Below are 57671 nucleotides of genomic sequence, written 5' to 3'. Positions count from 1 at the left end.
AGAGCAGCAAGAAAACATACACGAAACAATCGGTTGAACATCTGAACAGTTCGCCTCTCTTTTTTATTAAATTTTTAAGCGCTTACATTTCATGAAGGAACACCCGCCCTTTAGGAAGGCCGGATGTTTTCATATTCAAACGGATAGGTGATTCCCCACTGTTGTCTTACATTGTCCATGATGCTCATGACATCCAGGGAGAGACTGATGGTTTGGCTGCCTGTTTGATGCAGGACTGCATTTTGCATATCCTCTACTTCATAGTTCAACCCTTTTGCAGTTTCTCCTTCTTCAATCACCTCTGTTTTTCCATTGGCGTACGTAATGAGTGCTTTGTCCGGCCTTGTAAAATCGTCGACTGTGATAAAGCCGTTTTCTCCAGCGACTACGCCTCTTTTTGGCATTTTTGCGCGCATGGTCAGCGATATGACGGCTATTTCGCTGTCGGTGTTTTTTAAGATGATGCCTGACTGCTCGTCTACACCTGTATCAGTCGGCTTGGCCGTGCTGAGGATCTCATTCGGCTGGCTCGTGAGAAAATATCTTGCGAACGAGAGCGCATAGGCTCCTGTGTCTAAGAGTGCGCCGCCAGCCAGTTCCTGATTAAAGAACCGGTTTGTGACGTCGTATGGCTTGCACGTTCCAAAGGAGACTTGAACCATTTTAAGGGGCCCGATGCGACCCGCCTTTACGATCTCCCGGAGTTTTTTATACAGCGGCATATGGTAGATGGTCATCGCTTCAGATACAATAAGCTGTTTTTCTTTAGCCAAACCGATGATCTCCTTTAGCTGTCTCGCATTGACGGTAATGGCCTTCTCACAAAGAACATGCTTGTGATGCTGAAGGCTTTTCATTATATATTCATAGTGGTTTGAATGCGGAGTGGCAATGTAGACAATATCAACATTCTCATCTAGCAGCAGTTCTTCGTAGCTGCCATAGGCTTTTTCCACATGATGCTCCTTGGCGAACGCCTTGGCTTTATCCAAGCTTCGTGACCCTGCAGCATAGACCGTTCCGTTTACTTCTCTCAGCGCTTTGGCGAAATCTGAGGTGATTGCGCCAAGGCCGATGATTCCCCAATGTAAGCTCTTCACTGCACTTCGCTCCCCTTCTATTTGAACTCATATCTAGAGTACGACAGCAGCCGCCCGCACACCTGTCTTGCTATGGTGTGCAATGTGCTAGATTTCTGCGTCACGATATCACAATACCAATCTAACTTGTTAAAGACTGTAAAAAACCTTTTGACTTCTATTGCTGAAACAATTAATATAATACTCAGTTAATAGTTATCAGAATTTTTAGGAATTGAGTGATTCATATGACACTGCACAAAGAGCGCCGGATCGGCCGGCTGTCTGTTCTTCTGCTGCTTCATGAAGCTGAAGAACGTTCACAGGTCGAGGAGCTGGAGCGAGATGGATGGAAGGTCTGTCTCGGCAAGGTAGGATCAATGGACGCGCATAAAGTAGTAGCCGCAATTGAAACCGCTTCCAAAAAGAGCGGAGTCATTCAATCAGAGGGTTACCGTGAGTCACATGCGCTTTATCATGCGACGATGGAGGCTTTACATGGCGTGACCAGAGGTGAAATGCTGCTTGGATCGCTGCTTCGGACGGTTGGCCTGAGGTTCGCCGTTTTGAGGGGAAATCCTTATGAAAGCGAAGCGGAAGGCGATTGGATTGCTGTCTCGCTTTACGGAACAATCGGGGCGCCGATTAAAGGACTTGAGCATGAAACATTCGGCGTTGGAATTAATCACATATGAAACAGCCCATAGATCTTAGACGATAGGGGGCTATGCGTGAAATCAGATTTTCACAGCATAGCCCCTTTTTGTATGGGCGCTTTACCAAAGTAAAGACAAAGGAGTTGGGCTTATGGTGACATTAGACGGTTCTTCATTGACAACAGCCGACGTCGCGCGAGTGCTGTTTGATTTTGAAGAGACAGCGGCTTCCGAAGAAAGTATGGAGCGTGTGAAAAAAAGCAGAGCGGCAGTGGAGCGGATTGTTCACGAAGAAAAGACAATATACGGCATTACCACCGGATTTGGCAAATTCAGTGATGTCCTGATTCAGAAGGAAGACTCGGCGGCGCTGCAGCTGAATTTAATTCTTTCTCATGCCTGCGGAGTCGGCGATCCTTTTCCTGAGTGTGTTTCCAGGGCCATGCTGCTTTTGCGCGCCAATGCGCTGTTAAAAGGATTTTCCGGTGTACGTGCTGAGCTGATTGACCAATTGCTTGCTTTTTTAAATAAACGTGTCCATCCTGTCATTCCCCAGCAGGGATCACTTGGTGCAAGCGGGGATCTGGCGCCGCTCTCCCATCTGGCGCTTGCACTGATCGGGCAAGGAGAAGTCTTTTTTGAGGGAGAAAGGATGCCGGCAATGAAAGGCTTGAAAAAAGCCGGCATTCAGCCGGTAGCGCTGACATCCAAGGAAGGGCTTGCCCTGATTAACGGCACACAGGCTATGACCGCTATGGGTGTGGTCGCATACATTGAAGCGGAAAAACTAGCCTACCAAACAGAGCGCATTGCCAGCTTAACGATTGAAGGGCTCCGCGGGATTATCGATGCGTTTGACGAGGATATTCACTCCGCACGCGGTTATCAGGAGCAGATCGATGTCGCAGAACGAATCCGTTTTTATCTATCTGACAGCAGCCTGACGACCTCTCAAGGAGAACTGCGTGTCCAGGATGCATATTCATTGCGCTGTATTCCGCAAGTGCACGGTGCGACCTGGCAGACGTTAGGCTACGTGAAGGAAAAATTAGAGATTGAGATGAATGCAGCTACGGACAATCCTCTTATTTTCAATGATGGTGACAAAGTCATTTCTGGCGGAAACTTTCACGGGCAGCCGATCGCCTTTGCCATGGATTTTCTAAAAATTGCAGTATCAGAGCTTGCGAATATCGCAGAGCGCAGGATAGAGCGCCTTGTAAACCCGCAGCTGAATGACCTGCCGCCGTTCCTAAGCCCTCATCCCGGTCTGCAATCCGGTGCAATGATCATGCAGTATGCCGCTGCCTCGCTTGTTTCTGAAAATAAAACACTGGCCCATCCTGCAAGTGTGGATTCTATTCCGTCATCCGCCAACCAAGAAGACCATGTCAGCATGGGAACCATCGCCGCTCGGCATGCTTATCAGGTGATCGCGAATACGAGAAGAGTGATTGCGATTGAAGCGATTTGCGCATTGCAGGCTGTTGAATACAGAGGCATAGAACATGCAGCGTCCTACACCAAACAGCTTTTTCAAGAAATGAGAAAAGTCGTGCCGTCCATTCAGCAGGACCGTGTTTTTTCCTATGACATCGAATGCTTGACTGCCTGGCTGAAGAAGGAATCTTTATTACCATATCAACAGAACGAAGAATTGAGGGGGATGAACATATGACTGATGTAAAAAAATCAATCCGTGCCAACCGGGGGACAGAGCTTGAATGTTTAGGGTGGGAACAAGAGGCGGTGCTTCGGATGCTTCGCAACAACCTTGATCCAGATGTCGCCGAGAAGCCCGAAGACCTAATCGTATACGGCGGGATTGGCAAAGCCGCTCGGGATTGGGATGCATTTCGCGCCATTGAGCATTCTCTGAAAACACTAAAACATGATGAGACATTGCTCGTGCAATCCGGAAAACCCGTTGGCATGTTCCGTACGCACCCGCAGGCACCGCGCGTGCTTTTAGCAAACTCTGTTCTTGTTCCAAAGTGGGCGAACTGGGAGCATTTCCACGAGCTTGAGAAAAAAGGGTTAATGATGTACGGGCAAATGACAGCTGGCAGCTGGATTTACATTGGCTCACAAGGCATTTTGCAAGGAACGTATGAAACCTTCGCTGAGCTCGCGAGACAGCATTTCGGAGGCAGCTTAAAAGGAACATTGACGCTGACAGCCGGTCTCGGCGGAATGGGAGGCGCCCAGCCGCTGTCTGTCACGATGAATGACGGAGTTGTGATTGCCGTCGAGGTTGATGAAAATCGAATCGACAAACGAATTGAAACGAAATACTGTGACCGTAAAACAGCGTCGATTGAGGAAGCCTTAGCGTGGGCTGAAGAGGCAAAGCTGGCAGGAAAACCTCTCTCCATCGCTCTTCTCGGAAACGCGGCAGAGGTTCACCATATCCTTCTGAACCGCGGCGTCACCATTGATATCGTCACCGATCAGACGTCTGCCCATGACCCATTAATCGGTTACGTTCCCGAGGGCTATTCACTTGATGAAGCCGATCGCTTGCGTCAAGACAATCCAGACCTTTATGTGCGCCTTGCGAAACAAAGCATGAAAAAACATGTGGAAGCCATGCTGGCATTTCAACAAAAGGGCTCAATTGTATTTGACTACGGCAACAATATCCGGCAAGTTGCTAAAGATGAAGGCCTGGAGAATGCCTTCGATTTTCCGGGGTTTGTCCCTGCTTACATCCGTCCCTTATTCTGTGAAGGAAAAGGACCATTCCGCTGGGCGGCACTTTCCGGTGATCCGGCAGATATTTACCGTACGGATGCGTTATTAAAAGAACTGTTCCCGGCAAACAAGGCCCTTCACCGCTGGATCGATATGGCACAGGAAAAAGTCACGTTCCAAGGCTTGCCGTCCCGCATTTGCTGGCTTGGATATGGAGAACGAAAAAAGATGGGCCTTGCCATTAACGAATTGGTCCGAAACGGGGAGCTAAAAGCGCCTGTCGTGATTGGGAGAGATCATTTGGACTGCGGGTCTGTCGCCTCTCCAAACCGGGAAACTGAAGCGATGAAGGATGGAAGTGACGCTGTCGGCGATTGGGCTGTGCTCAATGCGCTTGTCAACACGGCCGCGGGTGCAAGCTGGGTTTCCTTCCACCATGGCGGCGGCGTCGGAATGGGCTATTCTCTGCATGCCGGTATGGTCGCAGTTGCCGATGGAAGTGAGCTGGCTGACGAACGGCTCGCCAGGGTCTTAACGAGCGATCCGGGGATGGGCATTATCCGCCATGCGGATGCGGGTTATGAACGTGCCGTTGAAGTAGCGAAGAAGCAGGACATTATCGTGCCGATGCAAAAATAAGGGAGTGATAACATGCCGAAACAAATTGATACGATTCTCATCAACATCGGTCAGCTTTTAACGATGGAAAGCAGCGGCCCGCGCGCGGGCAACAGCATGCAGGATCTTCATGTGATCGAAGACGCTGTTGTCGGAATCCACGAACAGAAGATTGTGTTCGCCGGAAAAAAAGGGACTGAAGCCGATTACGAGGCAGACGACATCATTGACTGTTCGGGACGGCTTGTAACGCCGGGCCTCGTCGATCCGCATACCCATCTTGTATTTGGCGGATCTCGGGAAAAGGAGATGAATCTAAAGCTTCAGGGCATCCCCTATTTAGATATTCTGGCGCAGGGAGGCGGTATTTTGTCCACTGTCAAAGACACCCGGGCCGCCTCAGAAGAAGAGCTGCTGCAAAAAGGCCGTTTTCATCTGCAAAGAATGCTGTCATACGGCACGACCACGGCTGAAGTGAAGAGCGGCTACGGCTTAGATAAAGATACTGAGCTGAAACAATTGCGTGTCGTGAAAAAACTGCATGAGAGCCAGCCCATTGACCTTGTCTCCACATTCATGGGGGCTCATGCCATTCCTCCTGAAGATAAGGACAGCCCCGATGAATTTTTAGATCGCATGCTGGATCTCTTGCCAGAAATAAAAGAGGGGGAGCTCGCAGCCTTTGCAGATATTTTTACAGAAACAGGCGTTTTTACAGTCAGTCAATCCCGACGTTACTTAAAAAAAGCGGCTGAGGCGGGATTCGGATTAAAAATCCACGCTGATGAAATTGATCCTCTTGGAGGAGCTGAATTAGCGGCTGAGCTAAGAGCTGTCTCAGCCGATCATTTGGTGGGCGCCTCTGATGAAGGCATACAGCAAATGGCTGAATCAGGAACCATCGCCGTCCTCTTGCCGGGCACGACATTTTATCTCGGCAAACACACATATGCCAGGGCAAGAGACATGATTGATGCGGGCGTACGTGTGAGCCTGGCAACGGACTTTAACCCGGGCAGCTCCCCAACTGAAAATATTCAGCTGATCATGTCGATTGCCGCGCTTCATCTGAAAATGACCGCAGAAGAAATATGGCATGCCGTCACAGTCAACGCCGCATATGCCATAGGAAAAGGCGAAGAAGCAGGGCAGCTCAAAGCTGGCCGCTCAGCTGATCTTGTCATTTGGCAAGCCTCGAATTACATGTATATTCCGTATCACTACGGCGTCAATCATGTACATCAAGTCATGAAAAATGGGACATTTGTTGTCAACAGGGAGGGAGCCATTCTTGGATAAATACCCTTTTCTCAGAGAGGCCGGTTCATTGTTTAAAGACCGGGATGTAACGAAAATGAGCGATCTGATAGAAAAATGGGACGGCCAAGGCATTAAGGGGCCGGCGCTGATAGGTGCCCCCCTGTCAAAATCATCCATCAGTCATTCCGGCGCTTCCTTCGCCCCCGGAACAATCCGCCAGGCTCTAAAACATTCATCTGCTTATTCTGCGGAGCTTGGGGAACATGTCGTATCAGATTTTCTTTATGATCTGGGGGATGTCGATATTCATGTGACTGATATCGTGAAATCACATGATCAAATCTTCCAAACCATGCATGCTCTGCTTTCAGATCACCCAGATTGGGTACCGCTCATACTCGGGGGAGATAACTCCATCAGCTACTCCACCATAAAAGCGATTGCGCAAACGAAAGGAACGACAGCCGTTATTCAATTTGATGCCCATCATGATGTGCGGAACACGGAGGACGGAGGGCCGACAAACGGCACCCCCTTCCGTCGCCTTTTGGATGAAGAGATCATAGAAGGCCAGCATTTGATTCAACTGGGTATCAGAGAATTCAGCAACAGCTTGGCTTATGAAACATACGCGAAAAATCATCACGTGGACATCCGCACGATGGGAATGATTCGTGAAAAAGGACTGATCCCGACCATTAAAGAGATCCTGCCTGCCGTTCAAACTAGAACAGACTTCATTTTCATATCTGTTGATATGGATGTCTTAGACCAGTCCCATGCACCCGGCTGTCCAGCGATTGGCCCGGGCGGCCTCTATACAGACGAATTACTCGAAGCAATCAAGTACATCGCACAAGAGCCCAATGTCGCAGGGATCGAAATCGTTGAAGTTGATCCCACCCTCGATTTTCGAGATATGACAAGCAGAGCCGCAGCTCACGTTCTGTTACACGCATTAAAAGGAATGAAACGCTCCCGATTCAAGTGATCTTCCGGCAGGTTGTATTTTGGTTACAAGAAAACTCATCTGCCTGATAAACGGCAGCTAAAAGGAGGACGAAACGGTGGGTCTTCAAGAGAAAAGCGGCCATCAGCTAAAACGGACAATGAAAAGCAGGCACTTATTTATGATTTCATTGGGAGGCGTCATCGGAACAGGACTTTTCCTCAGTACGGGCTATACGCTCAGCCAAGCCGGTCCCGGCGGTACGATACTCGCTTATTTAATCGGCGGATTGATGATGTACCTCGTCATGCAATGTCTTGGTGAATTGTCGGTCGCCATGCCGGTGACCGGTTCCTTTCAAAAATACGCCACAACATTTATCGGGCCATCTACCGGTTTTATGGTCGGCATCATGTACTGGGTGAATTGGGTGGTGACGGTAGGTTCTGAGTTTACCGCATCCGGTATTCTCATGCAGCGCTGGTTTCCTGACAGCAGCGTATGGATGTGGAGTGCGATTTTTGCAGCTCTTCTTTTCGTATGCAACGCATTTTCAGTCAAATTATTTGCGGAAACTGAATTTTGGTTTTCGAGCGTGAAGATTGTCACCATCATTTTATTTATCATTTTAGGAGGCGCCGCCATGTTTGGCTTGATCTCTTTAAACGGGACGGCTGATGCCCCTATGTTTTCAAATTTCACAGGTCATGGAGGATTGTTTCCGAACGGCTTTCTCGCTGTATTTATCGCCATGATATCTGTGAGTTTTGCCTTTTCCGGAACAGAATTAATCGGAGTCACAGCAGGTGAATCCGCAAATCCTCAAAAGGATATTCCGCGTTCCATCCGCAATGTCGCATGGCGGACAGTCATTTTTTTCATCGGTGCCGTCTTCGTATTATCCGGACTGATTTCATGGAAAGAAGCAGGAGTAATCGAAAGCCCCTTTGTAGCAGTATTTGCAGAAATCGGAATCCCGTACGCCGCCGATATTATGAATTTTGTTATATTAACAGCCTTGCTGTCCGTTGCCAATTCAGGCCTGTATGCCTCAACCCGTATGCTGTGGTCGTTAGCAAATGAAAACATGATCAGCTCTCGTTTTAAAAAAGTCACATCTAAAGGCATTCCACTACATGCCTTAATCATCAGTATGGCTGTATCTTGTTTATCTCTCGTTTCCAGTATTGTGGCGCCTGGAACTGTTTATGTGGTGATGGTAGCGATTGCTGGATTTGCAGGGGTCGTGGTCTGGATGAGCATTGCGCTGTCTCAACTCTTGTTCCGAAAGAGATTTCTTAAAAAAGGGGGGAATGTAAAAGATCTGACATTTCGCACACCGCTTTATCCTCTTATGCCTATAGCCGCTCTTTTATTATGTTCAGCTTCTTGTATCGGTCTCGCTTTTGATCCCAATCAAAGAATCGCTCTCTTCTGCGGAATCCCTTGTATCATCCTATGCTATCTCATCTTCTATTTCAGAAGAAATCTTACGAAAGCAAAAAAAATCGGACAAGAGGAATATCAGGTTGATCACATCCTTTAATCAAAACAGCACACCCCACTCAGGATGGGATGTGCTTTATTTTTATTCTGTAATTAACGTATGAATCAGCTTCGGCGCCTTCGCCTCCGCTGCGATACGGATATTGCCATATACTTTCGCGATGACTTCATCGACATTTTCCCGGTTGGCATAGAGCGTAACGAGAGGTTCGCCTTTTTCAACCTTGTCGCCGACCTTTTTGCGGAGCATGATGCCGACGGCTAAATCGATTTCGTCTTCTTTTGTGGCGCGTCCGGCACCTAACAGCATGGCTGCGACGCCGATTTCGTCTGCGACAATTTCGGAGACGACACCCGCTTCTTTGGCTGGCACATCAATGTGATAAGCCGCTTGCGGAAGCTTAGACGGATCATCAACAATCGAGCTGTCACCGCCTTGGTTTTTCAAGAAATCTTTGAATTTCTCAAGCGCTTTGCCGTTTTTCATGACCTCTTCAAGCTTTGCTCTTGCTTCGTCTAATGTACCTGCTTTTTTTGCAAGCACGACCATCTGGCTGCCGAGTGTTAAGACAAGCTCGTGCAGGTCTTCAGGGCCTTCGCCTTTGAGCGTGTCAATCGCTTCTTTCACTTCAAGCGCATTTCCGATCGCAAAGCCGAGCGGCTGGGACATGTCGGAGATGACAGCCATCGTTTGGCGGCCGACCTTGTTGCCGATTCGTACCATTGCTTTCGCGAGTTCAGCCGCATCTTCCTCTGTTTTCATGAAGGCGCCCGCTCCCGTTTTCACGTCAAGCACGATCGCGTCTGCTCCGGCAGCGATTTTTTTGCTCATAATGGAGCTAGCAATAAGCGGGATGGAATTCACCGTGCCCGTTACATCACGCAGGGCGTACAGTTTTTTATCCGCTGGCGTTAAGTTGCCGCTTTGGCCAATGACGGCAACCTTGTCGCGGTTCACTAGCTTAATAAATTCTTCCTTTGACAGTTCCACGTGAAACCCGTCGATCGCCTCTAATTTATCAATTGTTCCGCCCGTATGGCCGAGGCCGCGGCCGGACATTTTGGCAACTGGCACATCAAGAGCCGCGACAAGCGGTGCAAGCACGAGTGTGGTCGTGTCGCCGACGCCGCCGGTTGAATGTTTATCTACTTTAATTCCTTCAATGGCAGAAAGATCAATCGTTTCACCGGAGTTCACCATAGCCATTGTTAAGTCCGCCCGTTCACGATCACTCATATCCTGGAAGAAAATCGCCATGGCAAGCGCGCTTGCCTGATAATCAGGAATGCTTCCGTCCGTATAGCCGTTCACGAAAAACTGGATTTCTTCTGTGGTGAGTTCTTTTCCGTTTTGTTTTTTGATGATAATATCTACCATTCTCATTATAGTCACCGATCCTTTTCGATTATGTTCAGTAAATCAGACCTACAACTGCCGCTGTTAAAAAGCTGACAAGCGTAGCGCCGTATAATAATTTCAGACCGAAACGAGCAACGACGTTTCCTTGTTTTTCATTCAGACCCTTTACAGCACCGGCAATGATACCGATGGAAGAGAAGTTCGCGAACGAAACGAGGAATACTGATACAATCGCTGTTGTACGGCCGCTGAAATGAAAACCGTTTTGCGAAAGAGACGTCATGGCGACAAATTCGTTTGATACCATTTTTGTTGCCATAATGCTTCCGGCGTTAACAGCTTCATTCCATGGAATACCGACAAGAAAAGCGAATGGAGCAAACACATATCCAAGCAGGTCTTGGAAGGAAATACCGAGTACAGCGTTAAAAATACCATTGATCAAAGCAATAATCGCGACAAATCCGATCAGCATCGCTGCGACAACAACCGCTACTTTGAAACCATCTAAGATGTATTCTCCGAGCACTTCGAAGAAGGATTGTTTTTCTTCATTTTCTACACGGAGCATATCCTCATCTTTTGCGACCTCGTAAGGATTAATAATAGAGGCAATGATAAAACCGCCAAATAAGTTCAATACAAGAGCCGTTACGACGTATTCAGGCTTCAGCATCGTCATGTAAGCGCCGACGATTGACATGGATACGGTTGACATCGCAGAAGCGCAAAGCGTATACAACCGCTGCTGTGACAGTAAACCGAGTTCTTTCTTTAAGGAGATAAATACTTCTGATTGCCCTAAAATCGCAGATGCAACAGCATTGTACGACTCCAGTCTTCCCATCCCGTTAACCTTGCTGAGGGCAAGGCCGATGTATTTAATAATAAACGGGAGGATCTTCCATTTTTGCAGAATCCCGATGAGTGCTGAAATAAATACAATCGGCAAGAGAACGTTCATAAAGAATGTCGATTGATCCGCATTCACCAAACCGCCAAACACAAAGTTGATTCCTTCTGCCGCATAGCCAAGCAGGTAGCTGAATCCTTGTGCAAATCCTCCTACGAGAAAATTCCCGATCCCCGTATTGAGGAGAATGTAACCGAGAATAAACTGCAAAATGAGCATGACAATAATTGGGCGGATCTTAATTCTTTTTTTGCCGCTGCTCGCGATCCACGCAAGGCCTAAAAACACGATTAAACCGATAATCCCAATCAAATACTTCATATGTGTTTCTCCTTTATTTGTATTCGCTTACATTATTATTTCCCCGGAAAGAAAAGAAGGGCACGGAAAGCGAAGTGCCTTCCGTCTGCTTCTTAATAATCGTCTCCGCCGGCTCCGTTCTCTCCTTTTACAATGGAAACACCTGCGCTTGCGCCAATGCGGCTTGCACCTGCTTCGATCATCGTGTCTACATCTTCTTTCGTTCTGATACCCCCGGATGCTTTTACGCCGATATCAGGGCCTACTGTTTTGCGCATTAAAGCGATATCTTCCTTCGTTGCGCCGCCTGTTGAGAAGCCTGTTGAGGTTTTCACGAAATCCGCTCCCGCAGAAACCGCTAAACGGCATGCACGCTCTTTTTCTTCATCTGTCAGCAGGCATGTTTCAATAATAACTTTGACAAGCGCTTTTCCGGCTGCAGCTTCCACCACACCGCGGATATCCGCTTCCACCACGTCGTCTTCTTTGTCTTTCAAAGCAGCGATGTTAATGACCATGTCCACTTCAGTGGCGCCTTTTGAAATCGCATCCTTCGTTTCGAACGCTTTTGTTTCTGTTGTGTTGGCGCCGAGCGGGAAGCCGATGACTGTACATACGTCAACTCCTGTTCCCTCAAGCTCTTTTGCAGCCAGCTGCACCCATGTCGGGTTTACACATACAGAAGCGAATTTGTATGTTTTCGCTTCTTCTATTAATTTCAGAATATCCGCTTTTTGTGTATGCGGTTTCAAAGCTGTATGATCAATTTTATTGGCTAATGTCATCCTTCGCACACTTCCTTTTTTGTTAAGATATTTTTTAGCATACCCGACTTTTGAACATATGTAAATTGGTAATTGAAATTTTGTTCAGCGAACGGTCTGAAGGTGTCACAAATCATTAACAAGTGCCCTTGCGGTATGCTGGTCAATGATTAACACATTGGCATATTTTCCTGTTAACGCACCATGGATGGAGGACACTTTTCGGCTTCCGCCGGCCACTAATATAGAGCGTTCCTTCAGCCTCAGATCCTCAAGCTCGACGCCGATGGTCCGGTCATTGATGGCGGTGCTGCAAATCTTCCCTTCCTCGTCAAAGAAACGCGAACAGATATCTCCGACAGCCTGATGTTTCAGCAACGCTTTCTCTTCTTCGTTAAAATAGCCGAGCCGGAATAACAGCGCTTCGTCACGGACTGTTCCCACCGTGAAAAGAGCGATATTCGCCTGCTTGCCCATCTCAATGATCCGCTCGATATGACGGTCTTTCTCCACCATTTTCTTCACATCCGCATTATCAAACACGACGGGAAGCGGAAGATAGCGCGGCATCGTTTGAAAAGCCTCTGCAAACAGCTGAATCGTTTCAGCTGAATAGGTGTTTACCCGGGAATGGCTGATGCCGCCTTTCAGCTGGACGACCTCTACGCCTTTTACCTGCTTTGGCTGCATGTTTTGCGCGATCTGATACATGGTGGTTCCCCAGCTGACGCCGACGATGTCGCCGTCTTTTACCGTTTCATGCATATATTCTGCACCGTAACGGCTCAAGCCATGTGTGATTGCTGCATAGTCCGGTGTCGGAGAAAACACAACGTGCGCTTCGAGAAGCCCGTATTTCTCTTCCAGCATGGAACCGAGCGCATCTAAATCCTCAAAAGGGTCCATCACGCGAATTTGGACAAATCCTTTTTCTTTTGCGTATTGCAGCAATCGGGAAACGGTCGGCCTAGAAATGCTGAGCTGCTCTGCGATTTGCTGCTGACTGTAGTCAGACTGATAATAAAGCCTTGCCGCTTCTATGCTTAATTGTTGTTTTTCCCGATCCATTCCGCACCTCCCTTGGATCAGTTCATGGTGAACCTGCTTTTGATTTGCTTTTATTATACAGGCTGGCAACAGCTTTCATCCACCTGATTTGCAAGAAACTGAAAAACGCTCTGGCACAGATCTGCCCAGAGCTTATTTTTCCCACTTCATATATTGATAAATGCCTTTCATGATGGCGTATATTCCATATAACACAAGCCCGCACGCCAAAAAGATCAGAATCACTCTGCCATGCGGCTGCTGCGCGAGCTCGGCGAGCGCCCCGTCAAAGCCTCTTGTGTCGTCCGGATCAGAGGTGAGAGCGGTTTTTATGAGAAAGAAACCGATGGCTGAGAAAATAATGGCACGGGCGATGTTGCCTGCGCGTCCTGTGTTTTTTGCAATACATATCATTTCTTTGCTCATTTTTGACGTATCGAATTCTCTCATAAAAGAAACCCGAATACCTTTCATGAATTGAACCATCGCAAATAGGATAAAGCCCGCTCCTGTGAGTCCCGTCAGCCACTGGCCAAACGGCTGCGCCAATACATAAGCGGACCACGTCTGTTCTGAAGTGCTGCCGCTCCCATGATCAAAGACAAAACGAAGGGCATTCCACGCAATCGATGCGTATACGACGGCGCTGAACAAATTTCCCGTTCTTCGTGACAGGCCCCGTCTTCCCGTGCCATGGCCCTCTGTATCCTTAACCGCACTCAGCACCATCCATATGACATACCCGATGAGTCCGATCCCGATGAAGAAAAGCAGAATCGATCCGTATGGCATGCGTGATAAGGTTTGGAGCGCTCCGCTTGAATCCTTTGCCCCGCTGCCAGCTCCGGCAGCCGTCATCAATGCCAGAATGCCGAGCAAGATAAAAACGCCGCCGAATGTAAAATAACCAAGCCTTCCGAATCGCTGTATCCAAGGCTTGGTTTCCTGTTTTATTTTAGAGATGCACTGGTCCTTCGCATCCATGTGCCCAACCCTCTTTCCGGAAACGTTACTGTATCATTTCCCGAATGAGGAGAATTGAAACAGACTATCCTTCAAGAGAATCGTGTCTTTGCTTTTTGGCCGTATAGGCGGGTGTCGTCCACGCAGCTGCCGCGACAGCCGTAATGCCGCCAGCTAATTTCCCGACGATCATGGCCGCTGCCATTTCTTTCTTCATTCCCGTCACAAAGCCGAGATGGCTGCCGAGCACAAAGGCTGCGCTGACCGCAAACGCGACATTGATAACCTTTCCTCTCGGCGTCATGTCTTTTAATAAGGCGAGCATGGGGATAAGATGTGCCAAAGAAGCAACCATTCCCGCTGTCGCTGCCTGATCTAAGTGTAACAGCCTGCCTAATGTATGGAGCGGCTTCTCAAAAGCTTTTGTGATAAAGGCTGTCAGCGGAAAAGCGCCCGCCAATACAACCGCGATGGTGCCTACGGTTTGTATGCCTGTTTCCATCTTTTCGAGGCCAGGTATTAATACAATGCCTGTCATTGTTTCAATTGAGACAGCAACAAGCCCAATGATCGCAACAATACTGACAGCCTTCCCGAAAACGTGAAATACGCGGATTGTCTTGTCGGTGCAGCGCCAAAGTCCAAAAGCGATAACCGCAGAAAAAAGACTTGGAATCAGAATGTTTTTCAGGATCAATCCCATCTCAAATCCCGCAGCTAACCCGCCTGCGAAGCATCCGATCGGCACAGTGCACAGTCCGATTAAAATGCCTTTTGCAAAATACGGGTGATCCTGCTTTTCAATTATGCCAAGAGCGACGGGAATGGTGAATACGATCGCCGGCCCCATCATCGTCCCCAGAAATACCCATGAAAACAAGCCGGCGTCCGGATCTTTCGCCATTTCTTGTGCCAGCGCATAGCCCCCCATATCAATGGCCAAAATGGTGTTGGCAAAGGAGGAAGGGTCTGCGCCAATGGCGGCATAGACCGGAGACACGACGGGTATCAGTATGGCCGCAAGCACTGGCGCCAGCGACACAATCCCGACCATTGACAGCGCAAGCGGCCCCATGGCCTTAAAGCCTTCCGCAAACCGCTCGCCAAGCCCCCACCTGTTTCCCAAGCAATAATCGGCTGCTCCCAATAATAAAAAAACTGCCAGAATACATACAACCGCATCATTTACCGTCATGGCCTTTCTCCTTTTTCAAACGTATGATTTGGCTTTATCATATCATCTGAAGGCGGGGATGAGAGGCGGATTCTAATCTAAATGCGATATAAATTCTTTCATGTCAGCGCACTCAATGGCCTCTATGATATGCGATGCTTTTTGCACATCACTTGGCAGCGCTGATTTTAATTTTTCTTTTACATCTTCTTCAGACAGACCGTTTCCGGGAGCTCCCTTCGGGCAGTCCACCCGCGCTTCACATATGCGTCCATCTGATAAAAATGCCCGGACAATGGTGAAGCGGCCTTTCGGAACCGCTTGAGAGGCTGGCTGAATGCGATTGTCATACACACGCTGAATATGACGCATTGCGGCCTGCATATGATTTGGTATTGGCTCGCTGTTGAAATGGTCAGCAATCAGCTTCTGTCCGTGCAGGGCAAGGGCAATGACATATTCAACGCTGAAGCGGCCTTCCTCTCCTGTTTTTGGTGATCTTGCCGTTAATGCAGCATCTCCGCCAGGCGGAAAAACGACTTCAATCCGTTCTGTATTGTCAGCAGAAATGGCTTCCTGAGAGATAAGCTCGCGAATGGCATCTGCCGCGTGGTGCGCCGCAGAACAAAATGGATAGATTTTAAACCATAAACCTGGCTTCACGATTCTCCATGGTTTGCCCCAATGGCTTAACAGCGTGGTTTGAGCCTTGTCTAAATCACCGTATAGGCTGAAAAAACCTTTTTCTCCATCCAGTGCCGTACGAGAGCCTCCAACATCAGATTGGGCCAGCTTAACAGCAAGTAAGCCTGATTGAGCTGCCAGCCCTGCGTGCAGCGGTTTCATTTCTGTGCCGAATTGCACCCTCATTCCGGCAGACTGCGTTGCGGCAAAACCAATTGCTTTTTCCATTTCTTCTTGAGTGAGTTCCTCCGCGAACCCTACAGCACAGGCGGCGGCTATGGCCCCGAGCGTTCCCGTATTGTGCCAGCCTTTTTCATAGTGCGGGCTGCCAATCGACTCCCCAAGCCTTGCCATTACTTCCACACCGACAATATAAGCGCCAAGAAGCCGCTCGTCACTTTCTCGAGCGGCAGCTGAAGCAATGAGTGCCGGCAAAATAACTGCACTCGGATGTCCCCTTACATCGGAATGGACATCATCGAAATCCAGCGCATGGGCGATAAATCCATTGAGCAGCGCAGATTGTAATGGCGCTGCCTTTTTCCCTTGTCCGATAATAGGGACAAGGGGCGTGCCGCCTTCCTCTTCGATCAGCTGCAAAAGCTTTTGAATGCCGTTTTCTTCTTTTCCGGCAAATGATGCGGCTGTAAAATCGAGCAATCCCTTTTTGGCTTCACGCATCGCGTCAGTGGCGTTCTCAGGCTGTGATAATCTTACGGCCTCAGCAAGACCTGCTGTCAGTTCTGTTTGGATCATTTGATTGACCCCAGTACAATAACAGCCAGCTCAGCAAAGTAGCTGGATGCAACTTGCAGTGCGTCTTCATCCAATGTAAACGCCGGGTGATGCCACTCCTCTGTACCGTTCGTTCCCATCCACACAAAAAATCCCGGGATCTTCTCTTGATACAGAGCGAAGTCTTCTCCGCCCGGAGATTGCTCCGCATGAACCGTTTGATAGCCAAGCCGGGCCGCAGCTTCTGACGCCGCGTTCAAAAACGTGCCGTCATTCTGAACGGACGGCAAATAAGGAAACCACCGGAATTCGGCCTGTGCCCCGTAGCCCGCGGCGATTCCTTCAGCCACTCGTTTCATATGCTCCGGAACGGCCTTTCTCGCTTCTTTTTGGAAGGTGCGAACGGTGCCCTCCATTTCAGCCTGGTCCGGAATCACATTCCATGAACTGCCTGCCTGTAATCTTGTGATACTGACGACCGCGTTTTGCAGTGAGCTGATGTTGCGGCTGACCACAGATTGCAGACCGCTGACCATTTGGCCTGCCGCTGCTATGGGATCAATGCTGTTATTGGGAATGCCGGCGTGTCCGCCTTTTCCTTTCACAACAATCTCAAACCGGTCAACGCTTGCCATGAGCGGACCTTCCTTTATCCCAATGGTGCCGACAGGCAAATCAGGCTTATTGTGCATGCCAAGAATGGCGGAAACATCGTCTAGCACGCCTGCTTCTATGACTTTCCTTGCTCCTGCGGCGATTTCTTCCGCTGGCTGAAAGATAAAGCGGACCGTGCCTTTCAGCTCGTCTCTTCTTTTATTCAGCAAAATGGCCGTGCCGATAATGGAAGCTGTATGAAAGTCATGCCCGCACGCATGCATCGCGCCGTCAATCTTAGAGGCAAACGGCAGGTTCGTTTGTTCTTGGATCGGGAGCGCATCAATGTCCGCTCGTATCGCGATCACAGGTCCGTCTGACTGCCCTTTGATTTCCGCAATTACACCTGTTTCTAATTGAGGAACCTCAAGAATCTCTATATGTTCTTCCTCGAGCCAGCGGCGGATTTTTTTTGTCGTTTCAAACTCTTCAAATGAAAGTTCAGGGTGTGCATGAAGGTCACGCCGCATATTGATTAAACGTGTATGAAACGCTTCTTCGGCCATTCTTCTTCTTCCCTTCTATATAAGCTCTGCAGGCTCTCCCACCTGCTTGATAAATCGTTTCGTCCGTTCGTTTTTCGGATGGTCAAACAGTTCTTCAGGCGTTCCCTGCTCGATAATATGGCCGTCTGCCATAAAAATCACTTTATCGGCAACCTCTCTTGCAAATGCCATTTCGTGGGTGACGATGATCATTGTTGTTTGTTTTTCCGCAATCGATTTGATGACCTGAAGCACACCCGCCACGAGCTCTGGGTCAAGCGCCGAAGTCGGTTCATCCAGCAAAATCGCATGCGGATTGACCGCAAGTGCCCGCGCGATGCCGATTCGCTGCTGCTGGCCGCCGGACATTGTGATCGGGTAGCTGTCAGCTTTATGCTCTAAACCAACCTGCCTCAGAATCTCCATCCCAATGCGGTTCGCTTCATCTCGTGATTTTCTTTGAGCCGTGAGTAAAGCCTCAGTAATGTTTTGCAGGGCGGTTTTATTTTTGAACAGATTGTAATTTTGGAAGACCATGGCCGTTTGCTGACGGAGCTGGTACGCTTCCTTGCGTGTAAACTTTTCCGCGTTCAGTTTGGCTTCTCCAATTTCAATGATGCCTTGATTGGGGCGCTCCAATAGATTCAAGCACCGAAGAAGCGTTGATTTTCCGGAACCGGACGGACCGATGATCGCCACCACTTCTCCGCGTTTTACTTCAAGGTCGATTCCGTCCAGCACGACCAAATCTTTAAACGCTTTGCGAATATTTTTTACTTTTATCAACTGATTTCACCTCTAAGTCCGGTATGGCTTGCTCATGGCGCGTTCAAACAAGTCCTGCAGGATGCTGTAAATGATTGTAAGAACCCAGTAGACAATCGCAACCGCCAAATAGGTTTCAAAATACTTCAGATTTCCAGATGCATACATCTTACCTTGCGCAAACATCTCCATGACACCCAAAGTAAATGCCAATGAGGTTTCTTTTAGGAGGCCGATAAATGTATTACCCGTTGCCGGTATCGCATTTCTGACTGCTTGCGGAAGGATAATTCGTCTGTAAGCCTGAAGTTTCGTCATACCGACAGACAGGCACGCCTCCAGCTGCCCTTCATCAACAGAGTTAAGGGCGGCGCGGAAGATTTCTGCCAAATAGGCGGCGTTTTTTAAACTTAAACCGATAATGGCAGCTGTGAGAGCTGTCATCTTGCTCATCTCCGGAAACAGCTGCGGCAGCCCGTAATAAATTAAGAACAGCTGCACAAGTGTCGGCACGCCCCGGAAAAATGAGATATACAGCTTTGACAGCTGATGAAGCACTGGAATTTTGTTTTTTGTAATGAGTGCGAGAATAAGTCCTCCGATAATCGCAAAAATCATAGCTGCTATAGCCATAAACAATGTAATCGGAAGGGCCTGAATTAAAGTCGGGAATGCAGAGATCATGAATTCCCAATCAATCGTATTCATTCTGGTGGTTCACCGCCGTTTCTTAATGCTTCTGTTCTGCTGTGATATCTTCGTTAAAATATTTTTCTGAAAGCTTTTTAAGCGTTCCGTCTTTGCGCAGTTCATCGAGCGCTTTATTGACTTTTTTACGGGTCTTGTCGTGCGCGTCATCCTTGGCAAATGGGAATGCGACTTGTTCGTACACAATTGGATCTCCGGCAAGCTTCAACGGCAAGCCTGTTTTCTTAATTTGCGCGATCAGCACACTTCGGCTGTTTACGTAAGCGTCCACACGTCCGTATGCGACATCCTTCAGGGTGCCTTCTTGTGTTTCGTATGTTTTGATATTGATTTTTTTGTCAGGATCTTTGCTTTCAAGATTTTTCGCGTGATTTGAACCTAAAACAGCAGCTACTGTCTTTCCTTTTAAATCGTCTGCTGATTTGATGTCGTTGTTGTCTTTTTTGACGACAATCTGTGTTCCTGCATAAGAGTACGGTTCTGTGAAGTTGTACATTTCCTTGCGTTCATCTGTCACCGCTACCTGATTGGAAATGGTGTCAAGCTTGCCTGTTTGAAGTTCTCCCATCAGACCGCTGAATTCGAGCAGCTTCCAGTCCAGTTTCATGCCGATTTTCTTTGCAACAGCTTCCATTACTTCTACATCAAAACCTGTCAGCTTTCCGTCTTCTTTATAAGCGAACGGGTAGCTCTGTCCGGTCGCACCCACATGAAGTACGTTGTCATCCTCTTTACTGCTGCTGTTTCCATTGCCGCAAGCTGATAGCACGGCTAATAACGCAGCAACTAACAGCACAGTCCATTTTTTCATTTTCATTTGATTTTCCCGCCTTTTATCTTTTATAGGTCATGTCGCAGTTGTTTTTTCATATAGACTGTCATATGTCCTTTGCCCAGATCCTTCTCGCCTGCTCGGACATATCCTTTTCTTTCATACATCTCGATCAGCCACGGGTGCTTATCCGCTGTTCCTAGCGATACAAACGGAACCTTTAACGTATCGCGCAGGATGGTCTGCTCAAGCCATTGAAGCAGCTTTGTCCCGACTCCCTTTTGCCCGGTTTCAGGATCAACAGCGAACCACCAGATATGAGGAACGCCATATGGTCCAGGCTGCTGTCCCCAAGGCATTCGTAAGGAGATGGTCGCGATGATCCGCCCGTCTTCTTCCATGACATAACAGGCGTTTTTTCGGATATTGTTTAAGACCAGATCCAGATCCGCTTGGGCCGCGGCAAAACGAATGCCGAGCTTTCGAATCGGTTCGTAGGCGCGCCATGTCAGCTCGAGAAGCTGTTCGGCATCACGTTCAGCTGCGAGGCGATATTGCGTCTTCATCGAGCGTTCCTCCTTACTTCGCATAACGGTTTACCGGTTTTTCTAAACCAAAATGCTCTCTCAATGTTGTGCCTTCATATTCGTTTCTGAACACGCCGCGCTCCTGTAAAATCGGAACCACTTTGTCAACGAACAGTTCAATTCCTTCCGGAAGGAGCGGAGGCATGATATTAAATCCGTCACAAGCTTTATGATCCACCCATTCCTGCATCTTGTCGGCAAGCTGTTCCGGCGTTCCGACAAAAATGTGATGGCCTCTGGAGCCTGCAACGTATTTGTAAAGCTCACGTATTGTCATATTGTCTCGTTCAGCCATTTCTTGAACAAGCTTAAATCGGCTCTTCACCGCGTTTGATGCATCCGCGTCAAGCTTTGGCAGCGGCCCGTCAAGCGGATATGCAGACAAATCAATTCCGCCTAAATAATTCTGAAGGATTTGCAGACCGACAGATGGAATGATTAAATCTTGAAGCTCTTGATATTTAGCCCGCGCCTCTTCTTCAGTGTCTGCGATGACCGGAAAAATGCCCGGCATGATCGCGATCTTCTCAGGATCGCGGCCAAACTCGGCTGCCTGCTTTTTAATTGATTGATAAAATTCCTGTGCCGATTCTAAATGGTTTTGCGCCGTAAAAATCACTTCAGCCGTTTTGGCAGCCAGCGCTTTCCCATCCCCTGATGAGCCCGCCTGAATAATGACCGGCTGGCCCTGCGGCGTTCTTGAAACGTTCAGAGGCCCGCGGACTGAGAAATAATCTCCTTTGTGGTTGAGCTCGTGCATTTTTTCTTTATCGAAGAATTCACCTGTTTCTTTATTGCGGATAAAGGCGTCCTCTTCCCATGAATCCCAAAGCCCCTTTACGGCCTCGACAAATTCTTCTGCCCGCTGATAGCGCAAGTGGTGTTCGAGATGCTTTTCCCCGCTGAAATTCAGCGCTGTTGACTCAATGGATGAGGTCACGACATTCCATCCGGCACGGCCGTTGGACAGGTGATCCAGTGAGGCGAACTGTCTGGCAATGTGAAACGGCTCGCTATAAGTAGTAGAAGCTGTCGCTGTCAGGCCAATTCTTGAAGTCACCTGCGCCAAAGCTGAGAGCAAAGTAAATGGCTCAAACCTTGTAAGCACATTCGGATGAGATTTGCTGTCGATTGACAGGCTGTCTGCTAAAAACAGCATATCCAGCTTGCCCCGCTCCGCTGTTCTCGCCAGCTCTTTAAAATAATCCAAGTTCATACTCGCATCCGCAGGCGCGTCCGGATGCCGCCAAGACGCAACATGATGTCCGGTCCCCGCAAGAAAAACTCCTAATTTGATTTGCTTCTTTTTGCTTGTCATGACGTTACTCCTTTTATAATGTTTTTTAGGCTGAAAAGTCCGAAAAATAAACTCCTATATTCCTAGTCGTTTAATATGAATAAATCAAAATGTACATTTGTATTGCGAGTTTGTCAATGAGTTGAGATTAATTTTTTCTATTTAAGCTGAAAAGACCCTTGCGTAACCATAATGGAACGGCATTGGTTCATTCAACTAGTGCAATAACCTCTATATCGGCAAGAAAACTGAGTCTGATGAAGCAAAGACTCAGTTTTTATTCAAAAAATTGATATACGATTTCGCCATTTCCTTGCCTTTGCTTTCGCTTTTAGCAAACTGTCTATCCACTCAGACGCCGTAACGATCGTATAAAAAAAACAGCTGACTCCGGATTCAAACCGGAATCAGCTGATTGATGTGAATTAATTAAGCTCATGAATACTTTCTTCTGCTTTAGCGGAAAACACTTTAGGCTCCAAACAGTCAAGGTCTTCATGAAATAAATTTACTTTTTGGATTTGCCGATTGTCATAGTGGTGGAAATAGTAGTTTCCCGTGTCGTTACACATCACGGAAGTATATTGCGTATAATGAATTTCGTCTTTTTCCGTTATCACTGCGCCCTTGGGTATCGTCATATTTGCCAAAATTTGAAGAGCGGCTGTTACACCTTTCGTTTCATCGGCCGCCGGCTCTAGGTGTTCTTTCAAATACACAGCTCTGACAAACCGGGAGGGCGGTGTATAATCCCCCGGCAGGCCTACAGTTCCTAAGCCTTGGCCAAAAGCGGAAAGGGCTAATCCGCCCATCTCTTTGCTCTCTAATTGCTTCGGTCTGATTCCTGTATATTGCTGCAGATTGGTTACATGCCATATAAAGTCGGGGCTGTTCGTCATGACACCAGGCTGATTGTCATAGACTTTGAGGCCATCTGCTCTCGGTTCTATCGTCAGGCTGCGTCCCGTCCGGTCTGACAATATCCAGTGAAGCGGTAAAACCGTATCCAATAGATCTAATTTTTTCTCTACAATCGTTAAAGATCGAATCTTTTCTTTCACGTCATCCAAAGACTGACAGACTGACAGCGCCCATGTCACAAACTCATGCGGGGCAATGTGTACGGTGTCTTCCCGTATCGTTTTTTCGTACTCCGCATAGCCCGGAAAATAAAGTGCAGCACACGATAAACCGTTTTCATTAACGCCGTCTGCAAATAAAATATTACCAAGTTTTCTCCCCATACCGATAAAAGCGTACTGTGTCTGATGGGCCTTTCCGTCAGCTTCACTACTCCAACTGTAACGGCGCGGATAGAGAATCACCTCTGTCCCCAGCTGAAATGCAAAATCCATTGTTCTCGCTAATACATGTTTACGGTCAGCAGTTTCCAATGTAAGACTTGTGCACATCTGATCAGTCCCCTTTTCAATTCAGATTAATATCATACATATTGTGAACGAATTGGTTTTATCAGCATAACGAAAGTCAAATCGATTCGTCAAAGAATTGACATTATATCAATAAAACGAAAAAATCCAGCCTTTAAAAGGCTGGATTTTTTATTTAGCCAAAACAAGCTCGTGAATCGCATGCGCAACGCCATGTTCATTATTGGAGCGCGTTTGAAAGTTTGCGGCCTCAAGCACTTCCGGAATGGCGTTTGCCATGGCAACGCCGCAGCCGGCCCATTCGATCATTGTCAGATCGTTGCCGTTGTCGCCTATGCTCATGACTTCAGCCTGCTCGATTCCGAGCAGATTCGCCAGCTGACGCACTGCGTTTCCTTTGCTTGCTTCCGGATGCAGAATTTCGTAAAAGAAAGGAGCGCTTCTGACCATCGTATACTTTTCTCTCACGTCTTTCGGTATCGATGTAATGGCGCGGCTTAAGTGCTCTGGTTTATCAATAAACATCACCTTCGGAATGAGAATGTCTTTAGGCATCTCCTCAATCTTGCGGTAATGAAGCGGCACCTGTGTCACGTACGACTCATATACGGTAAATTCGCTGATATCACGGTTAGGCGTATACAGGTTGGCTGAGTCGAAGAAGTGCATCGGTGTCTTCAGCTCTAAGCTCAGATCATATAATGATGCCAAATCATCATATCCTAGAGACAATTCCGTCACCACTTCTTTTGTATGCGTATTTTGAACAAGCGCCCCATTATAGGCAATGACGTAGTCGCCTTCCTCAATTAAATTGAGTTCATCTAAGTATCTCCGAACACCTCCGATAGGCCGGCCGGTGCAAAGGACAATTTTTACCCCTTCCGCTTTTGCGGCATGCAGTGCGTCGCGGACCTCCGCCGTCACTTCATGATGATCATTTAAAAGTGTTCCGTCCATATCAATTGCTATTAATTTGTACATCCTGCATCTCCTTCGTGTCGTTTTCAGGCTATAGTCCCATCATATCGTTTTTTCTTTTTGATATTCAACTGAAAGCGATGATTTTCTCCTGTTTCTGTTTAGACGTCTGCCTTGTCTCCGGATCCGCGTGCGCGGCTTTCGCTTTGGTTCTGCACCCTTTTCTCCGGTTTCTGCTTGTTTCTGTTTCATCAGCAGGAAGCCGGCAGCTAAAAATGGAATACCCGTGATATTTAAGATTGCAAGCTTCACACCCGCCGCCGTCAAAAAATATGCCCATGAAGATGAAGGATTCCGTCTGATCATCACATAAGCAGCCATTTCCAGAACAATCATGACCGCATGAAGCACTAAACAATAGATAAGCAATGCAATCACAAAAAACAGAACATAATTCACCATGGCGCCCGAGTACATCATAGAACGCAGCATTTGCATAAACGATAACGACTGCATTGTTCCGTTTATGACATTCGGATTGTAGATCGTATAGTCACTAAATACATGTTTGATTTTGAGAAAAGCCCATAATACCAACAACCACTGAATGATATGTAAAATAAGGCCTGTTAACACCAGTCTTTCCGCTTTTTTATTTCTCATGTTTCTCCTCCTTGCCGGCCTTTGGCTCGATTCTTGTCATCGTTTTTTCCTGACCATTTTGCTCCCATATCAACGTCCCGTCTTTCCCTCTTTTCAGTTTGCTTTTGAGCGGATAATAGGAGCCAAGGTACTGGATCTCAATGGAACCGTCAGCGCTTTGAGATATCACCTTGTATTCCATAAAGGGCAGCTGCACCTCTCCTCTCCCTTCAATTACCTCCGTCTCCAGCACCTTGTCTTTGGTAAATGTGACCGTTGCTGATTTCACGCCATCCATGGGACCGGGGATAATGCCCTCATCCCAAGTTCCGTAATAAAACGGCGTCTCGTCTTTTGGCTTTTGGCAGCCCGAAATGATGAGACATACAGCAGACAGGAACACAATAACAGGTCCTTTTCTGCTCAGCGTCATCACCGTCCTTTCTTACTTTTTTAGGCGAATGCCGTGGCACTGTGCCAATGACTACATAGATTATAAGGAATTCACCCACATTTCTTTTTAAGGAGATTGATTACATGAACCCTTATCAATATTACAGCCCGCAGCTCCCTCAGCAGGAACCCTACTATAGCCAATATGAATACAATCCATATCCGCAGCAGGATGTATACCAGCCATACCAGACGGACAGACAGCCGGCATTGGAAAGAAGAATCGCTGCTCTTGAACGGCAAAACGAACAGCAGACAAGAGAATTAACCCGTCTGTCGAATGAGGATCGCCGTCAAAACCGGGAAATTGCAAGAATGGCCGATCAGGTCAATCAGCTAAGCCAGACTGTTGAACGCCATACACGCCGCTTAAACCGGCTCAATCAGCGCCTCCGCGCCGTAGAAAACAGATTAAATATCCCATTTACTGCGGGCGAAGGCGGTTTCTGAAGCAAGAAAAGAAAAAAGCGGAATACGATTCTCCAGATGTCGGAGTTTCGTTTTCCGCTATTCTTATGTGCAGAGCGGGACATTTACATAAAAAGGGTTTTTACAAGTATACAATCTTTGCCGATTTCATTCAAAGATAGAGGGGGTAAGGAAAATAATTGTAGTTCCCCTTTTGCAGAATTTCTTTTGGTTAGGGTCGCATGATAATACCGACAAATGTCAATTGAACATACGGAGGGGTCATTTATGCACAATACGCAACACAGCCTGCAGCAGCTGAACCAGTGCCGCCAGACAGCTCAGCAGCTTATTCAGCAAACACAGCAAAGCAGCAACCAATATCGTCAAATGCTTCATCAAGAGCAGCAAAACATTCAAATGCTGCAGCAGATCCTCAATCACGAACAACAAGCTGCACATACCATTCAGCAAGCGCTGCAAGGGCATGACGCAGCCATTCAAAAATGCCAGCAGGTTGTCAACATGTGCAACCAGATGCAGCAGGAACTCAATGGACAATCAAGTGTGATGAATACAAATGTATCTACACTTCCATTCGGCCAAAACACGCCATTCCACCAGCATACCTATCAGCAGTAGCATATAAAAAGCTCAACACAATGTTTAGTGTTGAGCTTTTTTCTTACCGTTCTTTGCGAATATGTATATCTTGAATAGACTGTTTCGGCGCATGAAATCTGCTCTCGGCTTCACTTCTTGCCTCAGCAAAGGCCCGTGCCTCCACATTGTCTTTGTAGACATCCAGCTGAATCAGATACAGCGGACGCACTTTAAAACCGTGAATAATCGTCACAGCCCACAACGGGAGCACAATAAGCAATCCGGGCGGATCAGGCAGCACGAAAGCAAACGCAAATACGAAAAAATAAATGATTCCGTACATGATCCACTTTTTATTTCTAACCTTGATGCCAATAAATAAAAAGGCAAAAAAACTGGTAATGGCAAAAGGCATGAAAATAAACAGCATCCACCAGCTATGAAGCCATTCCCATGCGGCACCTCTTTTTGTGATTTCCATATTTTCCTCCTCCTATTTACCTATAATAATCGATTAAGAATACCGCGTCACTTGTATAACAAAAACTTTTCTCCCTTTAAAATAGTGATAGACGGAGAACAGGTTTCTTGCTATATTATTAATTGATAATGATAATCATTACTAATGGATCAAAATACATATTGGAGGGTTCTTGATGAAAAAGAACACATTGCTCGTGGGCATGCTGGTGCTGCTCCTCATGTTTGTCAGTGCTTGCAGCGGCACGGCTTCGAAAGGAAGCTCAGGTGATTCAGCTTCCGAAAAGACAGAAATGAGAACATACAAATCAACAAAAGGGAACGTCAACATTCCTGCACATCCGAAACGCATCGTCACTGATTTTTATGCTGGGGAATTGCTGTCTGTCGGGGCAAATGTGGTCGGCTCGGGCTCATGGTCATTTGATAATCCATTTTTAAAATCAAAGCTGAAAGATGTAAAGGATGTCGGTGATCCGATCAGCGTTGAGAAAGTCATGGAGCTTCAGCCTGACTTAATTGTTGTCATGAATGAAGAGAATGTCGATAAATTAAAGAAAATCGCTCCAACCGTTGTCGTTCCTTATAACACCGCGAAAAACGTCGAAGATACCGTTGCAATGTTCGGAGATATTGCGGGTGCCAAGGATAAAGCAAAAGCATTTATGGCTGACTTTAACAAAAAAGCGGAAGCAGCCAAAAAGAAAATAGCCGGCGTCATCGACAAAGATGCGACCTTCGGCATTTATGAAAACACGGACAAGGGCGAATTCTGGGTCTTCAATGACAATGGCGGACGCGGCGGCCAAGCTGTATACAATGCGCTTGGGTTAAAAGCGCCTGAAAAAATTGAACAAGATGTCATCAAAAAAGGAGAGATGAAACAGCTCTCTCAAGAGGTCATTCCTGAGTATGCCGCAGATTATATGTTCATTACGGACTACAATCCGAAAGGCGAAAGCAAAACACTCGACAAGCTGAAGGAATCCTCCATTTGGAAAAACCTAGACGCTGTGAAACATAATCGCGTGTTTATCAATGACTTTGACACGTTCTACCCGTACGATCCGATTTCTGTCAGCAAACAGGTGGATATCATCACCGACATGCTGATCAAACGGGCCGAAGAAAATAAAAAATAAAGAAAATGGCACAGTTATGACACTGTGCCGTTTTTTATGATTCACTTTAATGCTGACTGTACGGAGGGCGGCATATCTTCAAACCTGACTTCTTCCCAAGTCTCGACATACTTTCCTTTTGCCTTCACCTTCAAATACGCGTTCTTCCGAAGGTCTTTACCGGCGAAAAAGGTCACTTCTTCTTTTTTTCCGGATGCAAGATATCCGTCTAATGTATACTCAGTACCGCCTGGGCTAAGATGTTTGCCATCTCGATCAATCTGCACATAGACATCTTGCTGGTGAATAAACGGATTAAATCTGTCTGTAACATCGTTATGAAAAAAGAGAAGCCCGGATATTATGGCAGCCGCCGCCAAGACGGCCAGGATTGCCATTGCTTTTTTCATCTTTGCACTCCCCTTACTTGTTCATTTTTTTCAAATAGCTTGACCGCACCGCGAGGAAGAACAGAAGCTGAAAAAGGAAAAACCCTCCGATGGTGAGACTGAGCGGTCCCGCTACAACGGAATAGCCATCCACGGCCAATGTTCTCAAGGCAAACAGCGTATGCATGACAGCAATGACAAATGGAAAGAAAAAGAGAATCGCCAATTGTATCGTCACGCTTTGTGACATCTCACGCTCACTCAAACCGATTTTGGCCAGCGAACGGTAACGCTCCCGATCTTCTTCTAAATCGGTGAACAGCCTGAAATATAAGAAACTTGCTGCCGCGATAAAGAAGACGATCGCGATAAACAGGCCGATGAATAAACTTAAGCTCGGCAGCTGCACCGTATCATAGTAAGTCCCGGCTTTTGCCATAAAATCAGAATGCACGTCGATATAATTGCCGTAAATCTCATTTTTCAAGGATTGGCTGAACCCAAGACTGTCTTTCCAATGATCATACCTGTAGCCGTATAATGTCGCTTTATCACCGAGTGATTTGAGCTGATCAAAGGTTTTATCGTTCACCGCGATGATGGCATTTAATGAAATCAGCGGTTTTTTGACTTCTTTTACCGACAGTTTTTGGTCAGACGGCTTGCCTTTTTGGTTCAGCAGCTTCAGCTGATCCGGCGCTTCGTTTTTGAAATTGCGGTCATACGTGCCCGGGAAAAAGACAGCCTCATCATTTTTCAGGCCGTTCAGCTTGACATGGAAGTATTTTGATACATCCGATTCGCTGATCATGTAAACAGGGGGAACAGTTTCTCCTTCCTGATAGCGAACATAAGAAACATCTATTTCGTCTTTCTTATACGTAAAGCCGTGTGTTTTCAGTTCATGGTCAATTTTTTTCAAATGAGTCTGTTCTTTTGGATTGCCGCTGTAAGATATATACTCCATCTCATAAGCGGACTCTTCCGCCCCGACGGTCGATTTGTACATCACGAGCACGCCCGTAGCCGTAAACGCAACCGCGGAAATCATGCTGACAATAAAGAACAGGCGGGCGTTGTCTTTTAAACGATAGACAAGGTCAGAAACCCAAATGATATTTTTCCCGCGCAGATAAAAGGTTTTCCACTTCTTCAGCGCGCGCAGAATCCATATGCTGCTTTGGCTGAAAAAGAAATACGTTCCGATAACGGTGAGCAGTAAAATGATAAACGGTTCGGTCCCGTGGACATTGCCTTTAAGGACCATGCCGTACCCGCCGCACAGACAGGCGATGCCGAATAAGGACAGTAGCACGGACGGCTTTGGCTCCGGCTTAATCTTGTCAGTGCCCTTTATTAATTTGATAACCGTATTTGATCTGACAAAAAGGATCGTAAACTGCGATAAAAGGAAAAATAAGAGCAGAAATCCGCCAGCCGTAATACCGAGCGCTTTCCAAGGCATATACAAAGGCAGCGCGTCCATTTCTAAAATATAAGCGCCGACCGTAAAGAACGTCTTTGAAAAAATGAATCCTCCGATAATGCCGGCTGCAATTGACATGACGCCGATGATCATATTTTCCGCAGTAATGAGCTTTCTTAGCTGCCCCGGCGTGATGCCCTGCATGAGCAGGATGCCGAATTCTTTATTTCTCGATTTCAAAAATGCATTAACCGAATACAGAACAAATAAGAAAGAAAAAACAAAGATCATCCATTCCGCGGCGGTTAATCCTTTTTTGGCGATGTTATTCAGGTAGCCTTCCTTTAATGCCGGATGAAACAGGAACATCGCAAAGGTAAAGAAAATCAAAACGGAAAAGGCGCTGCTTAAAAAGAATGCAAGATAGGCCCTTTTGTTTCTCGTGACGTTTTTATAAGCGAACTGAAGAAAGGTCATTTGCGTTTCCCCCCAGCATAGACAGCACATCAAGAATTTGTTCATAAAATACTTGGCGGTTTTCCCCGCGGTAAATCTCATTAAACAGTTCGCCGTCTTTTATAAAGATGACGCGGCGGCAGTAGCTTGCCGCAACAGGATCGTGGGTCACCATCAAAGCCGTGACATGATCATCCTGATTCAGGCTCTGCATCGTTTCCATGACGTCCTTTGACGCTTTGGAATCAAGGTTTCCCGTCGGTTCATCGGCCAGGATGAGTGACGGCTTATGAATGACCGCTCTTGCGATGGCGGCCCGCTGGCGCTGGCCTCCGGACACTTCAAACGTCCGTTTGTTGAGCAGGTCTTCGATTCCGAGCTTTTCCGCGATGCCTTGCAGTTTTTCTTCCATTACAGACGGTGCTTCTTTTTCAAGCGTTAACGGCAGCATGATATTTTCACCGATCGTCAGCGTGTCCAGAAGGTTGAAATCCTGAAACACAAATCCGAGCTGCTTTCGGCGGAAATGAGCGAGCTTTGTCCGCTTCAGGCGATGCGGGTTTTCTCCGTGAATCAGGATATCGCCTGAATCCGGACGGTCGATCGTTGAAATGATATTCAAAAGGGTTGTTTTTCCGGAGCCGGACGGCCCCATCACCGCCGTGAACCCACCTTCTTCTATTGAAAATGAAATTTGCTTTAAGGCTTGATAGGACACTTGTCCTTTATAGGTTTTATTTATATGTTTGACTTCAAGCATATTCGCCATGAAAATCCTCCTTATGGTTTTATTCTTGTTGATCTGGGCTGCTTTCATGTAGTGCCGGGGCATTTAACATAAAAATCCCCTTGACGTAAATCCATGTTATCAAGGGGAAACAAAACGAGCTATGTTGTTTTCTTAACGCAGCCTTACATTTTTGTAAGAAATGAAAATCGAACCGATGTCCCTTTACCGGGAGACGAGCTGATGTCCACCGTATGATTGAGCTTGTCCGTAATTTCTTTGACGAGATGGAGGCCGATTCCCGTAGATTCTTGGAAACGCCGTCCGTTTTCACCGGTATAATAAGGGTCAAACACCTGCTTGATGTCTTGGGAGGGAATGCCGACACCGTAATCTTTGACTTCAAGCACCGTCCTGTCTTCATCGCGGGAGACATTCAGCTCAAGTCTGTCACTCTTGCCCGCTGAATACTTGACCGCATTTGTGACCACTTGGCCGATCGCAAATTTGAGCCATTTTGCATCGGTGTAAATCTTATGATCATCGCAAATGTTCATTTTCGGATAAACGCGGTATTGAATAAAAAATCGTTTATAGCTTTGAATGACTGATTGGAGAAGCTCGGACAGGGAAACCGCTTCGATTTTAAAATCCCGTTCAAACAGGTCGAGCCTTGAAGAATAAAGAAGCGTCTCCAGCCCAAACTCAATCTGCCGGACTTCTTTTTTGATTTGTTCAAAAACGGGCTCATCCTCTTCCTGAATGATTAAATTAATGACCGACAGCGGCGTCTTTACTTGATGCACCCATTGATTCATATACGTCACCCGCGCGTCAAGCTTGGCTTCGGTCTCATGGAGCTTCTGGTGCTGCAGCCGGATCAGCTCCATCTGCTTTTCATACAGCTCTGAACAAAACACTGAAGAACCGAGATACGGGATGTCCGTCCCTTCCTGTCCTGTACTGAGCCAATGATACACACCGCGGTCTTTGTACCAGCGATAGGCAAGATAACCCGCCAAAATAAGAAGCTGCACGCCCAATATGTAAAACAAGTGAGAAAAAGAATGAAGACCCGCAAACCAGTAATAAAAGAAGACAAACAGCCCTTGAAGGAGAAAAAGCAGAATCAGCACTGTATGAGACCGGAGAAACAGCTTCATGACTGCGCCCTCAGCTGGTAGCCTTCGCCCCGCACCGATTCAATCGAAACAGGCGCATTCAGCTCCCGCAGTTTTTTTCTGAGCCGCGTGATATACACGTTAAGTGTATTATCATCGACGAAAATGTCGGTGTCCCACGTTTTTTCCATGAGCCTGTCTCTTCCCGTCACCTTTTCTCCCCGCTCCAGCAGCACTTCCAAAAGCTTACTTTCTTTTTTAGAAAGCTCGCTTTTTTCGTCATGAAAGCGCAGTTCAAACCGTTCCACAAAGAGCTGCACGCCGGCATATTCAACCACTTTCTCCCCCTGTTTTGCGGCGTACTCTCCGTATGCCCTGCGGATCTGGCTTTTGATTTTCGCCAGCACAATATCGTAGGAAAACGGTTTTTCGATATAATCGTCTCCGCCGTTTTCAATCGCCATCACCTGATCCATTTCCCCGCTTCTGGCTGAAATGAAAATGATCGGGCTTGTGGAGTGCTGGCGGATCTGGCGGCACCAATAATAGCCGTCATAGGACGGCAGGTTGATATCAAGCAGCACCACATCAGGCTTTTCCCGCAAAAAGACATCAAGAACAGCCGTGAAATCCGCGGCGACCACGGTTTGGTATCCGTATTTTTCAAGATAATTCTGCAATAGTCCGCGAATGTCTTCACTGTCTTCTACAATCATGATTTTATTCAAACTGAACCACTCCCGTTTCTTACACTGCTGCCATCATCATAATCGTTTCGGGGGTACGGACGCAACACCGCACAAAAAAACCGCCATCTCGGCGGTTTCAGGTCTCTTCAGCCGACCTGCTGCTTAGCTGCTTTACCGGCTGATCCGAACTCTCTCATTTTGCTTCGCACTGTCTCTTCCACGGCTCCAATGCCGGGTGTCATATAGCCGCGCGGTTCGTACAGATCGCTGTTTTCCTGAAACATGCGGCGTGTTTCGTTTGTCCAGGCTACCATACATTCCGTATTGATATTGATCTTCGCGTGGCCGAGCGTGATGGCTTTTTTGATCTGATTCTGCGGAATCCCGGATGCCCCGTGAAGAACGAGGGGAATATCAGTCATGCGGGAGATAGCCTCCATTTCCTTAAATCCGAGATTCGGCTCACCCTGATATTTGCCGTGTACAGAGCCGAGGGCAGCGGCTAGCGCGTCGATATTGGTTTCTTTGACGATCCGCTCACATTCCGTGATATCGGCATAGCGGACCCCGCCGACCAGCCCGTCTTCCATTCCTCCGACCGTGCCGACTTCGGCTTCTACTGACACGCCGTGCTTTGCGGCATAATCGGTGACTTCTTTTGTCATCGCGATATTCTCGTCAATCGGCTGATGAGAGCCGTCAATCATCACTGAGCTGAATCCGGCATCAATGGCCTGTCTGCAGCGTTCCGCACTGCTTCCGTGATCAAGATGAAGCACCACGGGAACGGTAATCGCCATTTCCTCCATTAACGCGCCGACCATGGCGGCAATCGTTTTAAATCCGCCTAAATAGTCGACAAGGCGATCGGAAGCCGCGGCGATGACTGGTGATTGCTCCTTTTGCGCCGCTTGCAAAATCGCCTTCGTCCACTGCAAACCATTGATATTAAACTGGCCGATCGCATATTGCTCCCGCTTTGCATCTTCAAGAAGCTCTTTCATCGATACAAAAGCCATGTTCACCCCTCCTTTATCCGTTACATGTTGAAGTATTTCGATACGACATCAACCGTTGTTTTTTTCGCTGTTTGAATGGCTTCCTCAGCACTTAGCTTATAGTATTCAGGCCGGAACAGCTCAACGGATACCACATCAGAGAAGCCGATTTCCTTGAGGGATGATAAGTGGGCATCCAAGTCAATCGCCCCTTGGCCGGGCCATACGCGATCTTCATCCGTTAAAAAGCCGATTGGGAAATCTTCCGTATCGTCAATATGATAAATAAAGATTTTCTTCCCGTCCGCCTGCTTTAAGCTTTCAATATTTGATCCCATCGCATGGAAATGGAAGCTGTCAAAGACAAGCCCGACATTGTCGCGGCTGACAGTATTGATGATGTCATACGCCTGTTCAAATGTATTGACTGTACATTGCGGATGGCCGACAAACTCAAGGGCGATTTTTACGCCGTACGGTTCGGCGATATCAGAAAGCTCAGTCAGCACCTCTACACAGCTCTTTTTGATCTCTTCTTTTAAGATTTTCTGCTCCGTCACAAGCGGAACGGCCACCACATATTTCACACCGAGGGTTTTGCAGGTTTCCATCATGCCCTTAAATTCAGCAATGATCTCCTGATAGCCCTTTTCATCACGGTTATTGAAGAAAACGAGTGCGTTTAAGGCAAGCGGTTTAATGTGATGGGTTTGAAAGTATTCCGCAAGATCGGCCAATGAATGGTCTTTTAAGTACTCCGGCAGCTTATCCATTGTGCGGATTTCAATATAATCATAGCCATGCTTTTCGCATAGCTCTACATCCTGTTTAAGATTTGAGTTTTCTAATGTTGTTGCTTCATTAAAACAAAGTTTCATGTCAGACTCCCCCATCTGCGTTTTAGATATGAAGGGAGTTCGGCAGGAAGGCTGTTCGCCATATCCCGCCGAACTCCATGCTCAGCTTATGCCAGACCTAATTCTTCTTTCATTTTTTCAAGCATAAATCGGCTTGATTCATCCGCTCTTTCGTCGACCCAAGCAAACACGGCATTCGTCGCAATTCCGTCGAACTTCATCTCTCTCAGTTTTCTGAAAATCGTATCAAAATCAACCTCGCCTTGACCAATGTCCAAATGCTGGTGAACCGTTACTTTCGCGTCAGGCGGATTGACGATGTAGCGCAGACCGTGAGCCGCTTTATGATTAAAGGTATCTGCAAATAAAACATGTGTGAGACGGTCGCCGGCTTCGTCAAACATTGTCGCGATATCGCCTTTTCCGTCATCGTAGAAGAACGTATGCGCAGTCGAGTAGACAAGGTTGATCCAATCCTTGTCGAGCGCGCGGATCATATCCATCGCACCTTTGTGCGTTTCGATAAAATCGTACGGATGGGCTTGAAGATTGAGTTTAATGCCTTCTTTTTCAAAGACTGGCAGAAGCTCATCCATGGATTTGATAAATTTTTCTTCGCTTGTTAAAGGATCATATTTTGAACCGCTGAATTCACTGTTCATCAAATCCACTTCAAGTTCAACCGCAATTTCGATTGCCCTTTTCCAGTTGCGCACCGCAGCCTGGCGGCGGTCTTCTTCAGGACCCGCCCAGTGGTAAAGTGGAAGGAGTGATGAAAGCTTAACACCTGTATCCCTTAAAAGCCGCTTTAATTGTTTGATCTTTGCTGAATCGACTTTCGGATATTTATAGAATGGACAAAAATCCTCGCGCGGGGAAAGTTCAATATATTCATAGCCAAGCTCCGCCGTTTTATAGACCATTTCCTCCAACGTTAAATCATCTCGATACATCGATGGATCCAATGCTAATTTCATTTTTTTCACTCCTCCATATTCCTAGTTTTCCACTGTTGTAAAGGATAGATAGAATTCCGGTTTTTCCTTCAAATCAACCTTTTCTTTTTGTCCAGATTCCTGGGCTTTTACACACGCGTCAGTCGTAACGGCAGCAATATAGCCGTCCCAAGCCGTCGGCCCGCTGACTTCGCCTTTTTTCTGGATCGAATCAATGAAGTCTTGGATTTCCACATCGTACGCATCCACAAAGCGTCTCTGCCAATCCATCAGAATATTTGTGCTGAATTTGCCTTCTTTTCTCATGCTGATGCTCGATGGTTCAGGAAGCTTGATGATGCCTTCTTCTCCGACGATCTCACATTGAATGTCATAACCGTATTTACAGTTCACATAGATTTCAGCATTGATGACGATACCGCCTTTTGTTTCAATGACTACGATTTGCGGATCTTTTAAGTGCGGCAGGGCATTTTTTGATTTTTTCGGATAGATGACTTGAACGGACTCGTAGTCATCATTGACGAGCCAGTGCAGCACATCAATTTCATGAACAAGTGTATCGACAACGGCCATATCCGTTGTATAGTTATCAGCTACACTTGGGTTGCGGTGCGCGCAGTGAATCATAAGCGGCTCGCCGATGACATTGTTGTCAAGCGCTTCCTTCAGCTGTACGTAACCGCTGTCATAACGGCGCATGAAGCCGACTTGAACAAGGCGTTTGCCCACTTTCATTTCCTCTTCGACGATGCGCATGCATCCTTCAGCCGTTGTCGCGAGCGGCTTTTCACAGAATACATATTTCTGGGCTTTAATCGCTTTCAACACACTCGATTCGTGCGCAGGCCCCCAGCTTGTCACTAGGACAGCGTCTACATTTTCATCTGCCAGAAGGCTGTCATCATCAGGATATACTGCTGCGTTTAATTGGTAGTGCTCGACGACATTCTGTGCGGCTTCTTGATTCACATCCGTTACAGCTACAATTTCTGCGCCGGACAGTTTGTTTGTGATGCGGTTAATATGTTCTTTTCCGATTGCTCCAGTTCCAATAACACCAATACGTAAACTCATTGACAGCCACTCCCTCTGTTTGTTACATCATTTTGCTTTCAGTTTCTTGCTTTACTTGGCTCCGAGGAGATCCGTAGAGTTCCTCTTGAATTTGTTCAAGCGACTTGCCAGATGTATTCGGCGCGAAAAGAAGCCCGATCATCATGCTGGCCGTCACACACCCGAGGAGAATTGCAGCCATCGTTCCAATGCCGAAATGGCTGATAATCATTGGGACAAACAGACTCCAAATCCCTATTGAGATACGAACAAGGAAAAACATCAGTCCTTGTGCGGAAGCACGGTATTGAGTAGGAAAAATTTCGCTGGCCCATAATTGATAGTTCGCTTGCTGGCCGGCTCCGTTATTGATCCCCATCACCACGATAAACAGAAGCAGGACCGGCAGTCCTTCAACCGGGAGCAGAAACAGCGTCCAGCCGATGACGGCCATAAAAGCAGCGATTCCAAAAACCGTTTTTCTATATTGATCTGCAAAGGGCATAAAGATCAGAGCGACCCCAAGGCCGGTAAAGATAAACAGGCCCATTTGCAAAAGATTTGCCATGTTGGCAGATACCCCGCCGACCTGCTGATAAATGTAAGGCATAAAGAAGCCCATAACGCCGGCGGCTAAGTTCCAAACCAAGTACACACCCATTAAAAACAGGATGCTTTTTAGATACTTAGGCTTGAGCAAATCAAAATAAGAGGTTTTGTGTAATACAGCCGGCTTCTCTGCCGCCTGTGTGTCTGCGGGCTTATTTTTCTGCTGCCACGCGTCTGACTCAGGAAGCCTGATTCTGAGGACGTACGTAATCAGCGCAATCACCAGCAGATGAGCAAACACAATTTTATTTCCCAACAGACCTAAATCACCGACCAACACAGAGAGAAGCAGAACAGCGACTGCCCCTGCGGCCCACGCAACCTGTGCCACCCCGCAGTGGCGGGCCCGGTTTTTCTTAGGTGCGTTTTCCGCGATAATTGTCCATGAGGCGGTGATATCAGCGCCAACTGATAGCCCGATAATCATGTAACCGCTTAACAGCATGGGGAAATTAACACTAAACAGGACGAAACAAATCCCCAGCGCATAAATCAGCATGCTGTTCGTATAAACAGCTTTTCGTCCGACTTTATCCGCCAGATACCCGCCAAGCAGGGCGCCGACAGCGGCAGAGATGGCATTCGCGCTCAACGCGCCGAGCAATCCGATTTGGGTATCTGACAGCTTCAGGTAACTGACCCATAACGATAAACCAGCAGATCCAGCCACAATCGAACCGGCATCAATATAGTTAGCCAATGCTGCCGCGATTGTCCGTTTATTGAAGGCCGAATCTGCATTGGTATTGCTCATATATCCAGTCCCCATTACGCCAGATCCAGCAACTGCTCATCAATATAGTTTCTCGCGATCAATGCATACTCAAGCGGGTTTGCGACATCGGGGTCCTGTTCAGCTTCAATGACAATCCATCCGGAATAATTGTGCTTTAACAGCAGCTGATATACGTCTCTAAAATCAATGCAGCCGTCACCGGGAACCGTAAACATGCCTTGTAAAAACGCTTGCTGAAACGATTTCCCTTCGAGTTTGCATTTTTCCATGACATTCAGCCGGGCATCTTTAAAATGGACATGTTTAATGCGATCGATATGCTTTTTCAGCATGCCCATGTAGTCGCCGTCAGAAATATACGCATGACCCGTATCGTAGAGGAGGTGCACATGTGCAGGGTCTGTTCCCTCCATCAGGCGGTCCACTTCAGCCGCTGTTTGGACGCCGGTGCCGAGATGGTGATGATATACCAGCTTTAAGCCATGCTGATCGGCAATTTTCCCAAGATGATTTAATCCTTCACAAAGCCGTTCCCATTCCTCATCAGTAAAATGCGGTTTCTCTGTGAACACGTTTTTCTCCAGACTTTGCACGCTGTAGGTTTGTTCAGAGACAACTGCGACATCCGCATTGACTTGCTGCAAATACTCACAATGCAGGGTAAATGCCTTCGCCGCTTCACCAAGTCCGTCACGCAAAATAAAACTGCTGAACCATTTTCCAGCAATGCGTAAATTCCGAAGCTTAAGCTCTTTATTAAGAATGGAAGGCTCGGGGAAAAAGCCCCCGACTTCCGTACCTTGAAAACGCGCGACAACAATATCACTTAACAAATGCTGAAGTGTATTTCCCGCTCCGATTTCAGGCATATCATCATTCCGCCACCCAATGGGAGCGATCCCCCACAGGATTTCATGTTTGCCCATCATGATGCCTCCCCTCTAATACTGCTTTGCAGATTCGAGCATTTTCTCTTTTGCTTCATATGCTTTTTGAACGCTTTCTTGTTCAGATACTTCAGCCACTCCGACATGCCACCAGCTGTCATAGCCGTCAGTCATTGTTTTTGGCAGCACTTTCATTTCAATCAACGTTGATACGTCTTGTTTCTTCGCATCCTCTAACGCCGCTTTTAACTCTTCTACTGTGTTAGCACGGTACGTTTTCGCGCCATAACCCTCAGCGACTTTCGCGTAATCGACATTCAAGATTTGGTTGTCATCTGTGCGGAACTCACAGTAGTAGCTACCGCTTCCGTGGTCCATTTGCAGGTTGTTGATACATCCGAATCCTGAGTTGTCAAAAAGCAGCACATTGATCTTCTTGTTATACTGAATCGCTGTGATCAGTTCGGAATGAAGCATCAGGAAGCTGCCGTCTCCGACAATCGTATACACTTCTCTGTCTGGGTGAGCCAATTTAAGCCCCAGTGTGCCGGACACTTCATAGCCCATGCAGGAATATCCGTACTCCAGGTGATACGTATTCGGGACATTGGAGTGCCACAAACGCTGCAAATCTCCCGGAAGAGAGCCTGCCGAACAGATAATCACACTGTCTTCAGGAATGGTCTCGTTAATCGTCAGCAATGCCGTTGTTTGCGGAAGCTCGGTATTCAACGCGTCAGCGTACTCGTTTAGAATCTCTTGAGAGAAATGATGTTTGATTTCCGGATCAAAATCTTCCCGTTTAAACGTCACTTTGCTGAGGCGTTCACGTTCAGCAAGCCATTCGTCCTTCAGCTCCTTGATCGTTGAACCGAATTCACTCCTATAGCCTTCAAGCAAGCCGCGCAGTTTGCCAAGCGTCACTTTCGCATCCGCTACCACTTGGAACGCATCGAGTTTATACGCCTGCATTCGGCTGACATTGATGTTCAGAAACTTCGCTTTATCAAAATCAAAAGCGGTCTTAGAGGATGTCGCAAAATCCGTATATCTTGTGCCGATACCGATAATCAAATCAGCCTGGCGGGCCGCCTTATTTGCCGCGAGTGTTCCTGTGATGCCCATTCCGCCCAAGTTGTTCGGAAAATCAGCTTCCACTGTCGATTTGCCTGCCTGTGTTTCAACCAGCGGAATGTCATAGGCCTCAGAAATGGCGATTAATTCATCGCGCGCACCGGAATATTTCGCGCCTCCGCCTACGAGAATCACAGGTTTTTTGCTGGCTTTGATCAGCTCTGCCGCACCTAGAAGTTCACGCTCGCTCGGCTGCATGCGATCAATATAGTGAACCCGTTTGACGAAGAAACTTTCATCGAAATCGTACGCTTCGCCTTCCACATCCTGAGAAATGCAAATGGTCGCCGGACCCGCTTTTGCCGGATCAGTCATGACTTCAAAAGCGCGAAGCAAGCTGCTCATCAGCTGCTCAGGGCGTGTAATGCGATCCCAGTATCTCGATACAGGCTTCAATGCATCGTTTGTTGTAACCGCCGCACTGTACTCTTGCTCCATTTGCTGCAGTACAGGGTCGGGCTGTCTTGTCGCAAATGTATCTGCCGGAATGAAGAGAACAGGAATATTATTTGCCAATGCAGTGCCGGCTGCCGCCACTAAGTTGGCCGCTCCCGGTCCGACAGATGTTGAGACCGCGTAAATTTTTCTTCTCAGCATTTGCTTGCTGTACGCCATTGCCGCATGCGCCATTCCCTGTTCATTTTTCCCTTGGTACACTTTTAAATGGCCAGCATCCTGCTCAAGCGCCTGCCCAATCCCTAAAACATTTCCATGACCGAAAATCGTGAAAATCCCTTCTACGAAAGGCTCTTCCTTGCCATCAACATGGATGTACTGCTGGTTTAAGAATTTAATCAGCGCTTGTGCTGTTGTTAAGCGAATTTTCTTACCCACAAACGATCCCACCTTTACTCGATCTTTTTCAATTATGACTGTGCTTCAATAAGCTGTACGATTTCATCCGCCGTCGGCATGGCTTCCGATGAGCTGTGCTTGCTGACAACAATGGAGGCTGAGGCGCTTCCGTATTTCAATGCCGTTTCAATGTCTTTTCCGCTGACGAGCCCGTAGATAAAGGCCGAAGCATATGAATCACCGGCCCCAAAGGTTTTCAGCACGTTTGTTTTGTACGCTTGGGCGCGGAAGACTTCGCCGGATTTGCTGTATGCGTAAGAGCCCTCTACGCCGTGCTTGATGACGACGAGATCGGCAGAATGCTCAAATAAAGAATTGACAGACTCTTCATTGCTGCCGCCTGTGCGGTTTTCCATGACATCGAATTCATCCCGTGTTCCGATGACGATATCGGACTGCTCAGCGACCAAAGAATAGTAAACAGCTGTTTCATCGGCTGACTGCCATGTATATGGGCGATAATCCAGTTCGAACACGACTTTTACCTGGTGATTTTTCGCATATTGAACGGCTTTTAACACCGCTTCCCGTGACGGGCTTTTAGCGAGCGCTGTCCCGGAAACGAGCAGCATTTTCGCATTTGCGATGTAGTCCTCGCTTACCTCTGAAGGCTCAAGATAAAGATCGGCCACGTCATCGCGGTACATTAAGATACTGCATTCTTCCGGACTCAGAATTTCAGTAAATGCGAGACCGGCTTTATGCCCTTCCTTATCAACGACCATTTGCGTTGTGTCTACGCCGGTTTTTCTCATATAGGACTCTATGAATCTGCCATGCTGGTCATCTGGAATTTTGCCGATAAAGCCCGCTTTTAAGCCGAGCTTTGAGCTGCCGATCGCGATATTCGCAGGCGAGCCGCCGACGTATTTCGAAAATGTCATCGTTTCTTCCATTGGGCGATTGTATTCAACCGCGTTCAGATCAATACACGCCCGGCCGATGGCAACAATATCAAAGTCCTTCTCTTCATTGAATGTATACTTCATCGTAAACAGCCACTCCTCACTTGTTAGCGTTCTAAAATCCACTCATGAGCCGGATCATTATGAAACTTCCATTTTCGCGTCGGTCCTGCCATGACATTTAAATAGTAGGACGTATATCCGTCCGGCACACCTACCGGGTGATATCCCGCAGGAACGATGACAACGTTTTCATTTTCTACAGTCATTGTCTCGTCAATGGAGCGGTCATCTGTGTAAACGCGCTGAAATACAAAGCCTTGGCCCGGATCTAATTCATGGTAGTAGGTTTCTTCCAAGAAGGACTCCTCCGGCAGGTTGTCTTGATCGTGTTTATGAGGCGGGTAGCTGGACCAGTTTCCGCTGTCTGTATACACTTCAACCACTAAGAGGCTGTTAGCTGAAGGATCTGAATCCGGAAGAATGTTGTGAACGGTCCGTTTGTTGGAAAACTTTCCGCGATGTTCAATCCCGTTGTCTTCCGCCTTGATCAGCTTTGTCGGAAGCTGTTTCTCTGATGGCGAATAGCAAAGCGCCACTCTCGCATCACTCTCTGCCGTAATCTGAAAGGCACGGTCATTGGAGATATAGACGCTGTCTGTCGGTTTTCTCTCAAATACGCTTTCACGCGTACCGATATGTTCAAACGTAGATTCATGATCCGTCACTTTGATTTTTCCCGTCACTGCCACAATGCAGATTTCTTGTTTTTTCAATTCTTCTGTATAGCTTGAACCGGATGCGAGTTCTAACACTTTAAACTCTACATAGGTAAGATCTGAGTTTGATTTCGTTACTTCATGCACAAGTTTGACGCCTTTTGATACTTCATTCGACTGCGGCTTACGCAACAAATGACTCATGGTTAAGCCCTCCTCTTTCTATGGTAAGAATGAGTCCGAACAGCGCAGAGACACGCCGTTCGGCTGTTCGTCGTTTAGTTGAAATCAGGTGCCGGGTATCTTGCTGTCACCACTTTTTTACGCGTGTAGAAGTCAACGCTGTCCTTACCGTTCGCGTGCAGCGTTCCGAAGAATGAAGACTTCCAGCCGGAGAATGGGAAGAACGCCATCGGTGCCGGCACACCCAGGTTGATGCCGAGCATTCCCGCGTCAATATTTTCACGGAAGTAGCGGATGGCATTCGAATTGGATGTGAACAGGCAGGCGCCATTCGCAAATTCAGACTTGTTGGCAATCTCAATGGCTTCTTTCAGGTTTTTCACACGAATGACGGATAGGACAGGAGCAAAGATTTCGTCTTTCCAGATCGTCATCTCTGTTGTGACATTATCGAAGATTGTCGGGCCGACAAAGTAGCCATCGTCAGACACATTTTCACGTCCGTCACAAACGAGTCTCGCGCCTTCTTCCAGCCCTTTTTCAATGTAGCTGAGCGTGCGTTTCTTGTTGTCCTCACGAATAACCGGTCCCAAGAATACGCCGTCATCAAGGCCGTTTCCGATTTTAATCTCAGCGGCTTTTTCTTGGAGCTTCGCCATGAATTCATCAGCGATACCTTCTTCAACTGTCACAACTGCACAAGCCATGCAACGTTCTCCGGCTGAACCGAAGGCTGCTCCGATGATGTTTGTGATCGTGTCTTCGAGATTCGCGTCATTCAGGACAATCGTGTGGTTTTTCGCGCCTGTCAGAGATTGAACACGTTTTAAGTTTTCGCTTCCTTTTTTGTAGACGTATTCACCGACCGGCTTTGAGCCTACGAATGAAATCGCTTTAATTTCAGGATGCTCGAGGATGCCATTCACAACGTCATGCGCACCGTATACGACGTTGAAAACACCTTTTGGAAGGCCCGCTTTTTCGAAAAGCTCAACCAATTTCTCCGTTAACAGCGGCGTACGCTCAGACGGCTTTAAAATAAATGTGTTGCCGAGTGCAATGGCCATTGGGAACATCCAGCAAGGAACCATCATCGGGAAGTTAAATGGTGCGATTCCGCCGACAACTCCAATTGGGTAGCGGTAGTTGGCCGCTTCCACATCCGTCGCAATAGAAGCAAGTGAGTCACCCATCATCAGAGAAGGCGCGCCGGCTGCGAACTCAACGTTTTCAATCCCGCGTCCCACTTCCCCCAGAGCTTCTTTTGTGTTTTTGCCGTTTTCGATGGTAATCAGATGAGCAAGTTCTTCTTTATGCTGAGACAGCAGCTGCTGGAAGTTAAATAGAATTCTCGCACGGCGCGGAACCGCCACTTTCGACCATGTTTTAAATGCCTCACCCGCTGTTTGAGCCGCGTAATTAATATCTTCTTTTGTAGAAATCGGCACTTGGCACAGCACTTCTTTCGTAGCCGGATTGATAACGTCTTCATATTGATCCGTTTTGCTTTCAACCCATTCACCGTTGATATAGTTTTTTAATTTTCTGATTTCTGCCATTCTTATTGCCTCCTTCATTAGTAAACACATACACTTGTATGGATGGTTCAGGATAGATTCATAAGATAACAATTAAACGCTTTCAAAAAAACAAAAAAAATCAATGGTTAGATACACTTTTTATGTAAGCAACCATATCATCACTGAAATCACACACATCAGGTTACTTCTTGGTCATTTCTTGGTTATATTCTAATCGTATAATACCCATAAGTCAATCACAAACACTACATTTTTTCATTATTTTTATTATACTAATCTTTCAGTAATGCAAGAGACCGCCTGGAAGTCCGGCGAATCTTGCAAAAGATACATACCAATGTTATCATTTTTTAAGCAACTATTGATTAACTTTTGGTTTTTATTATATATTTACATTACTTTAAGATTCAAGAAGGAGTTTTTTGTATGAAACTGATGCGGATACAGGAAATGGAGGAGTACATTTTATCGCATGGCACTGTTTCCTTAGATGAGCTGTGCCAGGTTTTCAATGTCTCAAAAAACACAGTCAGACGCGATATCAACAAGCTGACGGAAAAAGGTGCGATCGAAAAAGTATACGGCGGCGTAACATCAATTGAGAAAACCGCACTTGTTCCTTTTGAGAATCGCACCATCCAGCACCAAGATGAGAAAACAAAAATTGCCCATTATGCTTCCCGGTTTATTGAAGACCATGACTTAATCTTCATTGACTCAGGAACAACAACCAAGTCGATTCTCGATACGCTTGATCCGAACAAAAATGTCACCATTTTAACCAACAGCTTGGACATTATCAATGCGGCATCGGCTATGAAGAATATCAACCTAATCATTATCGGAAACAACTATAAAAGAAAAACACGCTCCTTTGTCGGCATGGATGATCCGGGCACTTTGGAGAAGTACAATATCAATAAAGCCTTTATGTCTGCAACCGGAACAACACTGACACACGGACTGACCAATTCAGATCTGCTCGAGTATGACATTAAAAAGAGGATTTCTGAAAAAGCGAAAGAAGTGTATTTATTGGCCGACCATTCAAAATTCGGAAAATCAACGCTGCTGACCTATGCGCCCTTTGACAGACTGCACTGTATTGTGACCTCTCAGCCGTTAGATGACGAGTACACGCAGTACTGCCATGAGCACCAAATCGGCATTCATCTGGCCTAACGTTTACAATAGTGTTGAGAGTCTTTCATCAATTTTATTCCAGGAGGTAGATCATGAAAAAAGCAACGCTCGGAAAATCAGATTTGCAGGTTTTCCCTATCGGATTAGGAACAAATGCTGTCGGAGGACATAACCTCTACCCGAATCTGAATGAAGAAACCGGAAAAGAATTGGTTCGCGAGGCCATTCGTAATGGCGTGACCATGTTAGACACTGCTTATATTTATGGCATCGGCCGTTCGGAAGAGCTAATTGGTGAAGTGCTGCGTGAGTTCAATCGCGAAGATGTGGTCATCGCCACAAAAGCCGCGCACAGAAAAGAAGGAAATGACTTTGTTTTTGATAATTCGCCTGAGTTTCTGAAAAAATCAGTTGATGAAAGCCTGAAACGTTTGAATACCGATTATATCGATCTGTTCTACATTCACTTTCCGGATGAACATACGCCGAAGGATGAAGCGGTTAACGCACTGAATGAAATGAAGCAAGCCGGAAAAATCCGTTCCATCGGTGTCTCCAATTTCTCTCTGGAACAGCTGAAGGAAGCCAACAGAGACGGTTTGGTCGATGTGCTCCAAGGTGAATACAACCTGTTAAACCGTGAAGCGGAAACAACCTTCTTCCCGTATACGAAGGAACACAATATTTCATTCATCCCTTACTTCCCGCTTGTATCAGGATTACTGGCTGGAAAATATACGGAAGATACGACGTTCCCTGAAGGAGACCTGCGAAACGAACAGGAACACTTCAAGGGCGAGCGTTTCAAAGAAAATATCAGAAAGGTCAACAAACTGGCGCCGATTGCTGAAAAGCACAACGTGGACATCCCTCACATCGTATTGGCTTGGTATTTGGCAAGACCGGAAATTGATATTTTAATCCCTGGAGCAAAACGTGCCGATCAGCTGATTGATAACATCAAAACAGCCGATGTAACGCTTTCTCAAGAGGATATTTCGTTTATTGATAAGCTGTTCGCATAAGAAAAAAACAGCCTTCTCCATGGAGAAGGCTGTTTTTTTGCCCATAAATTGGTTTGATTTTGATGCAACACTTACAAAAAGAGGCATGAATCCGATAAAATAAAGGTAGTTTATCTCAGAAAGAAAGTGATTGAAAAAGCTAAACATGATATGAAAGATTGATATGATTCAAACCAGAAATAACGGGCCGTTTCGGCGGTCTATGGAGGAAACAGAATGAAACTGAAATATGTTAAAGCCTTAGTTGCAGTAACCGTTGCTTTAGGTGTACTGCTGCCATCAGCCATTTCTCACGCAAAAAGTTTTAGCGGCCGCTCATCATCCAGTCACAGCAGCCGAAGTTCAAGCTCGTCATACAGCGGAAGCTATAAATCCAGCCCGAAATCAAGCTACAGTTCAGGATCAAGCTCTTCAAGCAAAAAGTCCAAAACGTCTGATGATTCATCATCATCGATTTCACTGAAAAAGAAATCTTCCGAAAAGACAAGCTCATCAAGCTCTAAAACATCGTCAGGCACGTTTTCCGGCGCCACATCAAAAGTAAGCGGAAAGACATACAGCGGAAAAACATCTAAAGCTTATGTTGGCGGACGTTATGTTTCAGTGAATCATTATTACAATGCAGGATTCTCGCCATCAGGATGGTTTGGCTATTATAGCGGATTCACAACGAGCATGTTTATGATCAGCATGATGCACCCTTGGGGTTACACTTATCATCCAGTCGGGGGCCCAGGCTATGTTTCTTATGGCCCTTCGCCTATTGCCTGGATCGTTGATGTCATCGCTTTGATCATTATTTTAATCATAGTCATTGCAATCATTCGCGCATTTAAAACACCGAAGACATACAGAAGGAGCTTTTAGGTAATGAAATTAGTATTAAACGAGCAAGAAATTGTAGACGGGATTTGTGTGTATATTTCTAATGAAGAAGAGATTTACCCTGAGGACGTTGAAGTAAAAGAGCTGTCTTACAACAAGCGAACAGGATTCTTCGCTGAAGCCAAATATGGCCTGCATCACAAGCAGCTTGAGTCAGATGACATTTCAGAAGGCATTATTCAGTTCTTAGAGGAATACCACAACTTCAATCCAGACGTTACCGTCGTTGAATTGCAATTTGATAAGAAAAAAGGATTCTCCGCCTTGGTTTTCGTCAACGAGGGAGAAGCATAAAAATGTCCTAATTAAAACCTTACTCCGGGCGAGTAAGGTTTTTTTATGTTTTTTCCTCCCGTCCATGAAGTGCTGTAATTACTGTTTCCCGTTTTCATTGGATCTGCCATCATTGTGATCCTCGCTATCGTGATCAATAACTTGCGTAAAAACCGCCAATATCCCTCGTTTTGGCTTTGAATTTCCTTTTGTGAAATCAATCTTTTTTCAAACAAATGTTTCAAATTGATTAGGAGAAGGGTACTAATCTATTAACTTTGTTACATCGTACATACTCATTGGCTCAAAGACTGAGGAGGAACATTTGTGAAGACAAACACAAGGAAATATATGATCTACTTTTTCGGCGCTTTAGGGGGGCTGCTTTACGGTTATGATACGGGCGTTATCTCGGGAGCGCTGCTGTTTATCAACAATGATATCCCTTTAACAACACTGACAGAAGGATTGGTTGTCAGCATGCTGCTCCTCGGCGCGATTTTCGGTTCCGCTTTAAGCGGCACGTGCTCCGATCGCTGGGGCAGGAGAAAAGTCGTATTTGTTCTATCCATCATTTTTATCGTCGGGGCGCTTGCTTGTGCATTTTCTCAAACCATTACCATGCTGATCGCGTCTCGGGTCATTCTCGGCCTGGCCGTAGGCGGTTCAACGGCGCTGGTGCCTGTATATCTTTCCGAAATGGCACCGACAAAAATCCGCGGAACACTCGGCACGATGAACAATTTAATGATTGTCACCGGTATTTTACTTGCATATATCGTAAACTATCTATTCACACCGTTTGAAGCGTGGCGCTGGATGGTGGGGCTGGCTGCGGTGCCTGCCGTGCTTTTATTAATCGGGATCGCATTTATGCCTGAATCACCAAGATGGCTCGTGAAGCGCGGACGTGAAGATGAAGCGAAACGAATCATGAAAATCACTCATGATCAAGAAGATATTGAACGTGAACTGGCAGATATGAAACAAGGGGAAGCAGAGAAAAAAGAAACAACACTCGGCTTGCTAAAAGCCAAATGGATTCGCCCTATGCTTCTCATTGGCGTCGGCCTCGCCGTTTTCCAGCAGGCTGTCGGGATTAACACGGTTATCTACTACGCGCCAACCATTTTCACTAAGGCCGGTCTCGGCACATCGGCATCGGTGCTCGGCACAATGGGAATCGGCGTACTCAACGTCATCATGTGTATTACAGCTATGATTTTAATCGACCGCATCGGCCGCAAAAAGCTGCTGATCTGGGGAAGCGTCGGTATTACGCTGAGCTTGGCCGCACTATCGGCTGTGCTCCTGACGCTGGGGCTCTCAACATCAACAGCTTGGCTGACCGTTGTTTTTCTCGGAGTTTATATCGTATTCTACCAGGCAACATGGGGTCCGGTTGTATGGGTTCTGATGCCTGAGCTCTTCCCATCCAAAGCGCGCGGGGCCGCGACGGGCTTTACCACTTTGGTGTTATCGGCAACCAACCTGATCGTGTCGCTTGTCTTCCCGCTGATGCTCAGCGCCATGGGCATCGCATGGGTGTTTACAATTTTTTCAGTCATTTGTCTTCTCTCATTTTTCTTCGCCCTTTACATGGTTCCTGAAACCAAAGGGAAAAGCTTAGAAGAAATTGAAGCAAGCCTGAAACAACGTTTTAAAAGAAAGAACAACAGACAAAGCCGTATGCTCAATGAACGGACGTCATAAATAGAAAAAGGAATCGTCTCATCGGGACGATTCCTTTTTTATGGTTACACCATCACCTTGCACATATTGTTCGTAAATTCCACAGGGTCCTGAATCGGCAGACCTTCGATCAGAAGCGCCTGGTTATACAGGAGATTTGTGTACAGGCTTAGTTTCTCTTTATCTTGTTCGAAAGCGTTCTGCAGCGTCTTGAATACCTCGTGATTCGGGTTGATTTCCAGCACTTTGTCCGCTTTTACATTTTGGCTGTCCGGCATCGCATTTAAGATTTTTTCCATCTCGATTGTCACTTCACCGTCAGCTGCAAGGCAGACCGGATGAGATTTGAGACGTTTCGATACTCTGACGTTTTTCACTTTGTCAGACAGGATATTTTTCATTTCCTCAAACAGATCCTTGTACTTGCTTTCCTCTTCTTCAGACTGCTTTTGATCCTCTTCTGAATCGATGCCAAGATCGCCGCTTGATACAGATTTGAACTCTTTTTCTTGATATGAAGCGAGCATTTTGATCGCAAATTCATCGATGTCCTCTGTAAAGTAAAGAATTTCATAGCCTTTGTCCGCTACCATTTCCGTTTGCGGCAGTTTTTCAATGCGATCGTATGAATCACCGGTCGCGTAGTAGATATATTTCTGCTCTTCAGGCATTCTGGATACGTACTCGTCCAGGCTGACCAGTTTTTTCTCTTTGGAAGAGTAGAATAGTAAGAGATCCTTCAATTGATCTTTATTCGCGCCAAAATCATTGTACACGCCGAACTTCAGCTGTCTGCCGAACGATTTGTAGAAGGTCTCATATTTTTCTCTGTCTTTTTTCAGCAGGCTCTGCAGCTCGCTTTTGATCTTTTTGCTGATGTTTTTCGCAATCAGCTTCAGCTGGCGGTCATGCTGCAGCATTTCTCTGGAAATGTTCAGCGACAGGTCCTCAGAATCGACCATACCCTTCACAAAACTGAAGTGGTCCGGAAGCAGATCCGCGCATTTGTTCATGATGAGCACGCCGTTGGAATAGAGCTCCAAGCCTTTCTCATATTCCTTAGAATAATAGTCAAACGGCATGTTTTCAGGAATAAATAAAATGGCGTTGTAGCGCACGGCACCGTCAACACTGATATGGACATGAGTGAGCGGTTTATCAAATCCGTAATGCTTTTCAGCGTAGAACGTTTCATAGTCCTCATCTGTCAGCTCGCTCTTGTTTTTTCTCCAGATCGGCACCATGCTGTTAACCGTCTGTTCCTCCTGCACCTCTTCAAATTCATTGTCGCTGCCTTCCTTCGGCTTATTAACCGTTGTATCCATTTTGATCGGGTAGCGAATGAAGTCAGAGTACTTTTTGATGATCGCTTTTAAACGATATTCTTCTAAAAACTCATCATAGCTCTCATCTTCCGTGTTCTCTTTGATCTTCAGGATAATGTCTGTGCCGACAGAATCCTTTTCACACGGCTCAATTGTATAGCCGTCTGCGCCAGCAGACTCCCATTTATACGCTTCCTCGCTGCCGAGCGCCTTACTGATAACGGTCACCACATCGGCAACCATAAACGCGGCATAAAATCCGACACCGAATTGCCCGATGATGTCATGGCCGTCCTTCAGTTCGTTTTCTTTTTTAAACGCAAAAGAGCCGCTTTTCGCAATCGTACCGAGGTGCTGTTCAAGCTCGTCCTTTGTCATTCCAATCCCTGTATCCGTGATGGTCAGTGTTCTCGCGCCTTTGTCAGCCGCGACTTTTATGTAGTAATTGTCTTTATCGAAGGTTAGCGCATCATCTGTCAGCGCTTTGTAATAGATTTTGTCAATCGCGTCACTCGCATTGGAAATTAACTCGCGAAGAAAGATTTCTTTTTGAGTGTAAATGGAGTTAATCATCATATCCAGCAGTCGTTTGGACTCTGCTTTAAACTCTTTTTTGGCCATTCAGCTCGCTCCTTTTTCATGCTTTGTGATGTTATGTAAACTCTTTTCAGCATCTATTTATCATAAATGACGACTCATGTCAATACGATTTTCATCAAAGATCAATAGATGCATATATATGTAAATTTAACATTAGTTGGGGGTGTTTTCACTATTTTTTCTAGACAGTCTGATAAGAAAAAGAGAGGATCAGCCTCTCTTTTGTCCTGCATCATTCCATCGGCTAAACTCCCGCTTCATCCAAATATGCACCGGATAGAAAAACAAACAGAACGGTATCAGAAACAATAGATTATGCCATGAAGCATTCAGAAATGCGCTAGCTGTAACCGGAAACGTAATCTCTTGCAATAAAAAAGAGATGACAGTCAGCACAGCAAACGCAGCCGGAATCGTAATGAGACTATAAAATCTGAGTTCCTTCTTATGCTGTATCTTCAAAACACATAAAACCCCCCAACAATTTCCAGTTCATTTTAACATATGCAGGCATTTCTTTTCTCACATGTTTATCACTGCACACAGCGGGAAGACAAAAAGAAAAAGGAGGATTCGTGTTATGGGAAGACTTGATAACAAAACCGCTGTGATCACAGGCGCTGCGACAGGCATTGGACAAGCAACGGCAGAGGTTTTTGCCAATGAAGGCGCGCGTGTGATTGTCGGCGATATGAATGAAGATCAAATGAAAGAGACAGTCGAAGCGATCAGACAAAACGGAGGACAGGCTGAGGCTTTTCACCTTGATGTGTCAGATGAAGAAAACGTAAAGCAATTTGCTGATCAACTCAAAGACGCGTACGGAACGATTGATATTCTCTTTAACAACGCCGGCGTCGATCAAGAAGGCGGAAAAGTGCACGAGTATCCCGTAGATCTGTTTGACCGCATTATCGCAGTCGATCTGCGCGGCACGTTTCTTTGCAGCAAATATCTGATTCCGCTTATGCTCGAAAAGGGAGGCTCCATCATCAACACCTCCTCCATGTCAGGCAGGGCTGCGGACCTTGACCGCTCCGGCTATAACGCCGCAAAAGGCGGAATCACAAACCTGACAAGAGCGATGGCAATTGATTACGCAAGAAGCGGCATCCGGGTCAATTCCATCTCACCGGGTACGATTGAAACGCCGCTTATTGACAAATTAGCTGGCACCAAGGAACAGGAAATGGGCGAGAAATTCCGCGAAGCCAACAAATGGATCACGCCGCTCGGCCGTCTTGGCAAGCCGAAGGAAATGGCGACGGTGGCGCTATTCCTCGCATCTGACGACAGCTCATACGTCACAGGCGAAGACATCACCGCAGACGGCGGCATCATGGCGTATACATGGCCTGGCAAGATGCTGATTGATGAGAAATGGAAGGAAGAAACAAAATAACTGAGATAGTCAGTTAAAAGAATTTATAATAAATAGACGCTACAAAACATTATGTATATATAAATACAAATATAACAAGACCGAGAAAAGATATACTCTTTCCGGTCTTGTTACATAATGTTCAAACTAGTTCTTTATGTATTTTTATTACCAAGCGTTTATTCCGCCAACTATACCGCCAACTATGCCGCCAGTAATTGCTCCGCCGGCACCACCAACGGGTCCGCCAACAGCTGCTCCACCGACGCCTACTGTTGAAGCACCGACTAATGCACCTGAAAAAGCTCCGCCAAGGGCACTTCTCCAACCTCCGCCATCAATTTGTTCCATTTCTTTTACATTCAATTCTGAAAGACGATTATTATTTTCCATTTATGCTATTCCCTCCTTAAAGCCATTTTCCTGCGATTAATGACCCGCCTAAATAACCAACTGACCCTGCAATTGCACCTGCATGGGCACCAAGAATAACACCTGGAACTCCTCCGACTACACCTGCGCCAGCACCTGTAACTACTGCACTGCCAAGATATTTAGCATAACTTCCTCCATCAATTTGTTCAGCTTCTTCAAGAGTCAATGCCTGAAGTTCAACGTCTTTTATGCTTTTTGCGTTCATCAATATTCCTCCTCAAAGTTATTCAGGTAAATAATAATAACTAGTATAAATTTACCATGGGAATTATAATATTACATAATAAATCCTAAATCAATAGTTTTTTCCATAAAATCATCTATAACCTATCGATCAATTTATATATAGTAAAAGAGAGCTTAACCTAATTCAGTTATTTAGGTTAAGCTCTCTTAATTAATTCTCTAATTCTTTTTTCTGCTGCCTGTTTGAAAATTTATATGTAGTATACATGATGAGACTAAAAGGAATTAGCCATAAAATATACATAAGAATTTGGAATAAGAATTCTTTAGTTGTAAAAGGGAATGTAATGATTTTAAATAATACCGACGTTGCCATATACAGAATAAAAGTAAAAACAATTAAAAGAAAGTACGAACTCTTCTTCTTCTTTTTCAGATTTACTCTTAAAATGCCTTTTAACATAGCTCTTAATCCATAATATCCGCTTCCAACAAACAATATGATAATTGTCATTAACGTGCTCGGCATTTTAAACATAATCGAAAGTATAAAAGAGACAAAAACCAAAGCAATTACTAAAAGAAAGCTTTCATGACCTATTTTATTTTCAATATGACTTATTCTCTCATCCTTCATTAGTTTCTTCCTCCCTGTTATGCGTCCAAAATACATCATTCAGAGTAACTTTCAATTCTATACAAATTTTCAAACATAATTGTAAAGAAGGATTATACTTCCCTTTTTCAATTAATCCAATCGTCTGTCTTGTCACTCCAATTTTTTCGGCAAGTTGTTCCTGTGTTAAATTCGCTCTTGTTCTTTCCAACTTCAAATTATTATTCATTGGCAAGTCTCCATTGGTTTATTTATCTGTAGCATATCATATATAAAAAACCCATGCAAACTATATATTGCATTTATCCATATATATTTTACATTTTGTCTATTATATCTTACAATGAATTTTAACAATTATAGGAGTTGGTAAAATGAAATTGTTCTATATCTTTATAATCGCAGGGGGTTTATTTTGTATATCTCTTTCTTATTTTTTTCACTTAGGTGTATTTAATCTTGCTTTATATCTTATCTATATCAATTACGCATTTATATTATATAAACGTGCCAAAAGCTCTAAATAACAATAAATATTTACCTTAAAAAGGTTGACAAACCATGAAAATGTAATAAAATGATGTCTATTCTTTATATTATATATATTCTAAAAAATGACCTTCATTATGGAGAGTAGTATATGTTTTTTAATAGATATCATTGTGTACGACAACTTGATCAAAAAGATTGTGGAGCAGCCTGCCTATCAACAATTGCAAAACATTATGGCTCAAAGCTCTCTCTAGCTTATATACGTGACATTGCTGGAACTGATACACAAGGTACTAGTGCTCTTGGAATGGTAAAAGCCGCCGAACAGTTGGGGTTTTCAGCAAAAGCTGTGCGTGCAGAGCATACAGCTTTTGATCAGTCCATTACTCTTCCAGCAATTGCACATATTATTATAGATCAACAATTATTGCATTACGTTGTTATACATAAAATTAGTAAAGATAAAATTATCATTGCGGATCCTGGAAAAGGGCTCGTTACATATCAAAAAGATGATTTTTTTAAGATTTGGACAGGCATCTTAATACTTTTAGCACCTACTGAGACTTATAAAAAACAGACCGAGACAAGTAATATAAGTGCCGATATTTTCAGGTTGATTCTTCAGCAAAAATCGTTGATTATACATACGTTTTTAGCATCCTTTATTATTACCGTCTTCGGGATCCTCGGTACTTTTTACTTTCAGACGATCATCGATCAAATCCTACCTAATGGATTAAGTAACACATTACATATTCTTTCAATCGGCCTTTTGATTATGTATTTATTTAAGGTTTTCTTAATAGGTTTTAGGCAATACCTAATGATTCTCCTAGGTCAAAAATTAAGTATCTCCATCATGTTTGGATACTTTCAACATGTGCTTACTTTGCCAATGAAATTTTTCAGCAATAGAAAAGTCGGCGAAATTATATCCAGATTTACTGATGCTAATAAAGTGATCGATGCGGTTGTCAGTGCATCGCTTTCGGTCATACTCGATACCATTATGCTTATTATGGTTGGTATTTTCTTATATCTGCAGAATACTACTTTATTTCTCATCACATTGGCTTTCATACCTTTTTATATTTTGACGGTTTGGATTTTTATAAAACCCTACGAAAATATAAATAACACAGAAATGGAAAACAATGCGCAGCTGACTTCAAAGATTGTTGAGACGCTTAACGGCATCGAAACTGTTAAAGCATACAATGCGGAATATATGATGTCATTTGAAACAGAAAAAAGATTTGTGAAATACTTACGATCAGCTTTTAAACACGGAGTTATTGATAACCTTCAGAGTTCCATAAAAATGTTTTTGGATTTAGCAAGCGGTGCATTGATACTGTGGATCGGATCAACTCAGGTCATGAAAGGCACCCTTACTATCGGTCAGCTTATTACATATAATGCCTTATTAACCTACTTCTTAAATCCTTTACAAAACATCATCGGCCTACAATCTAAGCTTCAGTCAGCTTCTGTTGCGTCCAAAAGGCTCGGAGAAATTCTAAAGCTAGAACCCGAATTAATAGAGAAAGAGGCGCGAATAACATCGACGTCGTCAATTACAGGTCCGCTTTCTTTTAAAAAAATCAATTTTCGATACGGAACTCGAAGGCTCATCTTAAAAGATATTACACTGCATATTCAAAAAGGAGAGAAAGTTGCCTTTGTTGGAGAAAGCGGTTCAGGAAAATCTACTTTGACTAAGCTTTTAATGAAATTTTATACAGCTGAATCAGGTGAGGTTTCAATCAATGGTTATCATATAAATGATATTCACATCAATGCGTTAAGGGAAAGCATAAGTTATATACCTCAAGAATCTCATTTTATACAAGGATCAATTCTTGAAAACCTTTTGCTTGGGAACTCAGGCAGTTTTACCTTTGAAGAGATTATAGAAGTATGTAAACAAACTAAAGTACATGATTTTATCAATGATTTACCAATGAGATACGATACTCTTGTAGAAGAAAACGGGTCTAATTTATCTGGAGGCCAGAAGCAAAGACTCGCAATTGCCAGAGCATTATTAAGAAAACCTAACATTCTCATAATGGATGAATCAACTAGCAATCTCGATACGACAACCGAACAGGGAATATCAAAGATGATATACGATCAGACTGTTGATGTAACTACGATTATAATTGCTCATCGTTTGAGTACAATTATGAATTGCGACAAAATATTTGTCATGGAAAATGGAGAAATCATAGAGTATGGGAACCACAATGATTTATTGAAGAAAAAAGGCAAGTACTATGAGTTGTGGGAGAACCAAATGCCATCGAGAGAGATGGTGACAATTTAGATGAAACGTAACTTTTTCAATTTAAATGATTTGAGGGATAGCAGAGAATTCTACGAATCAAAACCCAAACCAATTGGTGTTTTCTTTACATATATACTGATAGCTTTACTTATTGCATGTATTGTTTTTAGTTTCTATGGAAAGAAAGAAGTGATTCTAAAAACGACAGCTGACATCCAATATACCAAGCCTAACAGCAACGTAACAAACGAAGTAGCCGGCAAAGTAAAAACAGTTGATATTAAACAGGTTGATAAGGTGAAAAAGGGAGATACTCTATTAACTCTAGACAATACTGAAATCCAAGCGCAGAAAAAAGCTGTTAAAGAAGATATCAAAGATTTAAAAGAACAAGCTGCGTTAAACAAAACTCTAAAAAAAAGTATTGAAAATGACAAAAATTTATTCAGCGAGAACGATCATTGGGGGGGTTATCAAGATCAATATCTCTCATATGAAAAACAAAGTAATTTGTTAGAGTCATCAAAAGAAAATGCAAAAACTCAGCAGAAAAAACTTAAGAAGCAGAAAATAAGCATAAAAAATAGTCTGGATAAGACAAAAAACAAAGTGAAACTAAAGCTTCAAAGAATTTCTGATCTGCAAGACTCCATTAAAAACAATAAATCCTTTGCCAAACAGGATGATAAGTACAATTCTTACTATAATAGTTATCAAACTAACAAACAAAATGTAGAGCAGCAGCTTGATGATCTACGGAAGATGAAAGATGGGCTCGATAAAAACAGTTTCTCACAGCAGAAAGAGAATCTAAACGGACAGCTTGAAAGTTTAAAACAAGATATGCTAGTAAAACTAAGTGAAGAAAAAGACGAATTAAATCAATCACTTGATGAGATTAACAGTTCAATGAAAAGTGACGATTCTGACAGTGATTCCGATAACTCAGAGGAAACAAATTATAAGCTTTCAATTGAACAGCTTAAAACAAACTTGCTAAATCAAACATCTCAAAAGCAAACAGATCTTCAGACCACTCTTAAATCAAAAGAAGATGATCTAAAGATGATAGATTTACAATTAGAAAAATAT

Annotated in this window: 58 protein-coding genes and 2 pseudogenes (2 of these 60 cut by a window edge); 18 read left to right on the top strand and 42 right to left on the bottom strand. The window is 45.5% G+C overall.

All coding sequences use genetic code 11. The features are described 5' to 3' along the window. Nucleotides 1–41, bottom strand: partial view of an arabinan endo-1,5-alpha-L-arabinosidase AbnB gene (gene abnB, locus CJU60_RS00990; protein ID WP_095712658.1) — the 5' end (the start) only. The gene continues 1381 nt to the left of window position 1, outside the view; the window shows 41 of its 1422 coding nt (coding positions 1–41); its start codon is at nucleotides 39–41; its stop codon lies off the left edge, out of view. Between the two features lie 69 nt (nucleotides 42–110). Then, a complete protein-coding gene (locus CJU60_RS00985; RefSeq protein WP_095712657.1) occupies nucleotides 111–1100 on the bottom strand; it encodes a Gfo/Idh/MocA family protein in 990 nt (329 codons plus the stop codon). Between the two features lie 227 nt (nucleotides 1101–1327). Here CJU60_RS00985 and hutP point away from each other — a divergent pair, with 227 nt between their 5' ends. The 6 genes from hutP to CJU60_RS00955 all read left to right on the top strand — a co-directional run bounded on the left by hutP (nucleotide 1328) and on the right by CJU60_RS00955 (nucleotide 8802). Then, entirely contained in the window at nucleotides 1328–1774 is a 447-nt protein-coding gene (hutP, locus tag CJU60_RS00980; RefSeq protein ID WP_127696305.1) for a histidine utilization transcription antiterminator HutP, read from the top strand. A 112-nt stretch (nucleotides 1775–1886) separates the two neighbouring features. After that, nucleotides 1887–3413: a histidine ammonia-lyase gene (gene hutH, locus CJU60_RS00975; RefSeq protein ID WP_095712655.1), complete on the top strand. Its 1527-nt coding sequence runs from the start codon at nucleotides 1887–1889 to the stop codon at nucleotides 3411–3413. Next, nucleotides 3410–5068: a urocanate hydratase gene (hutU, locus tag CJU60_RS00970; RefSeq protein ID WP_095712654.1), complete on the top strand. Its 1659-nt coding sequence runs from the start codon at nucleotides 3410–3412 to the stop codon at nucleotides 5066–5068. The genes hutH and hutU overlap by 4 nt, the downstream gene beginning before the upstream one ends. Before the next feature lie 12 nt (nucleotides 5069–5080). Further along, on the top strand, nucleotides 5081–6346 hold the full coding sequence (hutI, locus tag CJU60_RS00965) for an imidazolonepropionase (RefSeq protein WP_095712653.1): 1266 nt from the start codon (nucleotides 5081–5083) through the stop codon (nucleotides 6344–6346). Further along, entirely contained in the window at nucleotides 6339–7298 is a 960-nt protein-coding gene (gene hutG / locus CJU60_RS00960) for a formimidoylglutamase (protein ID WP_095712652.1), read from the top strand. Before hutI ends, hutG begins: the two co-directional genes overlap by 8 nt. A 76-nt stretch (nucleotides 7299–7374) precedes the next feature. Then, a complete protein-coding gene (locus CJU60_RS00955; protein ID WP_095712651.1) occupies nucleotides 7375–8802 on the top strand; it encodes an amino acid permease in 1428 nt (475 codons plus the stop codon). 42 nt (nucleotides 8803–8844) lie between these two features. Here the strand turns inward: CJU60_RS00955 and CJU60_RS00950 are convergent, their stop codons facing one another. The 18 genes and pseudogenes from CJU60_RS00950 to CJU60_RS00870 all read right to left on the bottom strand — a co-directional run bounded on the left by CJU60_RS00950 (nucleotide 8845) and on the right by CJU60_RS00870 (nucleotide 25357). Further along, complete coding sequence (locus tag CJU60_RS00950) at nucleotides 8845–10146, bottom strand: pyrimidine-nucleoside phosphorylase (protein ID WP_095712650.1); 1302 nt, start codon at nucleotides 10144–10146, stop codon at nucleotides 8845–8847. Between the two features lie 28 nt (nucleotides 10147–10174). Further along, nucleotides 10175–11356 carry a nucleoside permease NupC gene (nupC, locus tag CJU60_RS00945; protein WP_024123414.1) on the bottom strand — a complete coding sequence of 394 codons (1182 nt, stop codon included), beginning with the start codon at nucleotides 11354–11356 and terminating at the stop codon, nucleotides 10175–10177. Nucleotides 11357–11448: 92 nt separating this feature from the next. Beyond that, entirely contained in the window at nucleotides 11449–12120 is a 672-nt protein-coding gene (deoC, locus tag CJU60_RS00940; RefSeq protein WP_024123415.1) for a deoxyribose-phosphate aldolase, read from the bottom strand. Between the two features lie 105 nt (nucleotides 12121–12225). Further along, on the bottom strand, nucleotides 12226–13167 hold the full coding sequence (deoR, locus tag CJU60_RS00935; RefSeq protein ID WP_024123417.1) for a DNA-binding transcriptional repressor DeoR: 942 nt from the start codon (nucleotides 13165–13167) through the stop codon (nucleotides 12226–12228). A 132-nt stretch (nucleotides 13168–13299) separates the two neighbouring features. Then, a complete protein-coding gene (locus tag CJU60_RS00930) occupies nucleotides 13300–14130 on the bottom strand; it encodes a DUF1206 domain-containing protein (protein WP_095712649.1) in 831 nt (276 codons plus the stop codon). 64 nt (nucleotides 14131–14194) lie between these two features. Next, complete coding sequence (gene eutH / locus CJU60_RS00925; protein ID WP_095712648.1) at nucleotides 14195–15304, bottom strand: ethanolamine utilization protein EutH; 1110 nt, start codon at nucleotides 15302–15304, stop codon at nucleotides 14195–14197. Nucleotides 15305–15376: 72 nt separating this feature from the next. Further along, complete coding sequence (locus CJU60_RS00920) at nucleotides 15377–16723, bottom strand: MmgE/PrpD family protein (protein WP_095712647.1); 1347 nt, start codon at nucleotides 16721–16723, stop codon at nucleotides 15377–15379. Further along, nucleotides 16720–17862 (bottom strand): M20 peptidase aminoacylase family protein, encoded by a 1143-nt coding sequence (locus CJU60_RS00915; RefSeq protein WP_095712646.1) that lies wholly within the window; start codon nucleotides 17860–17862, stop codon nucleotides 16720–16722. Before CJU60_RS00915 ends, CJU60_RS00920 begins: the two co-directional genes overlap by 4 nt. Nucleotides 17863–17877: 15 nt before the next feature. Next, nucleotides 17878–18627: an amino acid ABC transporter ATP-binding protein gene (locus CJU60_RS00910; protein ID WP_024123422.1), complete on the bottom strand. Its 750-nt coding sequence runs from the start codon at nucleotides 18625–18627 to the stop codon at nucleotides 17878–17880. 12 nt (nucleotides 18628–18639) lie between these two features. Beyond that, nucleotides 18640–19314, bottom strand: a complete 675-nt coding sequence (locus tag CJU60_RS00905; protein ID WP_095712645.1) for an amino acid ABC transporter permease — start codon at nucleotides 19312–19314, stop codon at nucleotides 18640–18642. Nucleotides 19315–19336: 22 nt separating this feature from the next. Continuing rightward, nucleotides 19337–20131: an amino acid ABC transporter substrate-binding protein gene (locus tag CJU60_RS00900; RefSeq protein WP_095712644.1), complete on the bottom strand. Its 795-nt coding sequence runs from the start codon at nucleotides 20129–20131 to the stop codon at nucleotides 19337–19339. Between the two features lie 23 nt (nucleotides 20132–20154). Then, nucleotides 20155–20652 (bottom strand): GNAT family N-acetyltransferase, encoded by a 498-nt coding sequence (locus CJU60_RS00895; protein WP_095712643.1) that lies wholly within the window; start codon nucleotides 20650–20652, stop codon nucleotides 20155–20157. A gap of 13 nt (nucleotides 20653–20665) precedes the next feature. Continuing rightward, nucleotides 20666–21991, bottom strand: coding sequence for an LLM class flavin-dependent oxidoreductase (locus CJU60_RS00890; protein ID WP_024123426.1), 1326 nt, complete (start codon nucleotides 21989–21991; stop codon nucleotides 20666–20668). A 187-nt stretch (nucleotides 21992–22178) separates the two neighbouring features. Continuing rightward, nucleotides 22179–22409: pseudogene (locus CJU60_RS21290) on the bottom strand (hypothetical protein). Beyond that, nucleotides 22396–23382 carry a penicillin V amidase gene (gene yxeI / locus CJU60_RS00885; protein ID WP_024123427.1) on the bottom strand — a complete coding sequence of 329 codons (987 nt, stop codon included), beginning with the start codon at nucleotides 23380–23382 and terminating at the stop codon, nucleotides 22396–22398. The pseudogene CJU60_RS21290 and the gene yxeI overlap by 14 nt, the downstream one beginning before the upstream one ends. 150 nt (nucleotides 23383–23532) lie before the next feature. Beyond that, nucleotides 23533–24345, bottom strand: coding sequence for a sugar-phosphatase (gene yidA / locus CJU60_RS00880; protein WP_095712642.1), 813 nt, complete (start codon nucleotides 24343–24345; stop codon nucleotides 23533–23535). 39 nt (nucleotides 24346–24384) lie between these two features. Then, nucleotides 24385–24945, bottom strand: a complete 561-nt coding sequence (locus CJU60_RS00875; protein WP_024123429.1) for a hypothetical protein — start codon at nucleotides 24943–24945, stop codon at nucleotides 24385–24387. Continuing rightward, a complete protein-coding gene (locus CJU60_RS00870; RefSeq protein WP_038954322.1) occupies nucleotides 24935–25357 on the bottom strand; it encodes a DUF3255 family protein in 423 nt (140 codons plus the stop codon). The genes CJU60_RS00875 and CJU60_RS00870 overlap by 11 nt, the downstream gene beginning before the upstream one ends. Before the next feature lie 104 nt (nucleotides 25358–25461). On the opposite strand from CJU60_RS00870, the gene cotNE reads away from it, so the two are divergent. Continuing rightward, the gene (cotNE, locus tag CJU60_RS00865; protein ID WP_095712641.1) at nucleotides 25462–25827 is read left to right on the top strand and encodes an inner spore coat protein CotNE; all 366 of its coding nucleotides are present in this window, start codon (nucleotides 25462–25464) and stop codon (nucleotides 25825–25827) included. Between the two features lie 246 nt (nucleotides 25828–26073). Next, nucleotides 26074–26427, top strand: a complete 354-nt coding sequence (locus CJU60_RS00860; protein ID WP_095712640.1) for a hypothetical protein — start codon at nucleotides 26074–26076, stop codon at nucleotides 26425–26427. Nucleotides 26428–26470: 43 nt separating this feature from the next. Here CJU60_RS00860 and CJU60_RS00855 read toward each other — a convergent pair whose 3' ends face one another. Next, nucleotides 26471–26869 (bottom strand): hypothetical protein, encoded by a 399-nt coding sequence (locus CJU60_RS00855; protein ID WP_024123433.1) that lies wholly within the window; start codon nucleotides 26867–26869, stop codon nucleotides 26471–26473. 175 nt (nucleotides 26870–27044) lie between these two features. Between CJU60_RS00855 and CJU60_RS00850 the strand changes: the two genes are divergently transcribed. Further along, on the top strand, nucleotides 27045–28010 hold the full coding sequence (locus tag CJU60_RS00850) for an iron-hydroxamate ABC transporter substrate-binding protein (RefSeq protein ID WP_095712639.1): 966 nt from the start codon (nucleotides 27045–27047) through the stop codon (nucleotides 28008–28010). Nucleotides 28011–28051: 41 nt separating this feature from the next. On the opposite strand, the gene CJU60_RS00845 is transcribed toward CJU60_RS00850, so the two are convergent. The 15 genes from CJU60_RS00845 to iolA all read right to left on the bottom strand — a co-directional run bounded on the left by CJU60_RS00845 (nucleotide 28052) and on the right by iolA (nucleotide 44251). Then, entirely contained in the window at nucleotides 28052–28399 is a 348-nt protein-coding gene (locus CJU60_RS00845) for a YxeA family protein (RefSeq protein ID WP_095712638.1), read from the bottom strand. A 13-nt stretch (nucleotides 28400–28412) separates the two neighbouring features. Further along, nucleotides 28413–30281, bottom strand: a complete 1869-nt coding sequence (gene yxdM, locus CJU60_RS00840; protein WP_095712637.1) for an ABC transporter permease YxdM — start codon at nucleotides 30279–30281, stop codon at nucleotides 28413–28415. After that, nucleotides 30256–31029 (bottom strand): ABC transporter ATP-binding protein YxdL, encoded by a 774-nt coding sequence (yxdL, locus tag CJU60_RS00835; RefSeq protein ID WP_095712636.1) that lies wholly within the window; start codon nucleotides 31027–31029, stop codon nucleotides 30256–30258. Before yxdL ends, yxdM begins: the two co-directional genes overlap by 26 nt. A 143-nt stretch (nucleotides 31030–31172) precedes the next feature. Further along, a complete protein-coding gene (gene yxdK / locus CJU60_RS00830) occupies nucleotides 31173–32150 on the bottom strand; it encodes a two-component system sensor histidine kinase YxdK (protein ID WP_095712635.1) in 978 nt (325 codons plus the stop codon). Beyond that, nucleotides 32147–32836 carry a two-component system response regulator YxdJ gene (gene yxdJ, locus CJU60_RS00825; protein WP_095712634.1) on the bottom strand — a complete coding sequence of 230 codons (690 nt, stop codon included), beginning with the start codon at nucleotides 32834–32836 and terminating at the stop codon, nucleotides 32147–32149. The genes yxdK and yxdJ overlap by 4 nt, the downstream gene beginning before the upstream one ends. Before the next feature lie 107 nt (nucleotides 32837–32943). Beyond that, a complete protein-coding gene (iolJ, locus tag CJU60_RS00820; protein WP_024123440.1) occupies nucleotides 32944–33816 on the bottom strand; it encodes a 6-phospho-5-dehydro-2-deoxy-D-gluconate aldolase in 873 nt (290 codons plus the stop codon). Between the two features lie 20 nt (nucleotides 33817–33836). Further along, the gene (gene iolI, locus CJU60_RS00815) at nucleotides 33837–34673 is read right to left on the bottom strand and encodes a 2-keto-myo-inositol isomerase (protein WP_095712633.1); all 837 of its coding nucleotides are present in this window, start codon (nucleotides 34671–34673) and stop codon (nucleotides 33837–33839) included. An 86-nt stretch (nucleotides 34674–34759) separates the two neighbouring features. Beyond that, nucleotides 34760–35629 carry a sugar phosphate isomerase/epimerase family protein gene (locus CJU60_RS00810; RefSeq protein ID WP_024123442.1) on the bottom strand — a complete coding sequence of 290 codons (870 nt, stop codon included), beginning with the start codon at nucleotides 35627–35629 and terminating at the stop codon, nucleotides 34760–34762. A 21-nt stretch (nucleotides 35630–35650) separates the two neighbouring features. Next, nucleotides 35651–36685, bottom strand: a complete 1035-nt coding sequence (iolG, locus tag CJU60_RS00805; RefSeq protein WP_095712632.1) for a bifunctional inositol 2-dehydrogenase/D-chiro-inositol 1-dehydrogenase — start codon at nucleotides 36683–36685, stop codon at nucleotides 35651–35653. Between the two features lie 22 nt (nucleotides 36686–36707). Then, nucleotides 36708–38027, bottom strand: a complete 1320-nt coding sequence (locus tag CJU60_RS00800; RefSeq protein WP_095712631.1) for an MFS transporter — start codon at nucleotides 38025–38027, stop codon at nucleotides 36708–36710. 14 nt (nucleotides 38028–38041) lie between these two features. Next, nucleotides 38042–38935: a myo-inosose-2 dehydratase gene (gene iolE, locus CJU60_RS00795; protein WP_095712630.1), complete on the bottom strand. Its 894-nt coding sequence runs from the start codon at nucleotides 38933–38935 to the stop codon at nucleotides 38042–38044. Between the two features lie 15 nt (nucleotides 38936–38950). Next, a complete protein-coding gene (gene iolD / locus CJU60_RS00790) occupies nucleotides 38951–40864 on the bottom strand; it encodes a 3D-(3,5/4)-trihydroxycyclohexane-1,2-dione acylhydrolase (decyclizing) (protein WP_095712629.1) in 1914 nt (637 codons plus the stop codon). Between the two features lie 32 nt (nucleotides 40865–40896). Continuing rightward, nucleotides 40897–41874, bottom strand: a complete 978-nt coding sequence (gene iolC / locus CJU60_RS00785) for a 5-dehydro-2-deoxygluconokinase (protein ID WP_095712628.1) — start codon at nucleotides 41872–41874, stop codon at nucleotides 40897–40899. Between the two features lie 23 nt (nucleotides 41875–41897). Further along, nucleotides 41898–42713: a 5-deoxy-glucuronate isomerase gene (gene iolB / locus CJU60_RS00780; protein WP_095712627.1), complete on the bottom strand. Its 816-nt coding sequence runs from the start codon at nucleotides 42711–42713 to the stop codon at nucleotides 41898–41900. Between the two features lie 74 nt (nucleotides 42714–42787). Then, the gene (gene iolA, locus CJU60_RS00775) at nucleotides 42788–44251 is read right to left on the bottom strand and encodes a methylmalonate-semialdehyde dehydrogenase (protein WP_095712626.1); all 1464 of its coding nucleotides are present in this window, start codon (nucleotides 44249–44251) and stop codon (nucleotides 42788–42790) included. Between the two features lie 408 nt (nucleotides 44252–44659). On the opposite strand from iolA, the gene iolR reads away from it, so the two are divergent. The 6 genes and pseudogenes from iolR to CJU60_RS00745 all read left to right on the top strand — a co-directional run bounded on the left by iolR (nucleotide 44660) and on the right by CJU60_RS00745 (nucleotide 49272). Further along, nucleotides 44660–45415, top strand: a complete 756-nt coding sequence (gene iolR / locus CJU60_RS00770; protein ID WP_024123450.1) for a myo-inositol utilization transcriptional regulator IolR — start codon at nucleotides 44660–44662, stop codon at nucleotides 45413–45415. Nucleotides 45416–45468: 53 nt separating this feature from the next. Continuing rightward, a complete protein-coding gene (locus tag CJU60_RS00765) occupies nucleotides 45469–46401 on the top strand; it encodes an aldo/keto reductase (protein ID WP_024123451.1) in 933 nt (310 codons plus the stop codon). A gap of 216 nt (nucleotides 46402–46617) precedes the next feature. After that, nucleotides 46618–47268: a hypothetical protein gene (locus tag CJU60_RS00760; protein WP_095712625.1), complete on the top strand. Its 651-nt coding sequence runs from the start codon at nucleotides 46618–46620 to the stop codon at nucleotides 47266–47268. Between the two features lie 3 nt (nucleotides 47269–47271). Continuing rightward, nucleotides 47272–47580: a DUF2653 family protein gene (locus tag CJU60_RS00755; protein WP_095712624.1), complete on the top strand. Its 309-nt coding sequence runs from the start codon at nucleotides 47272–47274 to the stop codon at nucleotides 47578–47580. A 78-nt stretch (nucleotides 47581–47658) separates the two neighbouring features. Next, nucleotides 47659–47760: pseudogene (locus CJU60_RS21665) on the top strand (HPP family protein); the annotation flags it as partial. Between the two features lie 126 nt (nucleotides 47761–47886). Further along, nucleotides 47887–49272 (top strand): sugar porter family MFS transporter, encoded by a 1386-nt coding sequence (locus CJU60_RS00745; RefSeq protein WP_095712623.1) that lies wholly within the window; start codon nucleotides 47887–47889, stop codon nucleotides 49270–49272. 44 nt (nucleotides 49273–49316) lie between these two features. On the opposite strand, the gene htpG is transcribed toward CJU60_RS00745, so the two are convergent. Both htpG and CJU60_RS00735 read right to left on the bottom strand, forming a co-directional pair. Further along, a complete protein-coding gene (htpG, locus tag CJU60_RS00740) occupies nucleotides 49317–51197 on the bottom strand; it encodes a molecular chaperone HtpG (protein WP_095712622.1) in 1881 nt (626 codons plus the stop codon). A 189-nt stretch (nucleotides 51198–51386) separates the two neighbouring features. Then, nucleotides 51387–51638 (bottom strand): hypothetical protein, encoded by a 252-nt coding sequence (locus tag CJU60_RS00735; protein WP_095712621.1) that lies wholly within the window; start codon nucleotides 51636–51638, stop codon nucleotides 51387–51389. A 118-nt stretch (nucleotides 51639–51756) separates the two neighbouring features. On the opposite strand from CJU60_RS00735, the gene CJU60_RS00730 reads away from it, so the two are divergent. Continuing rightward, the gene (locus tag CJU60_RS00730; RefSeq protein WP_095712620.1) at nucleotides 51757–52578 is read left to right on the top strand and encodes an SDR family oxidoreductase; all 822 of its coding nucleotides are present in this window, start codon (nucleotides 51757–51759) and stop codon (nucleotides 52576–52578) included. Nucleotides 52579–52725: 147 nt separating this feature from the next. On the opposite strand, the gene CJU60_RS00725 is transcribed toward CJU60_RS00730, so the two are convergent. The 4 genes from CJU60_RS00725 to CJU60_RS00710 form a co-directional block, all read right to left on the bottom strand. Continuing rightward, nucleotides 52726–52908 (bottom strand): hypothetical protein, encoded by a 183-nt coding sequence (locus tag CJU60_RS00725; protein WP_213401721.1) that lies wholly within the window; start codon nucleotides 52906–52908, stop codon nucleotides 52726–52728. Between the two features lie 58 nt (nucleotides 52909–52966). Next, on the bottom strand, nucleotides 52967–53197 hold the full coding sequence (locus CJU60_RS00720; protein WP_024123461.1) for a hypothetical protein: 231 nt from the start codon (nucleotides 53195–53197) through the stop codon (nucleotides 52967–52969). Between the two features lie 192 nt (nucleotides 53198–53389). Further along, nucleotides 53390–53815 carry a DUF6773 family protein gene (locus CJU60_RS00715; RefSeq protein WP_024123462.1) on the bottom strand — a complete coding sequence of 142 codons (426 nt, stop codon included), beginning with the start codon at nucleotides 53813–53815 and terminating at the stop codon, nucleotides 53390–53392. Next, on the bottom strand, nucleotides 53805–54023 hold the full coding sequence (locus CJU60_RS00710; RefSeq protein ID WP_024123463.1) for a helix-turn-helix transcriptional regulator: 219 nt from the start codon (nucleotides 54021–54023) through the stop codon (nucleotides 53805–53807). The genes CJU60_RS00715 and CJU60_RS00710 overlap by 11 nt, the downstream gene beginning before the upstream one ends. Before the next feature lie 411 nt (nucleotides 54024–54434). Here CJU60_RS00710 and CJU60_RS00705 point away from each other — a divergent pair, with 411 nt between their 5' ends. Further along, nucleotides 54435–56618, top strand: coding sequence for a peptidase domain-containing ABC transporter (locus CJU60_RS00705; protein ID WP_024123465.1), 2184 nt, complete (start codon nucleotides 54435–54437; stop codon nucleotides 56616–56618). After that, nucleotides 56619–57671 carry the 5' portion of a beta-barrel domain-containing protein gene (locus CJU60_RS00700; protein ID WP_095712619.1) on the top strand. 420 nt of this gene lie beyond the right edge of the window, so only the first 1053 of its 1473 coding nucleotides appear in the window; its start codon is at nucleotides 56619–56621; its stop codon lies off the right edge, out of view.

Source organism: Bacillus sp. 7705b (assembly GCF_002289525.1).
Taxonomy (GTDB): domain Bacteria; phylum Bacillota; class Bacilli; order Bacillales; family Bacillaceae; genus Bacillus; species Bacillus halotolerans.
This window is presented reverse-complemented; position numbering and strand designations above follow the sequence as displayed.

Coding starts and splice junctions, on each gene's coding strand:
- deoC (WP_024123415.1), bottom strand. CDS start 12,120: ATGACATTAGCCAATAAAATTGATCATACAGCTTTGAAACCGCATACA.
- CJU60_RS00845 (WP_095712638.1), bottom strand. CDS start 28,399: ATGAAAAAAGCAATGGCAATCCTGGCCGTCTTGGCGGCGGCTGCCATA.
- CJU60_RS00855 (WP_024123433.1), bottom strand. CDS start 26,869: ATGGAAATCACAAAAAGAGGTGCCGCATGGGAATGGCTTCATAGCTGG.
- CJU60_RS00895 (WP_095712643.1), bottom strand. CDS start 20,652: ATGAAGACGCAATATCGCCTCGCAGCTGAACGTGATGCCGAACAGCTT.
- CJU60_RS00905 (WP_095712645.1), bottom strand. CDS start 19,314: ATGAATACGATTGATTGGGAATTCATGATCTCTGCATTCCCGACTTTA.
- yxdK (WP_095712635.1), bottom strand. CDS start 32,150: ATGAAGCTGTTTCTCCGGTCTCATACAGTGCTGATTCTGCTTTTTCTC.
- CJU60_RS00755 (WP_095712624.1), top strand. CDS start 47,272: ATGAAATTAGTATTAAACGAGCAAGAAATTGTAGACGGGATTTGTGTG.
- iolC (WP_095712628.1), bottom strand. CDS start 41,874: ATGAAGTATACATTCAATGAAGAGAAGGACTTTGATATTGTTGCCATC.
- CJU60_RS00725 (WP_213401721.1), bottom strand. CDS start 52,908: ATGGAACAAATTGATGGCGGAGGTTGGAGAAGTGCCCTTGGCGGAGCT.
- hutI (WP_095712653.1), top strand. CDS start 5,081: ATGCCGAAACAAATTGATACGATTCTCATCAACATCGGTCAGCTTTTA.
- iolB (WP_095712627.1), bottom strand. CDS start 42,713: ATGAGTCATTTGTTGCGTAAGCCGCAGTCGAATGAAGTATCAAAAGGC.
- CJU60_RS00705 (WP_024123465.1), top strand. CDS start 54,435: ATGTTTTTTAATAGATATCATTGTGTACGACAACTTGATCAAAAAGAT.
- CJU60_RS00890 (WP_024123426.1), bottom strand. CDS start 21,991: ATGACAAGCAAAAAGAAGCAAATCAAATTAGGAGTTTTTCTTGCGGGG.
- CJU60_RS00920 (WP_095712647.1), bottom strand. CDS start 16,723: ATGATCCAAACAGAACTGACAGCAGGTCTTGCTGAGGCCGTAAGATTA.
- iolA (WP_095712626.1), bottom strand. CDS start 44,251: ATGGCAGAAATCAGAAAATTAAAAAACTATATCAACGGTGAATGGGTT.
- iolJ (WP_024123440.1), bottom strand. CDS start 33,816: ATGGCTTTTGTATCGATGAAAGAGCTTCTTGAAGATGCAAAGCGGGAG.
- htpG (WP_095712622.1), bottom strand. CDS start 51,197: ATGGCCAAAAAAGAGTTTAAAGCAGAGTCCAAACGACTGCTGGATATG.
- CJU60_RS00730 (WP_095712620.1), top strand. CDS start 51,757: ATGGGAAGACTTGATAACAAAACCGCTGTGATCACAGGCGCTGCGACA.
- cotNE (WP_095712641.1), top strand. CDS start 25,462: ATGAACCCTTATCAATATTACAGCCCGCAGCTCCCTCAGCAGGAACCC.
- CJU60_RS00930 (WP_095712649.1), bottom strand. CDS start 14,130: ATGGATGCGAAGGACCAGTGCATCTCTAAAATAAAACAGGAAACCAAG.
- iolE (WP_095712630.1), bottom strand. CDS start 38,935: ATGGGCAAACATGAAATCCTGTGGGGGATCGCTCCCATTGGGTGGCGG.
- CJU60_RS00875 (WP_024123429.1), bottom strand. CDS start 24,945: ATGAGAAATAAAAAAGCGGAAAGACTGGTGTTAACAGGCCTTATTTTA.
- CJU60_RS00915 (WP_095712646.1), bottom strand. CDS start 17,862: ATGGCCGAAGAAGCGTTTCATACACGTTTAATCAATATGCGGCGTGAC.
- CJU60_RS00870 (WP_038954322.1), bottom strand. CDS start 25,357: ATGACGCTGAGCAGAAAAGGACCTGTTATTGTGTTCCTGTCTGCTGTA.
- CJU60_RS00720 (WP_024123461.1), bottom strand. CDS start 53,197: ATGAACGCAAAAAGCATAAAAGACGTTGAACTTCAGGCATTGACTCTT.
- CJU60_RS00950 (WP_095712650.1), bottom strand. CDS start 10,146: ATGAGAATGGTAGATATTATCATCAAAAAACAAAACGGAAAAGAACTC.
- CJU60_RS00900 (WP_095712644.1), bottom strand. CDS start 20,131: ATGAAAATGAAAAAATGGACTGTGCTGTTAGTTGCTGCGTTATTAGCC.
- CJU60_RS00715 (WP_024123462.1), bottom strand. CDS start 53,815: ATGAAGGATGAGAGAATAAGTCATATTGAAAATAAAATAGGTCATGAA.
- hutU (WP_095712654.1), top strand. CDS start 3,410: ATGACTGATGTAAAAAAATCAATCCGTGCCAACCGGGGGACAGAGCTT.
- CJU60_RS00760 (WP_095712625.1), top strand. CDS start 46,618: ATGAAACTGAAATATGTTAAAGCCTTAGTTGCAGTAACCGTTGCTTTA.
- CJU60_RS00765 (WP_024123451.1), top strand. CDS start 45,469: ATGAAAAAAGCAACGCTCGGAAAATCAGATTTGCAGGTTTTCCCTATC.
- yidA (WP_095712642.1), bottom strand. CDS start 24,345: ATGTACAAATTAATAGCAATTGATATGGACGGAACACTTTTAAATGAT.
- iolG (WP_095712632.1), bottom strand. CDS start 36,685: ATGAGTTTACGTATTGGTGTTATTGGAACTGGAGCAATCGGAAAAGAA.
- hutH (WP_095712655.1), top strand. CDS start 1,887: ATGGTGACATTAGACGGTTCTTCATTGACAACAGCCGACGTCGCGCGA.
- iolI (WP_095712633.1), bottom strand. CDS start 34,673: ATGAAACTTTGTTTTAATGAAGCAACAACATTAGAAAACTCAAATCTT.
- iolR (WP_024123450.1), top strand. CDS start 44,660: ATGAAACTGATGCGGATACAGGAAATGGAGGAGTACATTTTATCGCAT.
- CJU60_RS00800 (WP_095712631.1), bottom strand. CDS start 38,027: ATGAGCAATACCAATGCAGATTCGGCCTTCAATAAACGGACAATCGCG.
- yxeI (WP_024123427.1), bottom strand. CDS start 23,382: ATGTGCACAAGTCTTACATTGGAAACTGCTGACCGTAAACATGTATTA.
- yxdM (WP_095712637.1), bottom strand. CDS start 30,281: ATGACCTTTCTTCAGTTCGCTTATAAAAACGTCACGAGAAACAAAAGG.
- CJU60_RS00860 (WP_095712640.1), top strand. CDS start 26,074: ATGCACAATACGCAACACAGCCTGCAGCAGCTGAACCAGTGCCGCCAG.
- deoR (WP_024123417.1), bottom strand. CDS start 13,167: ATGGATCGGGAAAAACAACAATTAAGCATAGAAGCGGCAAGGCTTTAT.
- CJU60_RS00850 (WP_095712639.1), top strand. CDS start 27,045: ATGAAAAAGAACACATTGCTCGTGGGCATGCTGGTGCTGCTCCTCATG.
- CJU60_RS00710 (WP_024123463.1), bottom strand. CDS start 54,023: ATGAATAATAATTTGAAGTTGGAAAGAACAAGAGCGAATTTAACACAG.
- yxdL (WP_095712636.1), bottom strand. CDS start 31,029: ATGGCGAATATGCTTGAAGTCAAACATATAAATAAAACCTATAAAGGA.
- nupC (WP_024123414.1), bottom strand. CDS start 11,356: ATGAAGTATTTGATTGGGATTATCGGTTTAATCGTGTTTTTAGGCCTT.
- eutH (WP_095712648.1), bottom strand. CDS start 15,304: ATGACGGTAAATGATGCGGTTGTATGTATTCTGGCAGTTTTTTTATTA.
- hutP (WP_127696305.1), top strand. CDS start 1,328: ATGACACTGCACAAAGAGCGCCGGATCGGCCGGCTGTCTGTTCTTCTG.
- CJU60_RS00810 (WP_024123442.1), bottom strand. CDS start 35,629: ATGAAATTAGCATTGGATCCATCGATGTATCGAGATGATTTAACGTTG.